Source organism: Mesorhizobium sp. CA8, assembly GCF_020164955.1.
Lineage (GTDB): Bacteria > Pseudomonadota > Alphaproteobacteria > Rhizobiales > Rhizobiaceae > Mesorhizobium.
Genome location: NZ_JAIUHG010000011.1, coordinates 57,672 through 113,384, shown reverse-complemented (window position 1 = coordinate 113,384; position 55,713 = coordinate 57,672). Strand labels below are relative to the sequence as shown.

The window sequence follows — 55,713 nt, the reverse complement described above, 5'->3', positions numbered from 1 at the left end:
ACGCCCGCGGCGACGATCACCCCAATCAGTCCTAGACATTTCAACATTGTGCTTCCCTCTGGTTCGGCCACGTCGAAAGTGACTCATTTCCTCTTCCGCTTCTTCGGGCGCCCAACTCCCAGGGCGTCGCAGGCGAGGCGGTGCCTGAAATCAGGATGCGCGGCGATGCCGCGAGCCGATATGCTCCTCAAGCCCCGCAATCAGCGCATCGACCGCCGCTTCCGTGGTCACCATGCCGGGCGACAGCCTGAGCGTCGTGCCGCGGGCGTCGCAGTAGAGCCGCTCGTTGCGCAACGCCGCGATGATTTTCGCCGGTTCCTCGCCTTGCGGAAGGCCGAGCATGACGCTGCCGCCGCGCTCACCGGCATCGAGCGGCGAACGCAGCATCCAGCCATTGTCGAGCGCCGCGCCGATGATGCGCTCGACGAGCGCAGTATTCTGCGCGCGGATGGCGTCGATGCCGGTCTTCTCCACCCATTCCAGCCCGGGCAGCGAGGCGACGCTGGCCAGGATCGCCGGCGTGCCATGGTCGAAGCGGCGCGCATCGTCGGCATAGGTAAAGGCGTCGAGATCCCAGGAGAACGGGTTGGGCTGGCTGAACCAGCCGCGCAGCTCCGGCCGGCACGCCGCAAGCAATTCCGGCGCGACCTGCAATATGCCGGCGCCGGAGGAACCGCACAGCCATTTCAGCGAAGTCGAGACGACGAAATCGACCGGCGTCGCGGCAACCGAAAACGGCGCCACGCCGATGCCTTGCGTGACGTCGACGCCGACAATGCTGCCCATGGCGCGGCCATGCGCGGCAAGCCGCCCGACATCGCAGCGATGCGAGGCCGTCGAGGTGACGAAGGTGATGAGCGCGAGCCCGACATCTTCCTGCCAGCGGGCGATGAAATCCTCGTCGCGCACCCAGCTCTCGCCGGACCGAAGCGGCACGGTATCGAGCGTGAAGCTGAAGCGCTCGGCCAATCCCGCAAGCAGGAAATGCAGGCTTGGGAAGCAATCGCCGGCAACCAGCAGCCGCTTTCCCGCCAGGCGCTCGGCCGGCAGGCCGCCGATCAGGCTGTAGAGCGCGGCCGTGACATTCTCAGCCGTGGTCAACGTGCCCTGCGGTGCTTCGATCAATCGCGTCCAGGCGTCGATGAAGCGCTGGCGTGCGGCAAGCGCGGCCGGCCACTGGCCGTCATCCTCTGCCGACCAGACGCCGGAAAATTCCGCCAGAGCGGCGGCCATGCGCTCGGCCTTGCCGGGGAAAGTGCCGATCGAATGACAGAGAAAATAGCCGGACATTTGCTGTCTCTCGCTCCCTTGTGATCATGTGATCACAAAACCGGGCGGGGATCAATTGGCAGCACAGAAGAAATGCCGACAGGCGGCCAGGAGGTAAGCGTTAATTTTGGTCCAGAAGCCGCCGCTGACTCGCGGTGGAGGTGGCCGAAGCGCCTGCCAATTCAGGGCGCCTTGCCGAAGGCGGCGAAATCCACAGCGCGAGGCTCGGGCACGTCAGGGCAGATCGCGCGCAAGGTTTCCTGCGTCGCTGTAATGTCGGCCACCACCTCGTCGCGCGCGCGAATGAAATCCTTGTCCTTGAGCGCGGCGATGATCGCGGCATGCCTGCCCGAGGGCTCCATGGTGCCGGCGCGCATCAGCGGCGCGACGTGGTTGGACAAGAGCCGCATATAAGGGCCGAAGCGCAGCCACAGCGTCTCGATCAACTGGAACAGCACGTCGGAGCCGGAGGCGCGGTAGATGGTGAAATGGAACTGCTGGTTCTTGGCGATCAGCTCATAGATGCTGCCGTCGCGGCCGATCGCCTGCTGGTCGTCGGTGACCTTTTGCAGGGAGGCGACGTCGGTCGCGGTCAGGCGCGGCCCGCCAAGCTCGGCGGCCAGCCCTTCGACCGCGAGCCGGGCCCGGCAGAGGTCGTCGAGCCGCGCCCGCGTCACCACCGGCACGCAGGCCGAGCCGTTCTGCGAGATCTCCACCGCATTCTCTGCCGCGAGCCGGCGCAAGGCCTCGCGCACCGGCATATTCGAGGTGCCGAAAGCTTCGGCCAGCGAAGCAATGGTCAGTACCTGCCCGGGATCGAAGCTGCCGACCATCAAGGCATGGCGAAGCTGCTGGTAGACGCCATCCTGGACAGTGATGCGTCCCGATACGGGTTCGAAGCCCAGAGCCACGCTTTTGCTTTCCTTGGGTGCCGGCAAAGTCTATCTGCGAATTCCTACCCGCCAAAGCGGGTGTGATCATCTGATCACAAATCGTGGCGATAGCCAAGCGACTGGGAAATGCCTCGCGCGATGCGGTCGCTGAGCCCAAATTAGCATCTGCTTGGGACGTTGGCGCTGCCCTTTCATCGTCCTGCCGGGCATTTCTCCCCACCGCAATCTCGGCGCCTTTTGCAGCGCTGGCGATTGGCGAAGACGAGTGATGACAGCACCCTTCTCCCCGTTTCACGGGAGAAGATGGCGGCAGCCAGATGAGGGGCAGCGCCGACGTTGAGAATTGGTGGCTTAAGGGTGAGCGCGCCAGCAACCTGCTATCGAGAATCAACCCTGGCCCAAGCCGGCCGCCCCTCATTCCGGAATAACCGCCATCGCCTGTATTTCCACTTTGGCGCGGTCTTCGACCAGCGCCACCACCTGCATGGCGGCCATCGCCGGAAAATGCCTGCCGATGACGGCCCGGTAGGCCTCGCCGATCCCTTTCAGATTGGCAAGATATTCGGCCTTGTCGGTGAAATACCAGGTCATCGAGGTGATGTGCTGCGGTTCGCCGCCGGCTTCGGCCAGCACCGCGACCACATTGGCGAGCGCCTGCCGCACCTGGCCGACGAAATCGTCGGTCTCGAACTTGCATTCGGCGTTCCAGCCGACCTGGCCGCCGACGAACACCAGTCGCCCATGCGCCGCGACGCCATTGGCGTAGCCGATCGGTTTGGCCCAGCCTTCCGGCTGCAAAATGGTGTGCATGTCTAGCCTCCCCCGGTTTCAAATACGGTCCGCAAGGTCTTACGCCGCTCCCATGACCTGCCTGGCGATCACCACCTTCTGCACGTCCGAGGCGCCCTCATAGATGCGCAGCGCCCGGATCTCGCGATAGAGGCTCTCGACGATATGGCCCTTGCGCACACCGTCGCCGCCATGCAGCTGCACGGCCTTATCGATCACCTTCTGCGCCTTGTCGGTGGCGAAGAGCTTCGCCATCGCCGCCTCGCGTGTGACCCGCGCCGCGCCCATGTCCTTGGTCCAGGCGGCGCGGTAGATGAGGAGCGCCGCGGCATCGACATCCAGCGCCATGTCGGCGATATGGCCCTGCACCATCTGCAGCTCGGCCATCGGCGCGCCGAACAGTTTTCGCTCGGCCGCGCGCTTGACGCTCTCGTCCAGCGCGCGCCGCGCAAAGCCGAGGGCGGCCGCGCCAACGGTCGAGCGGAACACGTCGAGCACCGACATGGCGATACGGAAACCATCGCCCGGCTTGCCGATCAGGCCGGAAGCCGGAACGCGCACACTGTCAAAAGAAAGCCGCGCCAGCGGATGCGGCGCGATCACCTCGAGCCGCTCGGCGACATCGAGACCCTTGGTCTCCGCCGGCACGACGAAAGCGGAAATCCCTTTCGCGCCCGGCGCCTCGCCGGTGCGGGCAAAGACGACATAAAGATCGGCGATGCCGCCATTGGAAATCCAGGTCTTTTCGCCGGAAAGCACATAGTCGCCGCCGTCGCGGACTGCCGTCATCTCCATGTTGGCGACGTCCGATCCCGAGCGCGGCTCCGACAGCGCGAAGGCCGAGATTGCCTGGCCAGCCCGCGTCTTCTCCAACCAGCGCTGCTGGTCCGCCGTGCCGAACAGCGAGATCGCGCCGGTGCCCAGCCCCTGCATGGCGAAGGCGAAGTCGGCCAACCCGTCATGGAGCGCCAGCGTCTCGCGCGTGATGCAGAGCGTGCGCACGTCCAGTGGTCCGGGATTGGCGGGGTCGAGCGCCGTCGGCTTCAGCCAGCCGTCCCGGCCAAGCATCGCCACGAGTCCGCGGCAGGCGGCGTCGACGTCGTGGTGGTCGACGGGGAGATTTTTCGCGCACCAGGCGTCGAGCTGCTCGGCGAGCGCGCGGTGGCGGTCTTCAAAGAAGGGCCACGAGAGGAAGGTGCGGTCAGGCATTTGCACCTCCGCAGTTCTGCGAGCGCAGCGCTCTACGGCGCCCCCCTCTGTCCTGCCGGACATCTCCCCCTCTAGGGGGGAGATTGGCAGTTTTGGCGCCCCACTCAATCCTGCGGCGTTGGTGGTTGGCGAAAGCGGGGGCGACATCCAATCTCCCCCCTAGAGGGGGAGATGGCCGGCAGGCCAGAGGGGGGCGCTGTCCCGCCAGCGTCTCCAACAACACACCCATCCCTAATCTCCCTCGAACACCGGCTTTTCCTTTGCCACGAACGCCTTGTATGCCCGTTCGAAATCGCCGGTCTGCATGCAGATCGCCTGCGCCTGCGCTTCCGCCTCGATCGCCTGGTCGAGGCCCATCGACCATTCCTGGTTGAGTTGTGTCTTGGTGATGCCATGCGCAAAGGTCGGGCCGGAAACGATGCGCGCCGCCATGTCGAGCGCGTCGCCCTCGAGCGCGGCCGGCTCGACAAGCCGGTTGTAGAACCCCCAGCGCTCGCCTTCGGCAGCGCTCATGGTGCGGCCGGTGTAGAGCAGCTCGGCCGCGCGGCCCTGGCCGATGATGCGCGGCAGGATCGCGCAAGCGCCCATGTCGCAGCCGGCAAGCCCGACGCGGGTGAACAGGAAGGCGGTCTTTGCCTCGGGCGTGGCGATGCGGATATCGGAGGCCATGGCGATGATCGCGCCGGCGCCGACCGCCACGCCGTCGACGGCGGAAATGATCGGCTTGCCGCAATTCAGCATCGCCTTGACGAAGTCGCCGGTCATGCGTGTGAAGGCAAGCAATTGCTTCATGTCCATTTTGACCAGCGGCCCGATAATGTCGTGGACATCGCCGCCCGAGCAGAAATTGCCGCCATTGGGCAGGAACACGACGGCATCGACATCCTCGGCATAGACGAGCTCGCGAAACGTGTCGCGCAGCTCCGCATAGCTGTCGAAGGTCAGCGGGTTCTTGCGCTCCGGCCGGTCGAGCCGGATTTTCGCGATCCGGCCTTCGGCCTCCCAGAGGAAGTGCTTCGGCTTGAGCTTGGCCATGGCGCTCATTCGCGTCCCTCCCAATTGCTGCGGAAGGATTTCAGCATGCCGGTCAGCCGACGCGCCTCGTCCTCGCTGACGGTGCCGAGAAGCTCGCCGACCCAATTCTCATGGGCGGCGGCGATCGCGGCGAAGGATTTCGAGCCTTCTTCGGTCAGACGCACCATCGAGGTGCGGCGGTCGCCATTGCGGCGCGCGCGTGTCACCAATCCTTCCGAAACCAGCCGGTCAACGATGCCCGTCACATTGCCGTTCGAGACAAGCAGGAAACGGGACAGGTCGCTCATCAGCATGCCTTCGGGCGAGCGGTAAAGCGCTGCCATCACGTCGAAGCGCGGCAGCGTGGTGTCGAACTCCTTCTTCAGCCGCTCGCGCAACTCGGCCTCGATGGTGCGCGAGGCGCGCAGCAGGCGGATCCACAGCCGCAGCCTCTCCTTGCCCGGCCCGGTGGAGGTCGGCCCCGCTACCATGTCTCGCCTCCAGAGACCGAGATCGCCTGCCCGGTGATCGACCGCGCGGCATCGCTGCACAGCCACAGCACCGTCGAGGCGACCTCTTCGGGTTGGATGAACCGCCCCTGCGGGTTCGTCGCCGCGAGGCCTGCACGCGCCTCATCGGCGGAACGTCCCGTCTTCTCGACGATGCGCTGGACGGACTCCTCCAGCATGTCGGTTTCGACGAAGCCGGGGCAGACGGCGTTGACCGTCACGCCCGACTTGGCGGTCTCGACGGCCAAGGCCCGCATCAGTCCGACGAGGCCGTGCTTGGCGGCGACGTAAGGCGCGACATAGGCGTAGCCTTTCAGCCCGGCGGTCGAGGCGACGAAGACGATGCGACCTGCCTTCCGCGCCAGCATACCGGCCAGCGCCGGCTTCACCGTCAGGAAGGCTCCCGTAAGGTTGACGTCGAGCGTACGCTGCCAGTCGGCCAGCGATGTCTTATGCGCCGGTGCACTGCCGGCCATGCCGGCATTGGCGACGACGATGTCGAACGGTCCGCGCGCCGCCTCCGCCGTATCGTGGAGGGCAGTTATCTCGACTTCATTCGTAACATCCGCAGCGACGGGGAAGATCCGGTCGCTTTCCTTTACGACCTCCGCGAGTGCTGCTTCCCGTCGCCCGCAGATGGTGACGTTCACGCCGGCTTCGGCCAGCGCCAGCGCGATCGCACGGCCTACGCCTGTACCGCCGCCGGTGACCAGCGCATGCTTGCCGGCAATTTCGCGCGCGGCGCTCATACTTTCAGCCCCGCCGCTGCTTCGCGCTCCGCCAGCCGGTAGGCCTGGTCGCGTCCGCGCAGATAGGGATCCGGCCATTTGACGCCACGGTCGCCGAGCGTCACCGCCGCATGCAGGGTCCAGTAGGGATCGGTGAGATGCGGCCTTGCCAGCGCCACCAGATCGGCGCGGCCCGCCATCAGGATCGAGTTGGCATGGTCGGGCTCATAGATGTTGCCGACCGCCATGGTCGCCATGCCGACCTCGTTGCGGATGCGGTCGGAAAACGGCGTCTGGAACATGCGGCCATAGACCGGTTTAGCGGCGATGGTGGTCTGCCCAGCCGACACGTCGCAGAGATCGACGCCGGCCTGATGCAGCAGCCTGGCGATCTCGACCGCGTCGGCCGGCGTCACCCCTTCGATGCCGACCCAGTCATTGGCCGAGATGCGCATCGAGATCGGCTTCTCGGCCGGCCAGACCGCGCGCACCGCATGGAAGATCTCCAGCGGATAGCGCATGCGGTTTTGCAGCGAGCCGCCATACTCGTCGGTGCGCCGGTTGGTCAGCGGCGTGATGAAGGCCGACAGCAGGTAGCCATGCGCGGCATGGATCTCCAGCATGTCGAAGCCGCAGCGCTCGGCCATCTCCGCCGAGGCGACGAACTGGTCGCGTACAGCGTCCATGTCGGCGCGGTCCATCGCCTTCGGCACCTGGTTTTGCGGCGACCATGGCACGGCCGACGGCGCCATCACAGGCCAGTTGCCGGAAGGCAGCGGCTCGTCCGTTCCTTCCCAGCCGAGGCGGGTCGAACCCTTGGCGCCGGAATGGCCGATCTGGGCGCAGATCTTTGCCTCGGTCTCGGCATGGACGAAATCGACCAGGCGCTTCCAGGCAACCTCGTGTTCAGGCCTGTAGAAACCGGGGCATCCGGGCGTGATGCGCCCTTCCGGGCTGACGCAGGTCATCTCGATATAGACCAGCCCCGCGCCGCCCTTGGCGCGCTCGGCATAGTGGGCGAAATGCCAATCGGTCGGGCAGCCGTCGATCGCCTTGTACTGCGCCATCGGCGAGACGACGATGCGGTTGCTGAGCGCCATATCGCGCAGCTTGAACGGCGCGAACATCGGCGCGCGGCGTAAGCTGTTGCCGCCGGCGCCGGCCTTTCGCTGGAACCACTCCTCGGCCGCCGCCAGCCATTCGGCGTCGCGCAGGCGAAGGTTCTCGTGGCTGATGCGCTGAGAGCGGGTGAGCAGCGAATAATTGAACTGAACTGGATCCAAACCGAGATATCGTTCGACTTCTTCGAACCATTCCAGCGAATTGCGCGCCGCCGACTGCAGCTTCAGCACCTCGGTGCGCCGCGCATCCTCATATTTGCGGAAGGCCGCCTCGAGGTCGGGCTCTGACTCGACATAGTCGGCAAGCGCCGCCGCGCTCTCCAGCGCCAGCTTCGTGCCGGAGCCGATCGAGAAATGGGCTGAAGCCGCAGCGTCGCCCATCAGCGCCAGGTTCTTGTACGACCAGCGCTCGCACAGCACCCGCGGAAAATTGATCCAGGCCGAACCGCGGATGTGGTTGGCGTTGGTCATCAGCGGATGACCGCCGAGATGCTTTGCAAAAATGCGCTCGCAGACCGCGATCGATTCCTGTTGCGTCATCTGGCCGAAGCCGAACGCAGCCCAGGTCTGCTCGCTGCATTCGACGATGAAGGTCGCGGTCTCGCTGTCGAACTGGTAGGCATGCGCCCACACCCAGCCATGCTCCGTCTTTTCGAAGATGAAGGTGAAGGCATCGTCGAATTTCTGCGTGGTGCCGAGCCACACGAACTTGCATTTGCGGGTGTCGATATCGGGCTTGAAGACATCGGCGAAGGCGGCTCTGGATTTCGAGTTCAGCCCATCCGCCGCGACCACCAGGTCATGCGTTTCCATGAACGGTTTGGGATCGGATATCTCGGTCTCGAACATCATCTTGATGCCAAGCTCGCGCGCTCGGCGCTGCAGCAGGACCAGGAGCCGCTTGCGGCCGATGCCGCAAAAGCCATGACCTGAAGACACCGTGCGCACGCCGTCATGGATGACAGCGATGTCATCCCAGTAGGCGAAATGCTTCTTGATCCAGACGGCGCTGACCGGATCGTTTCTGGTCAGGTTCTCCAGCGTCTCCGCCGACAGCACCACGCCCCAGCCGAACGTGTCGTCCGGGCGATTGCGCTCATAGACCGTCACCTCATGCGCGGCATCGCGCAGCTTGAGCGAAATGGCAAAATAGAGTCCGGCCGGACCGCCGCCGAGAACCGCAACCTTCATGTCTTGCGATCTCCTCTAGAGCAATTCCAGGAAAAGTGCGTAGCGGTTTTCCGTCCGGAATTGCATGAAACGCTCTAAGGCTTAGAGAACCGCCGGCAACGCCGGCGATCCCAAAAGCACTATCGCGCTGCCGGGCAATTATTTCAAGCTTAAAGTTTCACAATTGAACGATCGCCCGTTCGCGAGCAACAGCTCACTTGGTAGGATCCTTCGGGCTCCACAGAACGGTTTCGGCGCCCTTCTCGTAGGCCATCCCTTCGGGGTAGCTGATCGCCTCGAGCTGCAGCCCCCACGGCGCCTGGAAATAGAGGATGGTCTGGCCTGCAGCCGGCCCTTCCTTCACCGGCAGCGGTCCCATCCGGGTTTTAACACCCTTGGCCTCGAGATAGGTTTTCGCCGCGGCAACATCGTCGACATAAAAGGCGATGTGGAAGCCGCCGATATCGCTGTTCTTCGGCGTCAAATCCTTCTGGTCGGGCGCCGTGTATTTGAACAGCTCGATGTTCGATCCATAGCCGCAGCGCACCAAGGTGATCTCCTCGATCACCGCCTTCGGATCGACGCCGAGCAGATCCTGCATGAAGGTGCCCTTGTCGTCCGCGAACGGCCCGAAGGACATCGCCTTCTTGCAGCCGACGACATTGGTGAAGAAATCGACGGCCTGCTTCATGTCCGGCACGGTGATGCCGGTGTGGTCATGTCCGCGCATGCCGGGGATCGAATCCGCGGAAGCCATTCCCATTGCGCTGAACAAAGAGGCCGCGAGGATCGCCGCCTGGATTGCGTATTTCATGTCACCCTCCGTTGGCGGGCTGACTTGTCCTTGCGCACATCCGAGGCCCGCTGGTCGGCGTGCGGATCAAAACTCACGTCATGCCGATGCCTTGGGCCGCAGCCAGTCCGGATCGATTTCCGGCAGCGGAATGGCGGCGAGCAGATCGCGCGTGTAAGTCTCCTTCGGATTGTCGAATAAAGCGTCGGTGGCGCTGGCCTCGACGATCCTGCCCTCGCGCATGACGATGACCTGCTGGCAGAGCCGCCGGATCACCGATAGGTCATGGCTGATGAAGGCGACCGTCAGCCCCATCTCGGCGGCAAGCTTCTCCAGCAGCGTCAGGATCTGCGCCTGCGTCGAGACGTCGAGGCCGGAGACGATCTCGTCGGCCACCACGAATTTTGGCGAGAGCGCTAGGGCCCGCGCGATGCCGACGCGCTGCCGCTGGCCGCCTGACAATTCGTGGCGGTAGCGGCTGGCAAAATTCTGCGGCAGGCCGACGCGCTGCAGCGCTTCCGCGACTAGTTCCTTCAGCCGGTCGCCAAGCCCGTTCTGCCTCAAGGGTGCGGCGATGATGTTGAAGATCGTGTGCCGCGGATTGAGCGACGACATCGGGTCCTGGAAGATCATCTGCAGGTCGCGGCGCAGCGGCCTGAGCTCGGTTTCCGAAAGACGGCTGATCTCGCGCCCCTCGAAGCCGATGGAACCCGCGCTAGGTTCGAGCAGCCGGACCAGCGCGCGCCCGAGCGTCGATTTGCCCGAACCGGATTCGCCGACAATGCCGGTCACCGATCCCTTGGGCAGGTCGAAGTCGAGCCCTTTCAGGATCTCGGCCAGCGGCGCGCGGCCGACCAGCGGCTTGCGCGTCATGTCGGGCAGCGCCACCTTCAGCCCGCGCACGGAAAACAGCGGCTCAGCCATGGCCGGGCCTCCAGGCCTGGTCGGCGGCGGCGATCTCTGCGGCCAATCCGGCAAGCACGCTTTCGTCCACCGGCTTTAGCGAAGCAAACGGGTCGGTGTAGCGCGGTGTCGCCGCCATCAGCGCGCGCGTATAGGGGTGCTGCGGGTTAGCGAAAAGGGCGCTCGAATCAGCTTCCTCGACCACCTTGCCGGCATAGAGCACCGACACTTTCTGGCTGATCTTGGCAACCACGCCGAGGTCGTGGGTGACGAACAGGATCGCCGTGCCATGATCGCGCTGCAGTTGCGCGATGAGCCGCAGGATCTGTTTCTGCACCGTTACGTCCAGCGCCGTGGTCGGCTCGTCGGCGACAATCAATCGGGGCTCCGCCGCGAAAGCCGCCGCGATCAGCACACGCTGGCGCATGCCGCCGGACAATTCATGCGGATAGCTCTTCAGCACGCGCTCGGGATCGCGGATCTGCACCTCGTCGAGCAACTGCCGGATGCGCTGGTCCGCCGTCTCTGTGCTCCAGCCGAGGATGCGCACCAGCCGGTCGGTCATTTGTGGGCCGATGCGGCGCGACGGGTTGAGTGCGGTGAGCGGATCCTGCGGGATCAGCGCCGTGCGCGCGCCGATTAAGGTCCGCCGCGCCTTCGGATCGAGGCGGCCGAGGTCCTCGCCCTCGATCAGCATCTCGCCTTCGACGATGCGCACGCTTTTCGGCAGCACGCCAAGCACCGCCTTGCCGATCATCGTCTTGCCGGCGCCGCTCTCGCCGACCAGCGCGCGCACCTCGCCCGGCTGCACGCTGAGCGACACGGAGCGCAGCACGCGCTGGCCGTTGGGAAGCACGGCGCTCAAGCCGCGAATGTCGAGGCAGGCGCTCATCGCAGCACCGGATCGAAGCGCGCCTTCAGCGCTTCGCCGAATTGGGTGAAGGAAAGCACGGTGAGGATCAGCGTGATGAGCGGGAACACCAGGACCCACCAGGCCTGATGGATCGACAGCCGTCCCTCGGCGATGATGCTGCCCCAGGTCGGGTCGTCGGTCGAGATCGACAGATTGACGAAGGAGAGGATCGCCTCGACGATGACAGCGATGCCCATCTCCAGGGACAGCAGCGCCACCACCGATGGCAGCACATTGGGCAGCACTTCGCGCAGCATGATGCCGACGCGGCCATAGCCGGCGATGCGCGCGCTTTCGACATAATCCATGCGCGCCTGGCTCATCGCCTCGGCCCGGATCACCCGGCAGAAGCGCGTCCAGTCGATGATTGCAATGGCGAGGATGACGGAGCTCAGGCCGGTGCCCAGCACCGCGACCAGCAGGATCGCGAACAGCACCGGCGGAAACGCCATCCAGACATCGACGATGCGCGAGATGATGCGGTCGGGCCAGCCGCCGAAATAGCCGGCGATCAGGCCGAGCGCGGAGCCGAGCAGGCACGCGGACGTCGCCGCCGCGAAGGCGACGATGAAGGCGATGCGGCCGCCGAAGATCAGCCGCGACAACAGATCGCGTCCAAGGCTGTCGGTGCCGAGCCAGTAGCCGGGTTCGGCCCCGTCCAGCCAGAAGGGCGGCAGGCGTTCCAGCATCAAATCCTGCGCCAGCGGGTCCTGCGGCGCGATCAATGGCGCGAAGATGGCCGCGAGCAGTGCCAGCAGAAGCCAGCCGCCGGCTAGCCACAGCCTCGGGCTCAAACCTCGCCTGGCGACATTTGCCTCATCCATGGCGCAGCCTCGGATTGAGCAGCGCATACATCATGTCGACGGCGAGGTTGATCAGCACGAAGAGCAGCGCGAACACCAGCACGATGCCCTGGATCAGAGGCAGGTCGCGGTTGATGACGGCGTCGATCGCCATGTTGCCGAGGCCTTCGTAGGAGAACAGCCGCTCGACGATGACGGTGCCGCCGATGAGGAAGGTGAACTGCACGCCGACCAGCGTCAGCGTCGGCAGCGCCGCATTCTTCAGCGCCTCGCGCAGAATGACCTGTGTCTCGGAAAAACCTTTGACCCGCGCCAGCACCACATAATCGAGATCGAGCACTTCCTTCAGCGACTGTTTCAAGAGCTGCGCGATGATCGCCGCCAGCGGCAGCGCCAGCGCGACCGCCGGCATCAGCATGTGCTTGAGCAGGTCCCAGGTGAGGTCGAAACGCAGCCTGAGAATGCTCTCGGCCAGATAGAACTGGGTGGCGAAGGGCAAATCGAGCTGCGGCGACACGCGGCCGGAAATGTCGAAGACGGGCACCAGCACCCCGAACAGCAGGATGAGCACCAGGCCCCAGAGGAAATCGGGGATAGAGAGCGTCGCGCCGCTGGCGACGTCAATGCCGGCCTCTATCGCCGTGCCGCGCGAGCGCGCGCCGAGGATCGCGGCGGTGGTGCCGATCGCGGTCGCCATCAGCAGTGCGACCGTCGCCAGCTCCAGCGTCGCCGGCAGCCGGTTGAACACCAGGCCGAGCACGTCCTGGCGCAGCGAGATCGACGTGCCGAAATTCCCATGCAGCACGCCGCCGAGCCAGATGAAGAATTGCTGCACGATGCTCTTGTCGAGCCCGTAGAGCGCGCGCAGCCGCGCAATGTCGTCGTCGCTGGCGCCGGGCGGCAGCATCATCGCGATCGGATCGCCGGGGGCGACGCGGATGACGACGAAAACGACGACGGCGACGCCGAACAGCGTCACCAGCATCGTCAAAAGACGAACGAGGAATCTTTGCAGCAGCATGCGCCCATATGTCCGGATGAAAATGCGCGCCGTCTTGCGGACGGCGCACGGCAATCCAGAACCGACGATCAGGCGGCCGGGGTCATCAGCGCCGGCAGCAGCGCGCCGGACACATGCTGCACGACATTGACCTTTTTCGAATGCACGATCGGTTGCGCATATTGGATCAGCGGCAGCACATAGGCCTGCTCGGCGATGTATTTGTCGACGGCCTTCCAGCCCGCGATGCGCTTGGCCTCGTCCTTTTCGCCCCACAACGGGGTGATCATATCGATCAGATCCTGGCTGTCCCACACCGAATGCGGGCTTGGGCCATACATGGCAAAGCCGGTCGAGGTGGTCGGATCGCCGATCGAGTTGCCCCAGTTGTAGAAGGCGGCCGGCGCCAGCTTGTCGGCGGCGCGCAGCTCGTAATGCTTGGCGATCTCGTAGACCTCGATATTGGCCTCGATGCCGACCTTGCGCCACATGCCGACGATCGCCTGGATCATCTCATAATCCTTGGGCTTGAAGCCCTTGGTCGTCTGGATGGTGAACTTGACCGGCTTCTTGGGCGAATAGCCGGAGGCGGCGAGCAACTCCTTGGCCTTCTCCGGATTGTGCTCGACTTTGATCGATGGATCGAAGGCCGTGTATTCCGGCGTCTCCAGCGTCGCGATCGGCTGGCCGTAGCCGCGCAGCAGCCGCTTGACCAGAAGCTCCTTGTCGACTGCCATCACGGCGGCCTGGCGGACGTTCTTGTCCAGCATCGCCTCGATGTCGTTGAAGAAGATCATGCCGATGTCGGAAACATTCTTGATCGAGCCGGCCAGTCCGTCCTTGGCGATCAGCCGGTCATATTCCTCATAGGGGATTTCAAGCGTCACCTGCGCGGAGCCGGATTCGATCTCGGCGACGCGGCTTGCAGCGTCTGTGACGAATTTGATCGTCACATTCTCGAAGGCGGGCTTGGTGCCCCAATAGTGCGGGTTGGCCTTCAGCCGCAGGAAGGCATTGCGCTCGAACTTGTCGACCATATAGGGACCGGTGCCGATCGGCGCCTTCTCGAAGCCTTCCACGCCGACCTTCTCGTAATAGGCCTTCGGCATGATGTAGCCGGTGAGGAACGACATCCACTTGAAATAGACCGGGTCGAACTGCACGACGTCGCCGGTGATCTTGTTGCCGTCGATCTTGAAGTTGTTCACGTTCTTCCAGACGAACTGGATCGGATTGCCGGTCTTCTCGTCACCGGCCCGCTGCAGCGACCACACCACGTCTTCCGGTGTGAAGGGCGAGCCGTCATGCCATTTCACGCCGTCGCGCACCGTCATCGTCACCTTGGTGCGGTCGTCGTTCCAGCCCCATTCGGTGAGCAGGCCCGGCGTGAAGGAAAGATCGGGCTTCTGTCCGATGATCTGGTCGAACACCGACTGGTAAAGGCCCTGGATGGTCGGGTTGACGGCCGAGGGTCCGGTCGTCGGGTCCCATGAAGGCAGGTTGACGTTGTAGGCGATGGTGAGTTCGTCCGCCGCCTTTGCCGCCCTCGGCAGGCCGAGCGTCGCAGCACCGATCGCCGCTGCGCCATACCCAAGCAAGTCACGTCTGTTAATGGTCATGGTCGTTCCCCTTGTTGGTTGTCATTTGTCCGCGCGGCGTTTTCATTCGGTGGTGGGCAACCGCGCCTTGTCCATCCCGGAATTCTAGCTCTTTATTGGAGCATGATCTTTCTCCGAAAACCGGTTCCCACTTTCGGGATCATGCTCTAGTTCCCTCCCAGCTGTTGGGCGAGCATGTAGCCCGAGCCTGCGCCCGTGCCGGCGCCGGGCCATGTCGCGGCGCCGGTGAGGTAGAGGTTTGCGACCGGCGTGCTCCAGCGCGCGAAACCGCGCGCCGGACGGAACAGGAAATTCTGCGCCAGATGATGGCTGCCGCAGATCTGATCGCCGCCGACGAGGTTCGGATTCTCGCGTTCGAGGTCGAGCGGCGAGGAGATCGCGCGGCCGAGGATCTTTTTGCGCAATCCCGGCGCATAGCTCTCGATGATGTCGAGCACGCGCTCAGCATAGGCGTCCTTGACCGCATCCCAGTGCGCGGGCGCGATCTTGCCCGCGGCATCGCCAAGGATCTCCGCCGGCAGCATGCGCACCTGCACCCACAGCACATGCTTGCCTTGCGGCGCTCGCGATGGATCGACCGCCGTCGGCTGGCCGACGACGAGGACAGGTTGATCGGGAAGGACGCCGGCGATCGCCTGCAGGTAGACGCGCGACATCGCGTCGAGCGACGGCGCTAGATGCACATAGGCGAACTGGCGAAGCTCGGCGCCTGCGCTCCAGTCGGGCAGGTCGTCCAGCGCCAGGTGGATCATCATCGTACCCGGCGCGTGGCGGTATGTCTTCATCGCCGCATCGAAGCCGGCGTCACCCGAACCATTGGGCAGAAGCTTGCCCGGCAACGCTTTCGGCGCGACCCCGGCAATGACCGCCTTGCTTGCGGCATGGGTTTCGCCGGATGCCAGCCGCACCCCCGTCGCCCGGCCGCCGGCCACCGTGATCTCCGACACCTCCGCGCCTGTTGTGATCTTGCCGCCGGCCACCTTGAGCATGCCGGCAAGCGCGCGAATGATGGTATCGGCGCCGCCTTTGCCGAGCACCATGCCGAAACTCTGGTTGGCCATCGATTCCAGGTAAGGGAACACGGCGCCGCCGGCGATGTCGGGCGCGAAATCGAGATGCATGCCCCAGGCCGCGAGTGTCGTGCGCACATGCGGCGTCTCGAAATTTTCCTCGAGCCACGCGCGCGGCGATGACAGCAGCAATCGTCCCGTGTCGAGCGCGCCGGCCAGGCCCTTCTTGCGCCAGATGTTCCATGCGCTGCCGGCCAGCGCCCTTGCGCTCATCGGCGATCCCAGCAGCCGGAAGAGATGTTCGGCCTCGCCCGGAAAGGCGCCGACCAGGCGGCGCCATGTGGCTGCATCCGCCGCCGAGAAGGCAGCCAGCCGCGACGCCGTCTTTTCCAGGTCGTTGCTGACGCCGAACCATGTCCCGTCCGGGAAGGCGCTGGCGAAGCAGTCGGCCACGGGCGCGAACTCCAGCCCGTGGCTTTTCAATTCATTTGCATATTTCCGGTGGAAGGCGGAGCCGGCGAAGAGGCTCAAATTCATCGCGCCGAAATCGTGCCGGAAGCCGGGAAGCGTGTACTCGGCGGTCCGTACTGCGCCGCCGATCGTCTCGCCGCGTTCGAAAACCGCTATTTTCCAGCCTTTGAGCGCCAGATGCGCGGCGCATGCCAGACTGTTATGGCCCGCCCCGACAAAGATGGCGTCGAACTCGCTCACGCCCCGCCCCAAAATGCTTTATGCTTAAAGATAATTGCAGATGCATATGTTTTCGTCTAGTAGGTATATTAAGGGCCGCAACGAGCCTTGATGATCACGATACAAGAGGGAACGAAAGACCATGGACACGCAGAAACTCCTCGGCGAGGTCGCCAGCCAGCTGCTTTCGGGAGCAATCAAGGTGGTCGACCTGACGGCGCCGCTCGGGCCGAACACGCCCCTGATCAAGCTGCCGCCGGAACTCGCCGTCGACACGCCGAAGGTCGAGATCCACGCGATCTCCAAATATGACAAGAACGGTCCGTGGTGGGCCTGGAACTGGCTGAAACTCGGCGAGCATTCGGGCACGCATTTCGACGCGCCGCAGCACTGGATCACCGGCAAGGATTATCCGGACGGCGCCACCGACACCATTCCGGCACAGAATTTCATCGGCCCGGTCAACGTCATCGACTGTTCGAAAGAGGCGGCCGCGGACCACGACTTCCTGCTCACCGTCGATCACATCAAGGCCTGGGAAGCCAAGCACGGCGCCATCAATCCCGGCGAGTGGGTGGTGATGCGCACCGACTGGTACAAGCGCAACGGCTCGGAAGCCGAGTTCCTCAACGCCAATGAGACCGGCCCGCATACGCCCGGCCCGACGGCGGAGGCCATCCAGTTCCTGATAGCCAAGGACATCAAGGGCTGGGGCTCGGAGACGATCGGCACCGATGCCGGCAAGGCCGGCGGCATGGAGCCGCCATTCCCGGCGCACACGCTGATGCACAAGGCCAACCGTTATGGCCTGGCGAGCCTCTGCAACCTCGACCAGCTGCCGCCGAAGGGCGCGATCCTGATCGCCGCCCCGCTCAAGATCGAGCACGGTACCGGCAGCCCGATCCGCGCATTGGCGCTGGTGCCGGGCAAGTAAGGCGAGGTGGCGGTCTTCGGGAGAAGATCATGCTCGAGGGCAATGGAGTGATGCAGTCAAGGCGGCCGTTCTGTAGCGTCAGCACTCTACGGCGCCCCCCTCTGTCCTGCCGGACATCTCCCCCTCTAGGGGGGAGATTGGATGTCACCTCCGCTTTCGCCAATTTCGCACGTCGCAGGACGATGTGGGGCGTCAAAACTGCCAATCTCCCCCCTAGAGGGGGAGATGTCCGGCAGGACAGAGGGGGGCGCGAAGGAACTCGGCTTAGCCTGATTGGCCTCCCGTCATCCGGGGGCGCCCAATGACCGCCCCCGACCACATCATCGTCGGCAGCGGCATCAACGCCCTGGTCTGCGCGGCGATGCTTGGCGCCAAGGGCGCCAAGGTGCTCGTGCTCGAGCGCAACGACCGTATCGGCGGCTGCGTGCGCAGCGAGGAGATCACGGCGCCGGGCTTCGTCCATGACGTGATGGCCACGACCTTCGTGCTGTTCATCACCTCGCCGGCGTTCGCCGCGCTCGGCAAGGACCTTGCGCGGCATGGACTGGAGTTCTGCCACACCGCCACCCCGACAGGCGTGCTCACGCCCGACGGCAGCCATGCCGTGCTCACCACCGACCGTGCCGCCAACATCGGGACGCTGAACCGGATCGCCTCCGGCGACGGCGACCGCCATGGCGGCGATGTCAGCGGTATCGAGCGCAATGCCGGGCTGCTGTTCGGCCTGCTCGGCGGCGCACTGTGGTCCTATCCGACGACCAAGCTCATCGCCGGCGAGGCCTGGCGGCGAGGCCCGCGCAACCTTGCCGCGTTCATGGGCGAGGCGCTGGTGCCCGCGCGCGGCTGGCTGGAAACGACCTACACTTCCGACCTTATCCGTGCGCTCTGGGCGCCCTGGGTGCTGCATGCCGGGCTTGGACCGGAAGACGCCTTCTCCGGCCAGATCGCCAAGGTCATCGCCTTCGCGCTGGAGGCGGCCGGCGCGCCGATCGTCAAGGGCGGCGCGAAAAACCTGCTCGCCGCTTTCGAGGCGCTGATCAAGGAGCGCGGCGGCGAGATACGCGTCAACGCCGACGTCGCCTCGATCATCCAGAGCGGTGGCCGCGTCTCCGGCGTGCGGCTCGCTTCCGGCGAGACGTTGAACGCCGAAAAGAGCGTCATCTGCTCGGTCACGCCAACGCAGCTCTATGGCCGCCTGCTCGGCGACGCGGCTCCAAAGCGTGACGTCGAAGCGACGCGCATTTATCGCTATGGCAAGGGCAATTTCCAGATCCATTACGCGCTGGACAAGCCGCCGGCCTGGCGCGGCGAGGGCCTGGACAAGGTGGCGCTGCTGCATCTGACGCCGGGTTTGGATGGCGTGTCGAAGGCCTGCAACGAGGCGGTGCGCGGCCTGCTGCCCGAAGTGCCGACCATCTGCGTCGGCCAGCCGCATGCGCTCGACCCATCGCGCTGCCCCGAGGGCAGGGCGATCCTCTGGCTTCAGCTTCCGGAGGCGCCGCGCCACGTCAGGGGTGATGCCGCCGGCAAGCTCGAAGCGCCCGCCGACGGCGGCTGGACCGAAGCGCTGCGCGAAGCCTATGCCGACCGCGTCGAGGCGATCCTCGCCAACCACATCGACGGTTTCCGCGAGAGCGTGATCGCGCGCCGCGCCTATTCGCCGGCGGACCTCGAAGCGATGAACATCAACTTTGTCGGCGGCGATCCCTATGGCGGCTCGTCGACCATCGACCAGTCCTTCCTGTGGCGGCCGTTCAAGGCGAGCCGCAACCACGAGACCGGCATCAAAGGCCTCTATCATATCGGCGCTTCCACGCACCCAGGCGCCGGCCTCGGCGGCGGCTCCGGGTTCCTTCTGGCGGGGAGGCTGTGATGGAACAGAAGCTTCCGGAAAAGCGCCAGCGCATCTCCACCCTCGGCCAGATCGGCCTGCAGCAATTCGCGCCCTATCTGATGAACCGCATCATGGGCCGCTACAACGCTACTTTACGTGACGACTTCCGCAAGCAGGGCCTGACCATTCAGCAGGTGCGGACGCTCGCCGTGCTGTCGGTCACCGACGGCGTCACCGTCAACGACCTCTCGGTCTACACGGTGATCGAACAGTCGACCTTGAGCCGCACGCTCGACACGCTGGAAGGGCAGGGCCTGGTGCGGCGCGAGCAAGGCGTCACCGACAGCCGCATCCGCCATGTATTCCTGACCGATGAGGGCCGCGCGCTGTTCACCCGCGCCTGGCCGGCCATGCATGATGCGTTCGAGGCGATGTTCGACGGTGTCGACGATGCCGAATATGCCGCGCTGATCGCGATCCTGCAGAAGATGCTGAAGAACATCCGCAAGCACGACATCTGAGTTGATACGCGCCGCCTGATTTGCGGCAACGGAAGGAGGCAGAGATGGCCGAACGGTCTTTTGCCAAGGAAGTCGAAAAGCTGAGGCTTGGCGCCGGCGAAGAATTCGCCGGCGAGGGCATCCTCGCCATCACCAAGGCGCTCTTGCAATGCGGCGTCGGCTATGTCGGCGGCTATCAGGGCGCGCCGATCAGCCATCTGATGGACGTGCTGGCCGACGCGCAGGATATCCTGGGCGAGCTAGGCGTGCATTTCGAGGCAAGCGCCTCGGAAGCGACAGCCACCGCCATGCTCGCCGCCTCCGTGCATTATCCGATCCGCGGTGCCGCCACCTTCAAGTCGACGGTCGGCACCAACGTCGCTTCCGATGCGCTGGCCAACCTGGCGTCCGGCGGCGTCACCGGCGGCGCGCTGATCATCGTCGGCGAGGACTATGGCGAGGGCTCCTCCATCATGCAGGAGCGCAGCCACGCCTTCGCCATGAAGAGCCAGGTCTGGCTGCTCGACCCGCGCCCGAACCTGCCGTCGATCGTCAAGGCGGTCGAGGACGGCTTCGAGCTGTCGGAGGTATCCAACACGCCGGTGATGCTGCAGGTGCGTATCCGCTGCTGCCACGTCCACGGCCACTTCATCGCCAAGGACAACAAGCGCCCGCCAATGTCTGTCGCCGATGCGCTGTCCGCGCCGCGCCGCGACACCGGCCGCATCGTGCTGCCGCCCGCTTCCTTCCTGCATGAGAAGGAGAAGGTCGCCAAGCGCTGGCCAGCCGCGGTCGATTTCATCAAGAGCCGCAAGATCAACGAGATGTTCGGGCCGGATCACGGCTCGGTCGGCATCGTCATGCAGGGCGGCATGTATAATTCCGTCATCCGCGCGCTGCAGCGGCTCGGCCTTGCCGACACCTATGGCGACACCGACGTGCCGCTTTACGTGCTGAACGCCGTCTACCCGCTGGTCGACGACGAGTTCCTCGCCTTTTGCGAGGGCAAGCAGGCGGTGCTGGTCGTCGAGGAAGGCCAGCCCAATTATATCGAGCAGGCCTTCGCCGCGATGCTGCACAAGGCGGGCCGCGGCACCAGGCTGGTCGGCAAGGAGCATCTGCCGATGGCCGGCGAATATACCGGGCAGGTCATGCTCGACGGCATCGGCTCCTTCCTGCGCGCCAACGCTCCGCATCTGCTGCCGGGCGAAGTCCGCGCGCCGAACAAGCTGGGCGAAGGGGTCGACACCGCCGATCTCATCAATGTCGTTCCCGGCCGTCCGCCGGGCTTCTGCATCGGCTGTCCCGAGCGGCCGATCTTCGCCGCGACCAAGCTGGTCGAGCAGGAACTCGGCAAGCACCACATCGCCTCCGATATCGGCTGCCATCTGTTCTCGATCATGCCGCCCTTCGAGCTCGGCGCCACCACCATGGGCTATGGGCTGGGGCCGGCCTCGGCCTCCGCCTTCAATTCGCCCGACGCCAAACGCCGCTCGATCTCCTTCGTCGGCGATGGCGGCTTCTGGCACAACGGCCTGACCTCCTCGATCGGCAACGCCGTCTTCAACAAGAATGACAGCGTCATTGTCATCGTCGACAATTTCTACTCGGCCGCCACCGGCGGCCAGGACATCCTGTCCTCGCGCGCCTCGAACCGCACCAAGTCGACCAGGCATCCGATCGACGAAGCGGTGAAGGGCATGGGCGTCAAATGGCTGCGCCACATTGATCGCACCTACGATGTCGGCAAGGTGCGAGCCGCGCTGCGCGACGCGCTGACCACTGAGGAGAAGGGGCCGAAGGTCATCGTCGCCTCGTCCGAATGCATGCTCAACCGCCAGCGCCGCGAGAAGCCGCTGGTCGACAAGGCGATCAAGGGCGGCGAACGCGTGGTGAAACCGAAATTCGGCGTCGACGAGGACATCTGCACGGGCGACCACGCCTGCATGCGGCTCTCCGGCTGTCCGTCGCTGTCGGTGAAGTCGCTCGATGATCCGCTCCGCGACGATCCGGTCGCCGCGATCGACCAGAATTGCGTCGGCTGCGGCAATTGTGGCGAGGTGGCGGATGCGGCCGTGCTCTGCCCGTCCTTCTACCGCGCCGATGTCGTCCACAATCCCGGCCGCTGGGATCGTTTCCTGGAAAGCGCGCGGCGGGCCGTGATCGGCCTGTTGCAGCGCCGCCGTGAAAGCCGCCGCTTGATGTTCGCCGATGCTTGACCAGGCTTCTCCCCTGCGCCCGAAACCGGGCGCCTCTGACGACGAGCGGGTGATAAAACTCGCCGTGCTCGCAGTCGGCGGCCAGGGCGGCGGCGTGCTTGCCGACTGGATCACGGACGTTGCCGAGCGCAACGGCTATATCGCGCAATCGACCTCCGTGGCCGGCGTCGCGCAGCGCACCGGCGCCACGATCTATTATATCGAGATGGCCCGCGACACCGGCCGGCTGCCGGTTTTCGCGCTGTCGCCCTCGCAGGGTGACGTCGACATATTGATCGCCGCCGAACTGATGGAGGCTGGCCGCGCCATCATCCGCGGTTTCGTCACGCCTGAGCGCACGACGCTGATCACGTCCTCGCACCGCATCGCCGCCGTCTCGGAAAAGATCGAGCCAGGCGACGGCCGCGCCTCGTCGGAAAAGGTGCACGCGACGGCACAAGCGGCGGCCAGGCGCTTCATCGCCTTCGACATGGAAAAGATTGCCGCCGACAACGGCACTATGATCTCGGCCAGCCTGCTCGGCGCGCTGGCCGGCTCGGACGCGCTGCCCTTCACGCGCGAAAGCTACGAGCAGGCGATCGGCGCCGGCGGCCGTGGCGTCGGGCCAAGCCTCGCCGCCTTTGGCGCGGCTTACGACCGCGCGCGCGGGGTCGCGGCAGCGCCGGCCGGGGAAAAGGCGGCGGCGGAACCCGCCGTTGCCCAGCCCAGGCCAACGGGGAGGGTCAGCGGACCGGAAACCTTGCTGAAAGGCTGGCAGGAGCTTGCCGCCCGCGTCGCGTCGCTCCCGGAACCGTCGCGCGATATGGCCGAGCGCGGCCTGAAGAAGGTTGTCGACTACCAGGACATCGCCTATGGCGGCGAATATCTCGATCGCCTGGATACGGCCATCGCGCTGGACAATGCGGAGCGTGGCTACGCGCTGTCGATCGCCGCGGCAAAGCATCTCGCCAACGCCATGTGCTATGACGACATGATCCGCGTCGCGGATTTGAAGACACGCTCGACCCGAGACAAGCGGGTGCGCAAGGAGGTCGGCGTCAAGGAAGGTTCGGTCCTGCAGGTCACCGAATATTTCCATCCGCGCATCGAGGAGTTCTGCGGCACGCTGCCGGCGGGGCTCGGCAGCTACATCGAGAACCGCCCAAAGCTCGCCGCCTTCCTCGACCGCCGCATTAATCGCGGCCGCCACATCCGCACCGACAGTCTCACCGGCTTCGCTATGCTGTGGTTCATCGGCGGCCTGCGCCGCTGGCGCCGCCGCCTGCTGCGCCACAGGGTCGAGGTCGAGCATCTGGAGCGCTGGTACGATCTGGCGCTAGGCAAGGCACGTGAAGACTATGCGCTCGGAGTCGAAATCTTGAACTGCCGCCGCCTGATCAAGGGCTATAGCGACACCTATGCCCGCGCCCAGTCGAAATTCGACCGCGTGCTCTCGGCGCTCCCCATGCTCAAAGGCCGCGAAGACGCCGCCGACTGGATCCGCCGCCTGCGCGAGGCGGCGCTGAAGGACGAGAACGGCGACATGCTGGACGGCGCGCTGAAGACGGTGGCGACGCTCAACGAAGGCGCCGCCCGCTAACGAAGACGTGATCCATCGCGCTCCGACGGAATTCGGCCCTGTCCTTCGTTTCACGGAGGTAGGGACAAATTTACGGAGACAACGCATGTTCGCAAAATACTTTCTGCCTCTCGCCATGGCTGCCGGCACGTTGATGCTGTCCAGTGTCGGCTCGCAGGCCATGCCGATGGCCAAGCCCGATGCTGCGCCGCTGCCCATCGAAACCGGTCCCGGCCGGCACGTGAACCGCTGGGGCAATTGCGTGCCCAACGGCCGCCGGTTTATCCGGCCCGTGCGCCATTGGCATCCCGGCTTCTGGGCGCATCACCGCTGGCACCCCGGCTATTGGACCTGGTGATCGCTCTCGGATCGCCGTCGATGCCCGCGCTGGCAACCGCGCGGGCGGTTTGGCTAAGGTCCCACGCACAGGTTCGAAACCTCCGCGCCAGCGTTGGTGATTGGCCGAGGCCCCTCAGCCTCGTCATCCACGGGCGGAGCAAGGAGCGAAGCGACGCAGCGCAGACCCGAGGATCCATTCCGTGACGTTCAGGCGTTGCCACGGTTCAGAATTCTGCTCCGCAGCACCACGATCAAAGTCACGGAATGGATCCTCGGGTCTCCGCGTCCGCTTCGCTCCCGCTCCGCCCGTGGATGACGAACTGACTGGCGCGGAGCCTATCGCTGACCGGCAAACTCGGACTCACGCCACCAGATCCCGCATCGGCTCCACCGCCGCCGACTCCGGAAACACCTTGTCGCCAAGCACCGCCGGCGACAGCCCGAATTGGTCGGCAAGCAGCCCCTTCAGCACCGCGCGCACATCGCTGGTCGGTGCAAGGTCGCGGCCTTCGTAGAGCTGCGCCGGCTTAAGCCCCGGCCAGTCGGCGATGACGCGGCCGCCCATGATCGCGCCGCCAGCGAGCAGCACCACCGTACCGGTGCCGTGATCGGTGCCGACGGTGCCGTTGATGCGCGCCGTGCGGCCGAACTCGGTGACGGCGACGACCGCCGTGTCGCGCCAACGCTCGCCGAGCCCTTTCTCGAACTCCTCGAAGGCGCCGTCCAGGCCGCCGAGCAGATTGGCGAGCCGGCCGGTGGCGCCGCCTTCGTTGACATGCGTGTCCCAGCCGTCGAAGGCGAGCGCTGCGATGCGCGGCCCGTCATCGGCCGCCATCAGCCGCGCCGCTCCTTGCGCCGACTGCAGCATGCCGGCAGCATTGCCGAGGCCGCCCTTCATCGTCTTGCCGTCGAGTTGGTCGCCCAGCGCCATGCGGTCGGCGTCGAGCCCTTTCTGAAGTGCGGCCGCCAGCACAGGATCGCGATGGTTGTAGAGGTCGAGCACGCGCTCGGCCAAGGCGTCGCCGGGCGTCGGCAGCGCCTGCGGCGCCCAACCGAGCACCGGGGCGCCACCGCGGATCACCAGCGGCGTCGAAGGCCCGACCGCCAGTCCGCCGAGCTTCGCCACGCGCTCGCCCGCCGGCAGGCTGGCCAACGCCCGGTTGAGCCAGCCGGTCGTGGCGTTGCCGGGCCCGGCAGGCCGCTTTCCAGCACGTCCTGGCCGTCGAAATGCGAGCGGTCGCGATAGCCGGTCGCCGCCGCATGCACGACCGCTGCCTGGCCCGCCTTGAACAGGCGCGCAAACACTGGCATCGCCGGGTTGACGGCGAACAAGCCGTCGAGCGGCAATGCCGGGTTGGCGCCCGAGAGCGAAAGCGCGATATCGCCGTGCAGGCCGGCATAATCTGGATCGCCGACCGGGCCGACGGTCGACAACCCGTCCAGCGCGCCGCGCAGCACGATGACGATCAGGCGTGGGTCGCGGTTGTCGGCAGCGCGCGCGAAGCGCGGCAGATGGGCCCAGGCAAACAGCGCGCCGCCGCTCATCAGCACCGCGCGGCGGGACAGGCTAGGGGTTTCGCAAAGAAGGCTCATGGCCGCATCTCCATCACTGTTACCGGCGCTGGAATTACCGGCGTTGGAATTCCGGCGCCATCAACAGCAGCGCCAGGCCTTGCTGCTTGGACTCCGCGCGCGAAATCGCCTGCCGTGTCTCGGCCGAGACGGATGTGCCGATCAGCGAGGCCAGCATCTCGTCTGGATCGCCGATATCGTCCGCCTGCTTCGCCGCCTGCCAGGCGATGTCCAGCCGCGTCTTGAGGCCCTCGGCCGAGGTCCATGCATCCCTCTGGTCGGAAAAGCCGTTCGGCCCGGGCGGCCGCCACAGCGGTTCACCGAGCACGCTCAGCCAGCGAAGCGACCGTTGCGATTCGTTGCCGGCGGTGGCGCCCACCGCCCGGCGCAGCGCCACGACATAGTCCAAGGGCGAGCGCAGCTTCGTGAGCGGCGTCGACCAGGTTTCGGGCATGTCGATCAGCGTCAACGCGGTCGAGCGCAGGTCGCCATCGGTCTTGCTGAAGACCGTGGCCAGACGGGCGACCGCCGCCGGGGACGGATCGTCCGCGATGAAATGGCGGGCAAGCTTGGTGGCGATGTGCCGCGCGGTGGCCGGGTGGCGGGCAATGTCGTTGAGCGCGGCTTCCGCCTGGCCCATGCCGCCGTCGGGATAGGTCTTGCCGAGCAGCACCGCCTGGCCCGGCTGATGCGCATCGGCGTTGAAGACGAAGCTCCCCGGCTCGCCCAACCGCCCCTCCCGTCCGGCCATCGTCCAGCCGGTCAGCATGGCCGCGAAACTGGTGACGTCGGCCTGGGTATAGCCGCTGCCGACGCCCAGCGTGTGCAGCTCCAGGATCTCGCGGGCGAGATTCTCGTTGAGGCCGCGTCCGCGCCGCTTGCCGGCGCGGGAATCGGGGCCGATGGACTGCCGGTTGTCGAGATAAAACAGCATGGCCGGATGGTGCTCGACGGCCAAAAGCATGTCGGCGAAGCGGCCGAGCACGAAGGGGCGGATCGCCTCGCGTTCGAAGGCCCCAGCGCAGGCTCGCACGACCGGCGCCTTGGCGACGGAGACGCAGAAATGGTTTGACCAGAAGCCGACCAGGCGCTCCACGAAGCCGGGCGCCGCACTGAGCGCCTTGTCGAACCGGGCCTGCGCCTCGTCGCGATAGATATCGGCCTCGACACGCGGCACCGCGGGTTTGGCTTTTGTCACGGCCGGGTCGGCTGGATCATCCGCCGCCATCGGCTGCATGACGGCCGCCGCCCTCTCGGCCCGCGCCGCCTTGCGCTCCATGGCTGCCGCCATGCTGGCCTGAATCGCCGCGGTGCTGTCCAGCAGCCCGGCATTCCGTGGGTCATCGGGGGAAATGAGCGCGATGTCCTGCTGCGTGAGCTCGGCCTTGAGGTAGTCGCGCGGATCGGCGGCGATCTTTCCGAAATCGTCGCCGGGTTTTGCGCCGAGGCCGAAGCGGTGGAGCGCCACTAGCGCCGGATCAGGCGACACGGACTTTGAAACCGGTGTGGCCAAGGAAGCCTCCGTCCGAGCCCGACGCAGATCGCGCCGGGCGACATGTTCCTCGATCGCAAGAGCGCTCACGACGCCGGCCGCAGCACCGGCGTCGTGAGCAGGTCATCACCAGCGGCGCCAGTGGTGCCAGCGGTGGTAAGGATGCCAGGCCGGGCCGATATAGATGCGCGGCCCGCCCCAGTAATAATAACCGGGATAGATCACGCGGCGGTTGGGCACGCAGCGGCCCCAATAATTGGGATGCCAGCTCGGACCGCAGCCCCAGGCGACATGCTCGATAAGCGCCGGCGAGGGTGCAACCGCTGCGATCGGCATCGCCGAGGCGGCGCTTGCGGCGGCCGTTCCGCCGATGGCGAGCGCGGCTGCGAGCGAATATTTCGTCAGACTGTTCATCGGATACTCCCGACAGTTTCGAGGTTGAAGAGAACCTGCCCGCCGCCGAAGGCGGTCACAGGCCTGTCCCTCTTTCCCTTGAACGGAGCGCGGTCGCCCCTTCCGTCGCCGCCTATGGCAATTTTTTTGCAGGCGGCGGCTGCCGGCCGGCGCGTCGCAACAAGGCATCCGCCAGCAGCCGGCGGTCCTCCGGCGAGCCTGATGCGGCAAATTCGATGATGCGCTGTTCCAGCCTGGTGCGAACGGCAAGATCGGCATTGCGCGCGCGCTCCAGGGCGGTGGCAAGCGCATTGGTGTCGAGAGTCGGCTGTTGCAGAAGGTTCGCCGCCTCGCGCCGCGCGGCCTGTCCGTCGAGGATCACGTCACGCGAGTCCCGGCGCACCTCGCGCAACGCCTGGCGGAACACCTTGCGGTCGGCGGCCGGCAACCTGCCGCCGGCCGATTCCAGCGAATAACCCGGATTGGACTTGCCGATCAGCCAGCCCGCTCCGCCCGCGAGCGCGCCGATCAGAAAGACGTTGAGCACCAGGGATGCCGCGACAAGACGGGGGTTCATAGATCCTCCTCGGTTTGGTCGGCATCGGGGCCGGCGTCGCCGAAAGACGTCGCATTGGCGTCCATCACATAATGATCGGGCTGGATATCCGGGCTGACGACGGTCACCAGCGCCAGCCCCGCCACGGCACCGGCCAGCCCGGCGCCCGCAAGCCCGAAGCCCAGCCACCAGAACCGTCGGCGGCGCTCCTGCCTGACCTCGGTCGCGGCGCGGGCGACGATCGTGCGATGCAGCGCCGGGCTGGGTGCTTCGAACCGATGCCGGTCGAGCATGGCGTCGAGCTTGCCGGCGCGCGCCAGGATGGCGAAGCCTTGCTCGGTCTCGGCAAACAGCATCGCTGCGGCCTGATCGGCCGGCGGCCAGCGGTGCAAGGCGCTGCCATAGGCATCCGCCAGCGCGGCGAAACGCCGGGCATCCATCGGCCCTTCCGTTCTCTTCTCAGCCATCCCGTTCCCCCTTCCGCCGTTCCGACGTGGCCCCCCACGTCCTGGGTCGCGAAGCCGGCAATGCCTTTGCTGTCTCAGTCATTGCCATCGTCTCCAATGAGCATGGCCTGCAAAGCGCGCCGGCCGCGCGCGAGCAGGCTTTCCAGCGCATCGACGCTGACTTGCATGGCGCCGGCGGCTTCGATGTTGGACAGCTCCTGATAATACACCAAGACGATCGCCTCGCGCTGGCGCGGCGCGATGCGCTGCAGCGCTTGGTTGACCTTGCACTCTTCGTCGCCCGGCATGGCGTCGGGAAGCGGCGCCTCGTCCGCCACCTCCGGCAGGTCGTCCGTCGTCCATTCGCGCCGGCGCCGCAGCCGGTCGTAACAGAGGTTGAGCGCCACCCGGTGGATCCAGGTGTCGAAGCGTGCGTGCCCCCGGCGCCAGCCCGAGGCGTGGCGCCAGATGCGCACGAAAGTCTCCTGGGCGACGTCCTCGGCCTCCGCCGGGTCGCCGAGCATCCTTGTGGCCAGGGCCAGGATGCGCGGCAGCTTGCGCGCCACCATCGCCTGCACGGCGGCGGGGTCGCCGGCGCCGATGCGGCGTACCAGTTCCTCGTCCGGATCGGCGCCCATCAATCGGAGCGCTCGCGACTGTCATTGTGCGGCATAACCTCTTGGTCATTGCTCCTGCTTGGAAGCGGATTTGTGGCTCGGCCTCTCGTCGGCGCTGAGCATGCCGTCGCTATTCTTGTCGAGCCTGGCGAAGCGCTTGGCGAGGAAGGCGTCGAGCTCGCCCTTGTCAACGAAGCCGTCTTTGTTGGTGTCCATGCGCGCGAAGGATTTGGCCGGATCGGCCTTGGCTTTGCGCGCGGCCTGGAAAGCAGTCCATTCGGCGAGGCTGACCTTGCCGTCATTGTCGGTGTCGGCCCGCATGAACGCCTTCTCCCGGCGCGCCTCGAATTTTTCCAGCGTCAGGCCGGGCTTGGTTTGGTCAGACTTGGTGGCCGGAGCCGAGGTGCTCGGCGCCGTCTGGGCCGGGGCAGGGGCAGGCGTCGTTGCCTGGGCGACCGCGGCAGCGGTCTGCAGGCCAAGGGCAACGACGAATAGGGTGGGGCGGATCATGCTCTCGTCTCCGGTTGGACGTGGCCATTGGCGGCCGCGCTTCAGCCATTGAACGCGAGGCAGAGCAAAATCCGTCGGTGCTTTTTCGACCGGACGACAAGCTACCGGATCCGACGCAGCCGGATCGAAGATTCCTAAGGGCAGAAGGCGACGACTATCTCGGCTGGTCGACCGCCACCAGCTGGTCCTGCTTGAAGCCTGCATGCTGCGGCGTCCAGACGTCGCCCTCGCGGTTGAACCAGTGGCACAGATACGTGCCGGAAGCCGCCCCGTCGCTGACAGTCATTTCCGGGCCTCCGGATTTCAGCCTGACGACGTCTCCGGTCTTGAAACTATTGGGCATTTTGACCTCCCATGCTGACAAAGGGAGTTTCCCACCAACAGCTACTCCCGACAATGGCCGAGATGCGCCGATGACGTGGTGCAGGGCTGGGAAGGCGTGAAAATGATGCCGCTTGTGTGACACGCCGGGCGGGACGGAAGGCGTGGCCGGATCATGTCGGGGCTTTGGAGCTGAAGCGAGCGGCCCAATCGCTCCTTGGGTTCAATCGGTGTCGCGCTCTGGGGCCGGCGGCTGTACCGATTGGCTGTCTTCTCCGGCCGGGCGGACGGTCATCGACCTTTCATCGGGCCACAAAGCTTGGGCCTTCATCACCGCTGCCAAAAGGTTGTCGGCTTCAACGCTTCCGATTTCAGTTAGAAGCGGGCTGCTGCCCCCTGCTCCGAAATCGACGTGATAGACCGTCCAACTCCTCATGGCATTACCGACAAAGTACGTCTTGACACAGGCACGCGGATGGAAGCCCGGCTCGCTTTTGTGGTTAGGATTTTGAGGTCCGCAAGCCGGGCATGCACCGACCGATAGGGCGGGGGGGCTTGGGGGTTATCAGCCGGTGCGATCGCGAGACTGTCTGATTTGCCCGCTAGCCCACAATCGACCGAGGTCCATCCTGACGAGCGCAATGGTCCGAAAGGACCAAAGATATAGCCCCTTATTCCGTTAGGGCAGATTCCCCCGCCGGTGATCTTTTATCGCCTGCCCCATTGCCTATGGTTCACGGGCAGACGGCTCACCGCCCGGCCTCCGGTAACTATTTGGTTCTCGTGGAGAAATTTGGTGCCGCTTGCGTGACTCGAACACGCGACCCCATCATTACGAATGATGTGCTCTACCAACTGAGCTAAAGCGGCCCGGGAAGCGTCAGGCTTCCAGAATGGGCTGGGTGATAGACTCAACTGCTCGCTAATTCAAGATGGGCAGCGGTGAATTCCGGCCTCGGCGGCGGCAATTCCGATCTACGGTTACCGCGCGACGGGCGCTAGGCGCGGCCCGTGGTGGCGTGCGGGCCTGCCGTCCTTTGCACCAGGCCAGCAGGCGCGGCCGTGCCGGCGGTGACGAAAAAATGTTGATTCTTCAACAAAAAATGCCGAAATGGCTTTGGCCGGCAAGGCAGCCGCTCGCCGTTGATCGATTGGTCGTCCGCGGCTAACGATCAGACAACCGGGAGCGAACGCGCAGAGGGAGCTCGCTTGGACCCCATCGAGAAAGCGATCCGGAATGCCTTCGAGAAAGGCAATGCCGAGGACCGTGCGTTCCGAGAAAAGGTCTATCGATCGGCCTTTGCCGCGCTCGACCGCGTCCTGCAGGCCAATCCGAACGTCACGGTCGAGGCCGCCATCAGCCGCCGCAAGGCAGTCCAGGCCAAGATCACTGAGATCGAATCGGAGTTCCTGCCGGCCGTGCCAGAGGTGACGCTGCCGCCGGAAAACGTCGCGCCCGCCGGCAATGGCGCGCCGGATCCCCACGTCGAAGCGCCGGCCGAATCGGCCGCGCCGGCGGTCGACGCGCCGCTGCCGCCGTCGCAAACCGCGCCGTCGCCATCGATCACCGTCGACGGCCCGGTGCAGCCCGATGCTTCGGACCGGCCGCGTTCGCGCGTGCTGCCGCGCGTCCCCGACATCATGCCGGATGAGACAGCGCTTCCCGATGCGCCCTCGCTCGATGATTCGCCGGGCGCCCCGGTCGGCAACGGCGCCCAGGTCGCGCCTGACCGCGACGAGCGGCGGATCAGGGGCCGGCGCCTGCCGCTGACCGCGATCTTCGTCGTCGCGACATTGCTCGCGGCCGCCGGCATCGGCCTCTATTTCGCCAAGCAGACGGGTGTCTTCAAGACCGCGGCCGAGCTCAACACTGGCCCGCCGGAGCCGACGCCGACGCTGGACGACGAGGATTCCTCGCAGCCGGCTGAGCCAGGTTCGCCGCAGAAGCCGGGCGAGGCGGACCAGTCGAAGAACTGGATCAACGTCTTCTCGCCCGCCGACCCGACCCATGTCAGCGCGCCGTCCGACGCCGCCGCCGAGGTGATGAAGGACGACACCGGCCAGTTCCTGCGCATCCGCTCGGGCGCGTCCGGTTCGGCCATTGCCTTCGATGTCGGCCAGGGCGTGCTGGAGAAGCTTGCCGGCAAGCACGCCATGTTCGACATCGTCGCCCGTTCGGAAGAAGGCAAGGAGACGCAGATCTCGATTGACTGCAATTTCGGCGATCTCGGCGATTGCGGCCGCAAGCGCTACGCCGTCGGCCACGAGCGCAACGAATATCTGTTCGACGTGCAGTTCCCGAACAAGCATCCGGGCGCCGCCGGCACCATCGCCGTCAATTCCGACTTCGACCAGAAGGGCAAGTCGGTGGATATTTACGAGATCCGCGTCTCGATCGCGCAGTGATCGCGTCGTTGTACCTGTCCACGCAAGCGCAGCACCCCACCCGGCGTTTCGCGCCGACCTCCCCATCGAGGGGAGGTAGGACATGGCGCCAACCCGTACCTCCCCTTGATGGGGAGGTCGCGCCGCAGGCGCGGGTGGGGTGAAGCGCCGGCGCCGATTTCCTAACTATCCAGCAACGCCTGCAGCGTTTCGATGCGGTCGGCTTCAGCCGCCGGCTTATCCCAGCGCAGCCGTGAGATGCGGGGAAAGCGCATCGCCACGCCCGATTTGTGGCGGGTCGAGCGGTTGAGGCCCTCGAACGCCACCTCCAGCACCAGGCCGTTCCTGCGGTCGGCGCGCACCGAGCGTACCGGTCCGAAGCGCTCGATCGTGTTGTCGCGCACGTATTTGTCGATCTCTCTCAGCTCCTCGTCGGTAAAGCCGAAATAGGCCTTGCCGACCGGCACCAGCTCTTCCGATCCCTCGGGGCCGGACCAGACGCCGAACGTGTAGTCGGAATAAAAGCTCGAGCGCTTGCCGTGGCCGCGTTGCGCATACATCAGCACCGCGTCGATGGTGTGCGGATCGCGCTTCCACTTGAACCACGGGCCCTTCGGCCGGCCGGCCAGATAGGGCGAATCCCAGCGCTTCAGCATCACCCCTTCGATGATCGGATGCGGCGGCGCCTGGCGCAGCCGCTCCAGCGTCTCCCAGTCGGAAAACGCGACCAGCGGCGAGAGATCGAAGCGGCTGGGATCAAGCGTCCCGACGAAAGCCTCGAGCCGCTTGCGGCGCTCGGCGAAGGGCAGCGCGCGCAGGTCCTCGCCGTCGATCTGCAGCGCGTCGTAGCAGCGCATGAAGGCCGGATATTGCTGCTGGATCTTTGGCGACACGCTCTTGCGGTTCAGTCGCTGCTGCAGGTCGGAAAAGGTTCCGGTCGCCTCGCGCGGGTCCCCGACCAGCAGCTCGCCGTCCAGCGCCGCCTCGAAATTCATGGCGGCGGCAAGGTCCGGGAAGGCGCCCGACACGTCGTCGCCGGTGCGCGAATAGAGCCGGCGCACACCGCCTTCGCACACCGCCTGCACGCGGATGCCGTCCCACTTCCATTCCGCCGCATAATCGGTCGGATCGAGCTTTTCGAGGTCGTTGTCGTCGACGGCGTTGGAAAGCATCACCGGCCGGAACAGTGCGAGCGCTGCGCTCCTCGGCTTTTCCGCCCGGCCCTCCAGCCAGGCGAACAGGTCGGTGTAAGGCGGCGCCAGCCCGTGCCAGAGCTCCTCGATCTCGGCGACATCGACTTGGCCAAGGTCGGCCAGCGCCTGCTTGGCGAGCCGCGCCGACACGCCGATGCGCAAGCCCCCGGTGACCAGCTTGATGATGGCGAAGCGCGCCGAGATGCTGGCGTCGTCGAGCAGCCGCGCCAGCACCCTGGGCCCGTCGGAGCGGCTTGCCGCCTGCAGTCTGGCGACCACCTCCGCGAGCGTCGGCACATGATTGGGGATGTGCCCTTGTGGTTGCGGCCAGACCAGCGACACGGTCTCGGCGAGGTCGCCGACATAGTCGTAAGAATAGCCGAACAGCACCGGGTCCATGCGCTCGACCACCAGCGCGCGCAGCATCGCCGGCTTCACCGCCGCTATGTTGAGATCGCCGGTGATCGCCGCCAGCGCCAGCCCGCGATCGGGATCCTCGACGCTGCGGAAATAGTCGGTCAGCAGCGTCAGCTTGCCGTTGCGCGACGGCGTCAGCACGAGGCGGTCGAGGAGCTCGGCGAAGCGGTTCATGGCCGTTTGCGCTGCGCCAATTGCGAAAGCTGGCGCGAGGCCCCCCTCTCTGGCCTGCCGGCCATCTCCCCCTCAAGGGGGGAGATTGGACGTCGCGTCCGCTTCCGCGAATCTTCGGCGCCGGTAGAGATGCGCCGGCGTTCAAGCTGCCAATCTCCCCCCTTGAGGGGGAGATGTCCGGCAGGACAGAGGGGGGCGCCGTAGAGCGCGACGCCAGCGATTGTCGAAACCACTTCGGCCATTAATCGCCCTCGTCCTCATACCCTACGAGATGCAGCGGCCGCGCCGCGATGCCCTCCAGCTCGCACCAGCGCACCAGTGCCTCCTCGCGGCCATGGGTGACCCAGATTTCCTCCGCGCCGGTTTCCTTGATCGTGATGATCAGCTCGTCCCAATCGGCGTGGTCGGAAATGATCAGCGGCAGCTCTACGCCGCCCTGCTTGGCGCGCTGGCGGATGCGCATCCATCCCGAGGCGAAGCAGGAGATCGGGTCGGGAAAACGCCGCGCCCAGCGATCGGCGAAGGCAGATGGCGGGCCGACGACGATCGCGCCGGCGAAATCGGCCTTGCCGCGGCTTTCCACCGTCGCCGGCTCGAGCCGCCCAAGATCGATGCCCTGGCTTTGATAATATTCGCTGAGCTTGGCCAGCGCGCCATGGATATAGATCGGCCGGTCGTAGCCGGCGTCGCGCAAAAGCCGCATTACGCGCTGCGCCTTGCCTAGCGCGTAGGCGCCGATCAGATGCGAGCGCTCGGGAAACTGCGCCGCCGATTTGAGCACGCGCGCGATCTCCTCATGGTCCGGCGGGTGGCGGAACACCGGCAGGCCGAAGGTCGCTTCGGTGATGAAGACATCGCACGGGATAGGCTCGAACGGCAGGCAGGTGGCGTCCTTCTGCCGCTTGTAGTCGCCGGAGGCGACGATGCGCATGCCTCCATGCTCGACGCAGATCTGCGCCGAGCCAAGCACATGTCCGGCCGGACGGAAGGTGACGGCGACGCCGTCGATGTCAAGGGTTTCGCCGAGCGCAGCCGCCTGCGTCGTTCCGGCGAAATCCTCGCCATAACGCAGCCCCATGATGTCGAGCGTCTCTTGCGTGGCCAGCACCGAGCGGTGGCCGGAGCGCGCATGGTCGGAATGGCCATGCGTGATCAGCGCCCGCCCAACGGGCCGCACCGGATCGATGAAGAAATCGCCGGGCGGGCAGTAGAGGCCCTCCGGCCGGGGCTTGAGCAGGTCGCTGGCGCGCATGGCTTTGAACATAGTGGCTAAATTCCGCGCGGGAAGCCTGTTGCAAGAGACTGCTGACTCGTCCTACAGCCCCTTGCCGGCCCCGCCTCGCCGGTGGGATTCTTCAAAAGATGAAACCGCTCCAGGCCTCGTCGGGTGACTTGAACGCCGATCGCCGCGCCGATTTCGCCGAGATGCTGCTCGCCTCGGGCGAGCCCGCGCAGGCGGCCGAGCTTCTGCTCGACGCGATGGAACTGGCGCCGCAATGGGCTGCCGGCTGGTTTCGCCTCGGCGAGATGCAGGAGGCGGCTGGCCTGCTCGACCAGGCCGCGCAGGCCTGGGCCATGGCGCTGAAGCTGGACCTCGCGGATCGCCTTGGCGCCGCGCTCAAGCTTCAACTGATCGGCAAGGCGCCGGCCGCGGCGGCACCGCCCAGCGCCTTCGTCGAGACCTTGTTCGATCACTATGCCGACAGTTTCGAGGAGTCGCTTGTCCAGAAGCTCGCCTACGGGCTGCCGGATTTTCTCGAGCGCGCCATCCGCAAGGCAAGGCCCGGCCGGTTCAGGCTAGCCCTCGACCTCGGCTGCGGCACCGGCCTGATGGGCGAAAGGTTGCGGCCGCTCGCCGACCGGCTGGAGGGTTACGACATCTCGGCCGGCATGCTGAGGAAGGCGAAAGCCAAGGGCATCTATGACCGGCTGGCCAAGGCCGACCTCCAGCATTTCTCTTACACAGGCGACAGGGCCGACCTCGTTGTCGCGGCCGACGTGTTTATCTATCTGGGCGCGCTTGAACGCATCGTCGGCGCGGTCGCGAACATGCTTGCTGAGGATGGCCTGTTCGCATTTTCGCTCGAGACGCTTGCCGGCGGCGAGGACTTCGCCCTGCTGCCATCACGGCGTTACGCCCATTCCGAGGCCTATGCGCGGCGCGTGCTTTGCGCCAACGGGCTTGCGGTCCTGTCGCTGGAAAGCATGGTTATCAGGCATGACCGGCACGATCCGGTCGAAGGCCTGGCCATCCTGGCCGGCGTCCCCGCGGCAGCCGCCGAGGTGGGGAATCCGGCAACGGCATGAGGTCGGCCTTGCTGCGAAAAAGCCTGAATGGCATGGTCCGGGTTGCGCGGGGCGGACACCATGAGGAGATATCCATGCGCTGGACCATGGTTGCATTGGCATCTTGCCTGACGGTCGCTGGCTGTGTCGGCGGCACGTCGATGGCCGAGCGTCAGGACGAGGATGTCCAATCCTCATTGCAATATGACGATGTGCCTTGCGACCAATTGCTGGCGCAGCGCAATCAACTGGCGCGGCAGAACAATCTGCCCGTCACTGCCAAGCCGAGCTTTTCCAATCCGGCCATGGGCTTCGGCCCCTTCATACCCGACACGCGCTCCAAGGCGCAGCGCGCCAGCAACAAGGCGAGCGGCGAGATCGACGCCATGAACCGCTCGATCGAACGCCGCGACTGCGGCAAGCCGAAGAAGAAGGAGACACTCGGGCTGCCCGGCTCGAAACCTTCCTGATCGTCCGATGCTCCGCCAGCGATCTACCGATCGCCGGGCTTCTTCGCCGCGCTTTCCCTTGACGCGATTGCGGACGGGGTTCGTTGCGGAGTAGTCAAATCCGGCCGCCGAGCACTTTCTCCGGAACGGGTCCAAGGCCGTCACTCCATGAACCTCTCAGACTTTGGCGACCGCATCTGCATCCTGGGACCGTCCAACAGCGGCAAGTCCACCCTTGCCAACGCGATCGCGCGCAAGCGCGGTCTGGAAGCCGTTCACCTCGATCAGCTCTTTCACCTGCCCAATACGGATTGGCAGCAGCGTCCAAAGGACGAATTCATCACCCTGCACGATGCAGCCATCGCCAGCGAACACTGGGTGATGGACGGAAACTATTCGGTTTGCATGACGCAGCGCTTTCGACGGGCGACAGGTCTGATCCTGCTGGATATCTCCACGCCCGCAAGTCTGTTGCGTTATTTTCGGCGAACGCTGTTTGAGACCAAGCGGCATGGCGCGCTGGAAGGCGGGCGCGACAGCATCAAGTGGGACATGATCCGCCACATTGCCGTGGTGACGCCGCGAAACCGCAAGCGATACCAAGCGATGTTCGAAGAGCTCGAGCTGCCGAAGCTGCGGCTGTCTTCGCTGCGGTCGATCAAGCAATGCTTCCGCGACTGGAGTTTGTCGCTCGATTAATACCCCGCCTCTCTGTCGACCAGGTTCTCGAGCTTCTCGCCGCGCTCGTAAGCTGCCATCTGGCGCAGCATGATCGGCACCAGATGCGCCGGATCCGACGTCGCCGCCGCATGAGGCGTGACGAACACTTTCGGATGGCTCCACAGCGGGCTGGTCTTCGGCAGCGGCTCGACCTCGAACACGTCGAGGCTCGCTTCCTTCAGCGTGCCGTCGTCCAGCGCGCGCATAATGTCGGCATCCTTCTGCAGGCGGCCGCGCCCGGCATTGATCAGCACGGCGCCGCCGAGGCCGTTGCGCCGGCGCAGTTCCTTGAGCAGCCCGTAATTGACGATGCCTTGCGTTTGCGGGGTCAGCGGCAAGAGCACGACGAGGATATCGGTGGCGTTGAGGAACGGGATCAGCCCCGCCTCGCCGGAATAGGTCGAAACGCCCTGCATCGGCCGGTCGCTGCGCGACCAGCCATTGACGGCGAAGCCGAGCGACAGCAACGCCGAAGCCGCGGCGCGACCAAGACTGCCAAGTCCCATGATGCCGACGGAGATGTCGCCGGCCACCCGTTGCGGCGGATCGTGCCAGATCTTCTTTTGCTGCTGAGCCCGGTAAAGCGAGGCCTGGCGATGGTGGTCGAGCACGCGCCAGACGACATATTCGACCATGTGCTGGGTCAGATTGTCGGCGACGATCTTGACGATCGGCACGTCGGGCAGACCGGGATCGGCAAAGACATGGTCGACGCCGGCGCCGATCGAGAAGATGGCGCGCAGATTGGGCAGCGACTTGAGAAGGTTGGGCTTCTGCTTCCAGACCACCGCATAGGTGATCGACGGATCGTCGGCGCCGTTCGGCTCCAGCACGACCTCCCGCTCGGCCGAGAGCAACTCGTGCCAGCGCTGCGGGTGGATGCCCGTAAGGGCAAGCAGGATTTTCCCTTTTTCCATTCTCGGATTTTTCTTCCCTGTTTCGCCAGTGCGGGTCGGGTTACTCGCTGACCACACCGGTCGGTGCGGTCTCGATCTTGAAGGCCGCCGCCATCAGCGCCCGCGTATAGTCGGTTTGCGGGCTGCTGAAAATCTGCTCGGAAGGTCCCGCCTCGACGATCTGGCCATTGCGCATGACGATGACGTCGTTGGCAAGGGCGCGGACGACCTTGAGGTCGTGGCTGATGAAGAGATAGGCGAGATTGTGCTTGGCCTGCAGGCTGCGCAAAAGGTCGACCACCTGCGCCTGCACGCTCATGTCGAGCGCGGAGGTCGGCTCGTCGAGCATGACGAAACGCGGGTTGAGCACCATGGCGCGGGCGATGGCGACGCGCTGGCGCTGGCCGCCGGAGAACTCGTGCGGGTAGCGGTGGCGCGTTTCGGGATCGAGGCCGACCTCCTTCAGCACGGCGACCACCTTGTCGTCGCGCTGGTCGGCCGAGAGTTTCGGCTCGTGGATCTTCAGCCCTTCCTCGATGATCTCGGAGACCGAGAGGCGTGGGCTGAGCGAGCCGAACGGATCCTGGAAGACGATCTGTAATTCGCGCCGCAGCGGCCGCATGGCGCTGAAGGAGAGCTGGTTGATGTCACGTCCGTTGAAATTGATCCTGCCGCTCGAGGAGATCATCCTGGCGAGCGCCAGGCCCAGTGTCGTCTTGCCCGAACCGGACTCGCCGACCACGCCCAGTGTTTGGCCGGCCCGCACCGTGACGTCGATGCCGTCCACGGCCTTCACATGGTCGACGGTCTTGCGGAAGAAGCCCTTCTTGATGGGGAACCAGACCTTGATGTCCTTGCCCGTCATGACGGCTTTGGCGCCCGGGTTGGCTGCGGGCGGCTTGCCCTTCGGCTCGGCGGCGAGCAGATGCTTGGTGTAGTCGTGCTGCGGGTTGGTGAAGATATCCTTGGTCGGGCCGCTCTCGACGATCTTGCCCTTGGTCATGACGCAGACGCGGTCGGCGATCCTGCGCACGATGCCGAGATCATGCGTGATGAACAGGAGCGACATGCCCTTGCGGGCTTTCAACTTGGCCAGCAGCTCCAGGATCTGCGCCTGCACGGTGACGTCGAGCGCGGTCGTCGGCTCGTCGGCGATCAGAAGCTCCGGCTCGTTTGCCAAGGCCATGGCGATCATGACGCGCTGGCGCTGGCCCCCGGAGAGCTGGTGCGGATAGGCGTCGAGGCGTTTCTGCGGATCGCGGATGCCGACCTCGGTCAGCAGCTCCAGCGTGCGCGCGCGGGCCGGGGCGTCGCGCAGGCCCTGATGCAGTTGCAGCACCTCGACGATCTGCTGCTCGATCGTGTGCAGCGGGTTGAGCGAGGTCATCGGCTCCTGAAAAATCATGGTGATCTTGTTGCCGCGCACGCCGCGCAACGCCTTCTCGTTCATGGCGAGCAGGTCGGCGCCGCCGAACAGGATTTTGCCGGAGGGGTGGCTGGCGGCGGGATAGGGCAAGAGCTTCAGCACCGAAAGCGCCGAGACCGATTTGCCCGAGCCGGATTCGCCGACCAGGGCAAGCGTCTCCCCCTTGGCGATGTCGAATGAGATATGGTCGACAGCGATCTCCTGCTTGCCGCCCTGCGTGAAGGCGACGCTCAGATCTTGGACGGAAAGCAGGGGAGCGGTCATCCTTCGATTTCCGTAATGATTTTATCGAGAACGGAAATTTCCGGTCGGATAATCGAAATCTCGGCCGTCAATTGCGGAGGAACGAGTCTGTCCGGTGCGACAGAATAAGCGCCCTTCAATCTGGTATCGGCAGTCAGGAATTGTGCGCAGCCGAAGTGCATTGCCGTGGAGAGGTGAATCGCATCGGGTAGCCTGAGAGAAACGAATTTTGAACGAAGCTGTGCCGCGTGCCACAGGACTTCACGGGTTACCATCCCAATCGAAACAAAGGCATTACCAGTCGAGATATTGTCATAAAGCTCGATAAGCGACTCATTGCCCTTTTTCAGAGGGTCCACCATCAACTCAGCCAACACGATCTCGCTTGTCGCGATGAAAGGTTGCTTTCTGCCCTCGTTCAAAGAGACGAGCTGAAGCAGTTTTCTTGCAAGAGCGTCATTATTTTCGAAAGCGTAGATGAAAATGTTCGTATCGACGTAAAGCCGGAAGGCGGCCATCAGTCCTCCCACTCGTCACGGAGGGCACGAACACGCGCCACGGCCTCTTCGAGGCTTGTCCCTGGAGCGCTGGCCTGGGCGTTCCGCATAAGTTCAAGCAGTTGCTTGCGGTCAAGGGGCCGTTTGGCCTCCTCTTCCACAGTCACTGTGACCGAGGCATTCAAGGCTATGCCCTCTCGCAACTCGTCCGGAAGTTTCGATGCGGGATAATGCTCGAGGATGACCTTATTCATAATTCCGTCTTCTCGTGGATCGCGGCGCGGAGAACGTGCAGATATTCACCAATCATGGTCGCCAGTAGTTTTGCCAATTCACCTACGCGCACTTTAATTCGTATCGCCACACTGAGAATATAACATGCCGGGTGCCGGTCCGCATTGTAGTCATTTGAACGTCTTGCGCGGATCGAAGGCGTCGCGCGTCGCCTCGCCGATGAAGACCAGCAGCGACAGCATCAGCGAAATCACGATGAAGCCGGAGATGCCGAGCCAGGGGGCGTTGAGGTTGCGCTGCGCCTGTTTCAGCAACTCGCCGAGCGAGGCCGAGCCGGGCGGCAGGCCGAAGCCGAGATAGTCGAGCGAGGTCAGCGTCGAAATCGAGCCACTGAGAAGGAAGGGCAGGAAGGTCAGCGTCGCCACCATGGCGTTCGGCAACAGGTGGCGGAACATGATGGTGAGGTTTGGTACGCCGAGCGCGCGCGCCGCGTTGACATATTCGAAGTTGCGGGCGCGCAGGAATTCGGCCCGCACCACGCCGACCAGCGCCACCCATGAAAACAGCAGCATCAGGCCGAGCAGGATGAAGAAGCCGGGCGGCAGGATGGCGGAAATGATGAGCAGCAGATAGAGCACCGGGATCGCCGACCAGATCTCGATGAAGCGCTGGAAGAGAAGGTCGGTCCAACCGCCGAAATAGCCTTGCACCGCGCCGGCCGCGACGCCGATCAGCGACGAACCGAGCGTCAGGATCAGGCCGAACAGAACCGAGATGCGGAAGCCGTAGAGCACCCGCGCCAGCACGTCGCGGGCCTGGTCGTCCGTGCCCAGCCAGTTCCAGTTGCCGACGGTGCAGTTGGCATCGGCCTCGCCTTGCGGATACTGGCTGCAGCGGGTCTTCTTGTCGTAAAGCCAGGACGGCTTTGCCGGTGCCGGTTCCGGAATGGCGTTGTTGACCGTCTGATAGGAGTAACGGACCGGCGGCCAGATCATCCAGCCATTGGAATTGATCTCGTCCTGGATCACCGGATCGCGATAATCGGTGACCGCATAGAAACCGCCGAACTTCTCCTCCGGATAGGCAACCAGGACCGGAAACAGGATCTCGCCCTTGTAGGAGGCGATGATCGGCTTGTCGTTGGCGATCAGCTCTGAGAACAGCGACAGCACGAACAGGAACAGGAAGATCCAGAGCGACCAGTAGCCGCGCCGGTTGGCCTTGAAATTCTGCAATCGCCGCTGGTTGAGCGGCGACAGAAATGGCCTGCGAGGCCGCGCCGGCGCGCTTTCGATCGCCGCCTCGGCCATCAGATGTCTCTCCGCTCGAAGTCGATGCGCGGATCGACCCAGGTGTAGATCAGGTCGGACAAAAGGCCGACGAACAGGCCAAGCAGCGAGAAGATGTAAAGGGTGGCGAACACCACCGGATAGTCGCGGTCGATCACCGACTTGAAGCCGAGCAGGCCGAGGCCGTCGAGCGAGAAGATGTTCTCGATCAGCAGCGACCCGGTGAAGAAGGCCGAGATGAAGGCGCCCGGAAAGCCGGCGATGACGATCAGCATGGCGTTGCGGAAGACGTGGCCGTAGAGCACTTTGCGCTCCGACAGTCCCTTGGCACGCGCCGTCACGACATATTGCTTGCGGATTTCCTCGAGGAAGGAGTTCTTGGTGAGCAGGGTGGTTGTCGCGAAAGCCGAGAGCACGAGCGCCGTCAGCGGCAGCGTCATATGCCAGAAATAGTCGGCGATCTTGCCCGGCCAGGACAACTGATCCCAATTGTCCGAAACGATGCCACGCAGCGGAAACCAGTCCCAGAACGAACCGCCCGCGAACAGCACCATGAGCAGGATGCCAAACAGGAAGCCGGGAATGGCATAGCCGACGATGACGACGCCGCTCGTCCATACGTCGAAGGTCGAGCCGTCCTTCACCGCCTTGCGGATGCCGAGCGGGATCGAGATCAGGTAGGACAGAAGCGTGATCCACAGGCCGATGGAGATGGAGACGGGCATCTTCTCCAGGATCAGATTCAGCACCGAGATATCGCGGAAATAGCTGTCGCCGAAATCGAAGCGGATATAGTTCCACAGCATCATGCCAAACCGCTCGAGCGGCGGCTTGTCGAAGCCGAACTGCTTTTCCAGCTTCTTGATGAATTCGGGATCGAGTCCCTGCGCGCCGCGATATTTCGAGCCGACGTCGCCGGCAACGTCGAAATTGGTCGCGCCTGCATCGCCACCGCCGCTGCCGAGGCGATCGTTGCCGCCCTGATTGGTCAGCCGGGCGATCACCTGCTCGACCGGGCCGCCCGGCGCGAACTGGATGACCGCGAAGGAGATCGCCATGATGCCGAACAGCGTCGGGATCATCAGAAGAATGCGGCGCAGGATATAGGCGCCCATCAGGCGACGGGCCCCGCGCGAACGATCATGTCAGGCTTTGCCAATCTTTGCCGCCTTGCCCTTATCGAACCACCACAGCGCCTCGACCGGAAAGCCGAAATCGGGTTTCTGATCGGGGAAGCCGAACATGTCCCAATAGGCGCTTCGATGATTCGCCAGATACCAACTTGGAATCCAATCGCGCCGCGCGCGCAAGGCCCGGTCCAACGCGCGCATGGCGGTGGTCAGGCTTTCCCGATCCCTGGCAGCGCCCACGGCATCGATTAACGCATCGACTGCCGGGCTTGCAACGCCCGGCAGGTTGCGCGAACCCGATACTGAGGCGCTGCGCGAATGGAAGAAAATTTCCAGATCGTCGCGGGTCGGCGTGGCGCTGAAATTGAAGGCCGCCGAGAGCAGGTCGAAATCGAATGTCGATTGCCTGAGCTGGTACTGCGCTGAATCCACCAGGCGGATCGAGGCATCGATGCCGATGGCCTTCATGTTGGCGACCCAGGGCGAATAGACCTGCACGAAGGTCTCGTCGTCGACCAGGAATTCGGCCGTCAGCCGCCCGCCCTTGTCATTGACCACGAAGTCACCGGAGCGTTTCCAGCCGGCCTGAGCGAGCAGCTTCAATGCCGCGCTCAGTTGCTTGCGGTCCCGCCCGGACCCGTCCGAGGCCGGCTGCGTCACCGCTTCGCCGAAGGTCTCCGGCGGCAGCTGCTCGCGCAGAGGTTCCAGCAACTTCAACTCCTGCGGCGTCGGCATGCCCGCGGCACGGAAGTCGGATTTTTCGAAGCAGGATTGCGAACGCTCATAGGAACCATAGAAAAAGTTGCGCCGTGTCCATTCGAAGTCGAAGCAGAGCGCGATCGCCTGCCGCACGCGCGGATCCTTGAACTGCTCACGCCGCTGGTTGACCGCGGTGGCCTGCATGGACGGCGTTGTCTCGGCTGGGAACTCACGCTTGATCACCTTGCCGGCGGTAAAGGCAGGAAAGTCGTAGGCCGTCGCCCAAACACGCGAGGTGAACTCCTCCCGGTAGAGGATTTCGCCCTTCTTGAAAGCCTCGAAGGCGGCCGTGCGGTCCTGGTAGAACTCGATGCGGATACGGTCGAAATTGTTCTGGCCGCGATTCACCGGCAGGTCGTTGCCCCAATAGTCGGTTACCCGCTCATATTCAATCCAGGCGCCGGCCGACCAGCGCCCGACCTTGTAGGCGCTCGAGCCGAGCGGGGGGTTGAGCTGCGAGGAATCGAACGGGTTGGCCGTAAAGAAGGCCTTCGAAAGGATAGGAAATCCGACCACGTTGAGGATGGTGCGGGCCGACTGCTTGCCGGAGAATTTGAGCTCTACCGTGTGGGTGTCCTTCGCCACCGCGTCATCCAGATGCGTCAGCGACAGCGCGTAGTCCGGATGCCCTTTGTCTTTCAGCAGCTTGAAGGTGAAGGCGACGTCTTTGGCGGTGAGCGGCGTGCCGTCATGGAAGCGCGCCTGCGGGCGCAGCGAGAAGGTGAAGCCGTTGCGGTCGTCTGAGATTGTGACACCGTCGGCGATCAATCCATAGACCGCGTCGGGCTCGTCGAGCGCTCGCACCATCAGGGAATCGAAACACATCTCCATGCGTTGCGGGGAATCGCCTTTGGGGACGAATGAATTCAGTGTGTTGAAGGTCTGCGGGCTCTGGTTCGCGCCCCAATTGGGCGGCGAGAAGTTGAAGATGCCGCCTTGCGGCGCGTCGACATTGACATAGTCGAAGTGCGTGAAATCGGCCTTGTATTTGAGATCGCCGAAGGCCGACAGGCCATGCAATTTGACGCCGGTCGGGGTGTCGGCAAAGGCCTGGCCGGGCAGCAAAACGGCGGCAGTGGCTGCGGCGCCGAGCGCCAGGAAGTCGCGGCGAGGAAGCAAGGTCCGCCGCCCCATCAATTGACGCCTTTGTACTTGGCGGCCAGCGCCTTTTCCCTCGCAGGATCGATCCACCAGGAATCGATATCGGCGCCCCGGTAAGCGGGCTGTTTCTCCGGCATGCCGAACTTGTTCCAATAGGCCAGCCAAATCACCGCGCGATAGTATTGCGGAACGACATAGTAGTTCCACAGAAGGACACGGTCGAGCGCATGGGTCGCGGCGACGAGGTCGTCTCGATCGGTGGCGAAGATGATCCGGTCCACGAGAGCATCGACGACCGGATTCTTTATCCCGGAGTAGTTGCGCGATCCGGGCGTGTCGGCGGCCTTCGAACTCCAGAAATCGCGTTGCTCGTTGCCGGGTGATTCCGACTGCTGTAGCTGGCTAGTGATGACGTCATAATCGAAATTATTGACGCGGTTGATGTATTGCGTCTGGTCGATCATGCGCAGATTGGCGTCGACGCCGATCTTGCGCAGATTGGCGATCCAGGGACTGGAGATCACTTGATCGGTGTCGTTCCAGCCGAGGATCTCAAATTTGAACGGTTCGCCGGTGTTGGCGTTCACCATCTTGCCGCCCTTGATCACCCAGCCCGCCTGGGCAAAGAGGTCGACCGCCCGCTTCAGGTATTTCCGCTCCGCCTGCGGCGAGTCGTAGACAGGTAGCTTAAACTCCTGCGTGAACAACTCGGCCGGCAGTTTGTCGCGGTATTTCTCGAGGATTTCCAGCTCCTTGCCTTGCGGCAGTCCACTCGACGCCAGCTCCGTGGCCTGGAAATAGCTACGGGTGCGTGTGTTCGAATTGTAGAAGAGCGTGCGGTTCATCGTTTCGAAATCGAACGGAAGCGTCAGAGCCTCGCGCACGAGGCGGTCTTGAAACAACGGCCGTCTCTGGTTGAGTATGAAGGCCTGCATGGGTTCCGGCGAGGTGGTCTTGAACACCTGCTTGACCACGTCGCCGGCGCTCACCGCCGGAAAATTATACGCCGTATTCCATCGCCGAGAGCTGTTTTCCGGCTTGATGTCGTCCAGCCCACCCTTGGTGAAGGCCTGCCAGGCGGCGTTGTCGTCGAGAATGTAGGTGAAGCGCTGGGTATCGAAATTCTCGCGACCGATCTTCACCGGCAGCTTCGCACCCCAATAGTCGGGAACGCGCTGCCAGACGATCTCCGAGCCCGGCTTGAAGCTGGCAATCTTGTAGGCGGCGGAGCCCAGCGGCGGCTCCAGCGTCGGCCTGGTGATGTCGCGCTTCTTGCCGCTGGCATCCGTCCCTTCCCACCAGTGCTTGGGCAAAACGACCAGATCGCCGATGATCTTGGGCAGCTCGCGGTTGCCCTTCTGGTTGAAATGGAATTCGACCTCTCGGTCGGAGATCGCCACAGCGTCGGTGACGTTCTCGAAATAACGGTTATATTGCGGGGCGTTCGCTTTCAGCACATTGAACGACCAGACCACGTCGTCGACGGTGATCGGCTGGCCGTCATGCCATTTTGCTCGCGGATCGAGCCGGTAGGTCGCGGACGAATAGTCGGCCGGATATTTGTAGGCCTCGGCGACCAACGGGTGGCTGACACTGCCTTCGTCGGTAGCCTGGTCCATCAGCGTGTCGTAAAGCAGCCCGCCGCCGAACTGCGCAAAGCCGGCGGCTGCGGAACCCTGCACGATGTAGGGATTGAAGCTGTCAAAAGTACCGACAACCACGCGGTTCAACGTTCCGCCCTTCGGCGCATCCGGATTGACGTAGTCGTAGCGCTGAAAATTATCGCCGTATTTTGAAGGTCCGATCAGCGACGACGTCGTGCGCCACTCATCGGCGAAGCCGGCCTGCAGGCTGGCGGCGAAGGCGAACACCAATGCCGATGCGAAAAGCGTGCGGAAACGGCCAACCGTCATGCGTTCTCCTCGTCGCGAGCCCTGGAGCATTCATCGTTTCATGGGAACGACGGCCGCTCTATCGCTTGTTTCGACGCAATTCCGGACGGAAAACCCGGTTCCGCTTTCCTGGAATTGCTCTGCCACCCGCAATCTAGATCATTTGACGCCGGTGAAAACCGCAAGTGCCGCCTTTGTCGCCGTCCATGCAGCTTTCTAACAGAAAAGCCGGGACGAACCCGGCTTTTCCAAGGAAGTCTTTATGACAAATTGTTTATTGGGCGGGCGCGGCGGGTTTGGCCGGAGCGGTTCCCTCGGCCGGCTTGGCCGGCGCGGCGCCTTCCGCGGGCTTCGCGGGTGCGGCACCTTCCGCCGGCTTGGCGCCTTCGGCGGGCTTGGCTTCGGCCGAAGCGCCCGGCTGCGGCAGCGGCTTCGGATTGTCCGACAGCGTGCGCAGATAGGCGATCACGTTGGCGCGGTCTTCCTCCTTCGGCAGGCCGGCAAAGCCCATCGCCGTGCCCTTCACGAACTTCTTGGGCGCGGTGATGAAGTGGTTGAGGTTCTCATAGGTCCAGTGCTCCTGGCCGCCCTGGGAGAAATCCTTCATGCCGGCCGAATAGGCGAAGCCCTCATGCTCGGCGACGGGGCGGTCGACGATGTCCCAAAGGTCCGGACCGACCTTGTTCGGGCCGCCCTTTTCGCCCGAATGGCAGGCCTGGCACTTTTTGAAGATGGCGGCGCCCGCTTCGGCATTGGCGGTGGCAAGCAGGTCGGCGATCGGCTTTTCAGCCGCGGCAGGCGCGGCCGGACCGCCTTCGGTCGGCTCCTGAGCTTCGATGGCGAAGCCGGGCTTTTCGGGCGCCGGCGAGGCGAACAGCCCGTCCGAGACGAGGCCTATTGAAAAGACGATGAAGCAGGTTCCCAGAAATCCGCCGAGCAGCTTGTTGACTTCGTTGGAATCCATATGCCCCTTGCTCCCTTTTCCGGCGGACCGTCCCGTCCACTCCGTCCGTCGGTATCGCGAACTGCCCTGAAAGGCCAGTCAAACCGGGCGGAAACTAGGTCTTTTGCTCTGGCGTTGCAACACCTATAAGGGCGCTTCCAGTGAGACCTTTTGCCACTTTCCATCCGCTTTTTTCGGCCGCCCAAAAATCCGATGTCCACCTTGATCCTGATCCCCGCCCGCATGGCCTCGACGCGTCTGCCGGGCAAGCCGCTGGCCGACATTGCGGGCGCGCCGATGATCGTCCATGTCGCCCGCCGCGCCGCCGAGGCCGGGCTTGGCCGCGTGGTGGTGGCGACCGACACCGAAGCCGTCGCGCAGGCCGTGCGGGCGCATGGCTTCGAGGCTGCCATGACCCGCGCGGATCACGAATCGGGCTCCGACCGCATCTTCGAGGCGCTGACGGCCCTCGACCCCGAAAAGCGGGTGGAAACGATCGTCAACGTTCAGGGCGATCTGCCGACTATCGACCCCGAGATCATCGGCGCGTCGCTGCGGCCGTTTGAGGACAAGTCGGTCGATATCGCCACGCTCGGCGTCGAGATCGTGCGCGAGGAGGAGAAGACCAATCCCAATGTCGTCAAGATCGTCGGCTCGTCGCTGTCGTCGACACGGCTGAGAGCGCTTTATTTCACCCGCGCCACCGCGCCCTGGGGCGAGGGGCCGCTCTACCATCATATCGGCCTCTATGCCTATCGCCGTGCGGCGCTCGAACGCTTCGTGGCGCTCAAGCCGTCGCCGCTCGAGCGGCGCGAGCGGCTGGAGCAGCTGCGCGCGCTGGAAGCCGGTATGCGCATCGACGCCGAGATCGTCAAATCGCTGCCGCTCGGCGTCGACACGCCGCACGATCTCGAACGCGCCAGGCAAATCCTTTCAAAATGAGACATGAGCATGCCTGAAAAGACCAACAGAATTTCCTTCCAGGGCGAGCCCGGCGCCAATTCCGACACGGCCTGCCGCAACATGTTCCCCATGATGGAGCCGTTGCCGTGCCCGACCTTCGAGGATGCCTTCAACGCGGTCGAGACCGGCAAGGCCGATCTCGCCATGATTCCGATCGAGAACACCATCGCCGGCCGCGTCGCCGACATCCACCACCTGTTGCCGGAATCGAAGCTGCACATCGTTGGCGAATATTTCCTGCCGATCCACTTTCAGCTCATGGTGCTGCCGGGCGTGAAGCGCGAAGAGATCAGGACCGTCCACAGCCACATCCACGCGCTCGGCCAGTGCCGCAAATATATCCGCAAGAACGGCTGGAAGCCTGTGGTCGCCGGCGACACGGCGGGTTCGGCCAAGATGGTGTCGGAGGTCAGGGACCGCACCATGGCCGCGTTGGCGCCGGCTTTAGCCGCCGAGCTCTATGGGCTCGACATCATCGAGAAGAATGTCGAGGACACCGACTCCAACGTCACCCGTTTCGTCGTGCTGACCAAGAACAAGCAATGGGCGGAGCGCCCCGCGCCGGACGCCAAGATGATGACCACCTTCATCTTCCGTGTCCGCAACGTGCCGGCTGCGCTCTATAAGGCGATGGGCGGCTTCGCCACCAACGGCATCAACATGACCAAGTTGGAGAGCTACCAGCTTGGCGCCTTCACTGCGACGCTGTTCTACGCCGACATCGAAGGTCACCCGGACGACCCCCTGGTCAAGCTGGCGCTGGACGAGCTGCGCTTCTTCTCGCGCGAAATGCGCATTCTCGGCGTCTATCCGGCGAGCGCCTCGCGCGAGCAGTGGAAGGTAGCGGATTAAAGGCGTGTCCCCCTGTCGGGGCAAAGACATGCACGAAACGATGAGTTGAGGCCTACGCTTGGTCGTCCCATGGATTTACCAGCGCTACTCCCATTCCCTCGAAATCGCCAATGTTGCGCGTCACCAGCGTCATCCGCCGGGTGAAGGCCGTGGCCGCGATATAGGCGTCATTAATCGGTTTGGGATTGGGCACATGCCATTGCGCCGTCTGAACGGCGGCTGCCTCGTCCAGCGGCAGGATTCGACCGGAGAATGTTGTGAGAACCGCATTTTCCAACCAATTGCGCAATGCTTTGCCAGCAACGGCATCATGGCGTTCTACCAGTCTTACGCCAATCTCCAGCTCGTGCAGAACCACGGCCGAAATGAAGGTTTCGGCAGGATCGACGGTTTCGTTCCAGAGCACGACATTGGGATGCGCCCTACCGCTCGATACCTTTCGCAATTCGGATACGACATTGGTATCGAGCAACAGCATTAGGAAAGGTCTACCGGCTGGGCGCGTTCCGTGCGAGGCGGCAGCGGCAGGTCAAAGTCACCTGCCTCCGGCGCAGCCAGCATGTCACCGAGCGACCGCGTTTTACCGGTGAGCCGTTTATATTCATCGAACGACATGAGGACATGCGCTGGCCGCCCTCTGTCGGTGATGATCACGGGACCGTTCTTGGCAGCGCGTTTTGCGCGGCCAAGATCCTGATTGAGTTCGCGACCCGAAAGCGTGGTGATCATATCAATTTCACCAAATGTGGTTACGTAGCCACATGTAATGCGTTTGAGCAGAAATTGCAAGGTTCGACGAGCGGATGGCAACCCATCGCAAGCGCGTGATTGGTTGTGCCCCGTGCTAGGAGTGTGCCAGGCGGCTCACCTTATTTACCACGGCTGCGCTTAGATTGCCGCGCTCAGCGGCACGTAGTCGATCTCCAAAAACTTCTCGACCTCGGGCACCCAGCGGTCGCGCACGAAGGCGACATGGTCGGGATGTTCGTTGTAGCGCGTGTAGGCCGCCTGGTCGGCGAACTCCATCGAGAAGCCGAACTGGTAGTCGTTTTTCGGGCTCACCTGCCGCAGCTGCTCGAAATGCGTGACGCCCTTGATCCCGGTCAGGATCTTCTTCGCGTCATGCAGGAAGCGCTTTGTCTCCAGCGACTGCAGCGGATGTTTCAAGGTGAACACGACGGTGTGGCGGATCATTCTTCTGCTCCTATTCGCTGTCGACCCAGGCGCGGATGAGATGATGGGCGATTGCCCCTTTCGGCGGTGTAATCAGGCCGTCGGCATGCTGCCTGTCCAGCATGGTGCGCACCTCGTCCCGGAAGAACCAGCGGCAATCCTCGAGCTCGTTGGGGTCGGCCTGGATATTCTCGTTGAGCGGCTCGCCGAAGCAGCCGATCATCAGCGAATAAGGGAAGGGCCAGGGCTGGCTGGCATGGTAGACGACGCGGCCGAGCCGGATGCCGGCCTCTTCCAGCGTCTCGCGCCGCACCGCCGCCTCGATCGTCTCGCCCGGTTCGATAAACCCGGCAAGCGCCGAATACATGCCCGGCGCGAAATGCCTGCCGCGCCCCAGCAGGCATTTTTCGCGCGTCACCGTCAGCATGATCGCCACCGGATCGGTGCGCGGAAAGTGGTCGGTGCTGCAGGAAGGGCAATGGCGCCGGTAGCCGCCGGCGCGCATCTCCGAGCGGTTGCCGCATTTCGAGCAGAAGGCGTGGCTGGCGTGCCAGGCAAGAAGCGCCGCCCCTTGCGCCAGCGCGCCGGCGGCGGCCTCGTCGATCAGCCCCTGCATATAGACCGACCGGTAGTCGATCGCCTTGATCGTTTCGGGCAGCTTTTCCGGCTCGACGCTGGCGGGCACCGCAAGCACAGGGCCTTCCTCTGAAAGGCCGAGCAGCACTGCTTGGCCGAGCGAAGCCTCGAAGGCCTGGCTTTCATCCGGCTTGAACCACGGGTCGAACTTGCCGCCGTCGAGTTTGAGGTAGAGCCGGCCGGCATGCATCAGCATCAGCCGCGCGGTCCGGTCGGCCAGCGCCTTCTCGACCGCATCGTCGGCCCGGTTCTCGGACTGACGGTCGATCCGGTTGCCGGCGAAACCGACGAATTGGCTCGGCTCGCGCAAGGGCGCGTCAAACAGGCGAAAGCTCATGGGGACTCGGGCAGGTGAGGGACACAAGGGGCGCTGAATGGACAATGCTCAGCTTATAGCGCCGCCTTGATCGTTTCGGCAAACCGCCTGATGTCGGAGCGCTGGTAGGGCTCGCGTATGCCGTGGCCCCAGACCGGTCCCGGCCAGCCGGGGTCGCCCTCTGAGCGGGCGACAACGTGGACATGCAGCTGGCGCACGACGTTGCCGAGCGCGCCGGTGTTGATCTTGGTGCAGCCGGTCACCCGCTTCAGCGCCTGCGCCACCATATTGGTCTCGAAGGTCAGCATCGTCTGGTCGAGCGGCGTCATTTCGTGGATTTCTTCCACGCCGGGCCGCTGCGGCACCAGCACCAGCCATGGCCAGCGGCGGTCGTTCATCAGCCTGAGCTCGCAAAGGCCAAGCCACATAAGCTGCTCGCTGTCCGCCTCCAGCCGGGCGTCCAGCGTGAATCCGGCCTCAAGGCCAGGCAGCATGGGCATTTCCTTCACTTTTGTTGTAAGCATTTTCCAAACCCGGAACGCTAGAGCGGCGGCAAGGTGGCTGCAAGCGATTCATTGACCGCTATTATCGATTTGAAGGACTTTCCGCCTCGATGCGGTTGCGGGTTCCGGCTCGGCCCTTGCATTTCGCTGCCGAATTGCCGATATGGAGCCCGGGAGGTTGGTGGTGGACGATCCACTCGCCAACCGGGTCAGGTCCGGAAGGAAGCAGCCCTAACGAGCCCGGAACGGGTCATTGTTCCAGCCTCCCACCTCTTCGCCTTTCTCCCGCGACATTGACGGCGCCAAGCCGTGCGGGCGAGACTATGCGCAGGAATCGGCCGCCTTCCGTCGCGGTCTGGGAGCTTTTGACGGCGAATGAGCGAAGTCGGAAACTTGGGGACGGAAAGCCTGGAGACCGGCAAGGCCGGCGCCTATCGCGTCCTGGCGCGCAAATACCGCCCTTCGAATTTCTCCGAGCTGATCGGCCAGGAGCCGATGGTCCGCACGTTGACCAACGCGTTCGCCACCGGCCGCATCGCCCAGGCCTGGATGCTGACCGGCGTGCGCGGTGTCGGCAAGACGACGACAGCACGCATCCTCGCGCGGGCCCTGAACTACAAGACCGCGACCGTCGACCAACCCTCCGTCGACCTTTCGATCCCCGGCGAGCATTGCCAGGCGATCATGGAAGGCCGCCATGTCGACGTCATCGAGATGGACGCCGCCTCGCACACCGGCATCGACGACATCAGGGACATCATCGACCGCGTGCGCTACGCGCCGGTCTCCGCCCGTTACAAGGTCTACATCATCGACGAAGTGCACATGCTCTCCACCCAGGCTTTCAACGGCCTGCTGAAGACGCTGGAAGAGCCGCCGCCGCACGTCAAATTCATCTTCGCCACCACCGAAATCCGTAAAGTGCCGATTACGGTCCTGTCGCGCTGCCAGCGTTTCGACCTGAGGCGCATCGATGCCGGTGCGCTGGTCGGGCATCTGGCCTCGATCGCCGCCAAGGAAGGCATTTCCGTCGATGACGAGGCCCTGGCGATGATCGCGCGGGCCGCCGAAGGCTCGGCCCGTGATTCGCTCTCCATCCTCGACCAGGCGATCGCCCATGGCAGCGGCACTGTCAGCGCCGACGCGGTGCGCGCCATGCTAGGCCTCGCCGACCGCGCCCGCATCATCGACCTGTTCGAGCATGTCATGAAGGGCGACGTGGCGGCGGCTTTGGCAGAGTTCCGCGCGCAATACGACACCGGCGCCGATCCGGCTGCGGTGCTCACCGACCTTGCCGAGTTCAATCACCTCGTCACCCGGCTGCGCTTCGTGCCGGCGGCAGCCGACGATGCTTCGCTTTCCGAAGACGAGCGCCGGCGCGGCGCCGAATTCGCCAGCACGCTTTCGGTGCGCGTGCTGTCGCGGACCTGGCAGATGCTGCTCAAGGGCATTCCCGAGGTGCAGTCGTCCAACCGCCCCGTCAGCGCCGGCGAAATGGTGCTGATCAGGCTGGCGCATGCCGCCGACCTGCCGACGCTGGACGAGGCGCTGAAATCGCTGGAAGGCGCGGGACCGCTGCCGAATGGCGCGCCGCGCGCCAATGGCGCACCGGTCGGCAATGGCGGCGGCGCAAGTGCTGTCGCGCAGACCCGGATGCCCGGTTCAAATGGCGGTGCGCAGACCATGCGCCTGGTCGAAGCGCAGCCCGCGCCGGCTGCGTTTGTCCCAGCACCGGAGCCGGTTGTCGAAACCCCTGTCGTTCCGGTCAAATCGCTGGCCGATATCGTCGCGCTTGCGGACGCCAATCGCGACATGGCCTTCAAGGTGCTCCTGAAACGTTGCGTCCGGCCGGTGCGCGTCGAGCCCGGCCGTCTCGACGTGGCGCTGACCGACGACGCGCCCAAGATGCTGCTCAACGAGCTGACCTCCAAGCTGCGCGCCTGGACCGGCCGCAACTGGCTGGTGTCGCTGTCGAAGGAGGAGGGCGGCCAGACACTGGCCGAGATGGAGACGACGAAGCGCGAGAACGCTTTCTCCGATGCCAAGAGCGACCCGACAGTCGCGGCCATCCTCGCCCGCTTCCCCGGCGCCAAGATTATCGACGTGCGCATTCCGGACGTGCCGGACGTGGAAGAGGCCGAGGCCGAAGTGCCGGTCGAGCCTGCGGCCGACGACGACGAAATCTGAAACAATTTAGAGGACCACCCGATGAAAGATCTTCTCGGCCTGATGGGCAAGGCGAAGGAAATGCAGGCCAAGTTCCAGGCCATGCAGGACGAGATCGCCACGCTTGAAGCCACCGGCCAGGCCGGCGGCGGTCTGGTCAGCATCACGCTGACCGGCAAGTTCGAAATGAAGGCGCTGAAGATCGATCCGTCTTTGATCAAGGCGGACGAAGCCGAGATCCTCGAGGACCTGATCCTTGCCGCCCACAATGACGCCAAAAATAAGGTCGAGCAGGTGATGCAGGAGAAGACCAAGGCACTCACGGCAGGCTTGCCGATCCCGCCCGGAATGAAATTGCCGTTCTGAGGCAGTGTCCGCCAGTTAATTGATTATGAACGGAAATTGAGTCCGGGCTGCAATATTAACCATTTGCCGGCAATGTTCACGGGCTCATTTCGCGGCATTCATAAAGTTTTACCCAAGTCCAGAAGTTGCTAACCTTCTAGCCATCTTTTTGCCTGAAAGAGTCTCATTCTTGCCACATCTCGGGGCGGGCTGGCATCTGGACATGAGGCTTTTTTGGTGATCGCGACGCGATGGAAGACGCCGCTGCTGCTTATCAGCATCGTCACTTCCCCCTTGCTCCTGGCCGGTTGCAGCCAGACCACTTCCTCCCATGGCATGTCGGTGTCGGGTCTGACCGACGCCCTCACGCCGAGCTTCCTCAGCTCGCGCTCCTATACGATGAAGGACAAGGAATGCCTGCAAAGGGCGATGTTCTTCGAGTCCAACCGGTCGAGCCGTGACGGCATGATCGCCGTCGGCACGGTCGTGATGAACCGGCTGCGCTCGGGCCAGCATGGCAACACCATCTGCGAGGTCGTCGGCGAGAGGGGCCAGTTCGCGCCCGGCGTGCTGACGCGGCCGATGAACTCCAGGGCGCTGCCCGACGTCGAGGAAGCCGCGAACGCGGTGCTGAAAGGCGAGCGCAAGGCCAAGCTCAAGAACACGATGTATTTCCACACCGCCGGCCTGCGCTTCCCTTACAAGAACATGCATTACACCATGGTGGCCGGCGGCAACGCCTTTTATGAGAAGCGCGGCCGCAACTGGCAGCCGCTGCCGGACGAGCCGATAGTCGCTATGGCCTCCGACAAACAGCAGAAAATCAACCTTGCCGCCCCCGTGCTGGTGGCTTCCGCCGAGCCGGTGGTCAAGACGATCGTACGCCCGGATCCGGCCAAGCAGGCCGCGATGAATGCGGCCGAACCGACGCTTCCGGCCAAGGCGATCGTTCCGGTCGAAGCGACCTATGTGACGGCCGCTGCTGCCCCCCCGCAGAAATC

The 55,713-nt window shown here is 64.5% G+C and carries 54 protein-coding genes, 1 tRNA gene, 1 other RNA gene and 1 pseudogene (2 of these 57 running past the window's edge); 16 read left to right on the top strand and 41 right to left on the bottom strand.

The annotated features are described in order from the left end of the window. From LB553_RS14595 to LB553_RS14520, 16 genes are all read right to left on the bottom strand, one after another. Positions 1-47, bottom strand: the start of a protein-coding gene (locus LB553_RS14595) for a substrate-binding periplasmic protein (protein WP_224514232.1). It extends 739 nt beyond the left edge of the window; the window shows 47 of its 786 coding nt (coding positions 1-47); it begins with the start codon at positions 45-47; its stop codon lies beyond the left edge, outside the window. A gap of 103 nt (positions 48-150) precedes the next feature. Next, positions 151-1,290: an aminotransferase class V-fold PLP-dependent enzyme gene (locus tag LB553_RS14590; RefSeq protein WP_224514229.1), complete on the bottom strand. Its 1,140-nt coding sequence runs from the start codon at positions 1,288-1,290 to the stop codon at positions 151-153. Positions 1,291-1,451: 161 nt separating this feature from the next. After that, entirely contained in the window at positions 1,452-2,180 is a 729-nt protein-coding gene (locus tag LB553_RS14585; protein WP_224514227.1) for a GntR family transcriptional regulator, read from the bottom strand. A 396-nt stretch (positions 2,181-2,576) separates the two neighbouring features. Continuing rightward, a complete protein-coding gene (locus LB553_RS14580) occupies positions 2,577-2,972 on the bottom strand; it encodes a RidA family protein (protein ID WP_224514225.1) in 396 nt (131 codons plus the stop codon). 39 nt (positions 2,973-3,011) lie between these two features. Continuing rightward, complete coding sequence (locus LB553_RS14575; protein ID WP_224514222.1) at positions 3,012-4,160, bottom strand: acyl-CoA dehydrogenase family protein; 1,149 nt, start codon at positions 4,158-4,160, stop codon at positions 3,012-3,014. A gap of 231 nt (positions 4,161-4,391) precedes the next feature. Beyond that, positions 4,392-5,204 (bottom strand): enoyl-CoA hydratase family protein, encoded by an 813-nt coding sequence (locus LB553_RS14570; RefSeq protein WP_224514220.1) that lies wholly within the window; start codon positions 5,202-5,204, stop codon positions 4,392-4,394. Then, positions 5,201-5,665, bottom strand: coding sequence for a MarR family winged helix-turn-helix transcriptional regulator (locus LB553_RS14565; protein ID WP_040986048.1), 465 nt, complete (start codon positions 5,663-5,665; stop codon positions 5,201-5,203). The genes LB553_RS14570 and LB553_RS14565 overlap by 4 nt, the downstream gene beginning before the upstream one ends. Beyond that, positions 5,659-6,432, bottom strand: coding sequence for an SDR family NAD(P)-dependent oxidoreductase (locus tag LB553_RS14560; RefSeq protein ID WP_224514219.1), 774 nt, complete (start codon positions 6,430-6,432; stop codon positions 5,659-5,661). The genes LB553_RS14565 and LB553_RS14560 overlap by 7 nt, the downstream gene beginning before the upstream one ends. Beyond that, positions 6,429-8,723, bottom strand: coding sequence for a bifunctional salicylyl-CoA 5-hydroxylase/oxidoreductase (locus tag LB553_RS14555; protein WP_224514216.1), 2,295 nt, complete (start codon positions 8,721-8,723; stop codon positions 6,429-6,431). The genes LB553_RS14560 and LB553_RS14555 overlap by 4 nt, the downstream gene beginning before the upstream one ends. A 193-nt stretch (positions 8,724-8,916) precedes the next feature. Then, on the bottom strand, positions 8,917-9,516 hold the full coding sequence (locus LB553_RS14550) for a VOC family protein (protein ID WP_224514214.1): 600 nt from the start codon (positions 9,514-9,516) through the stop codon (positions 8,917-8,919). Positions 9,517-9,594: 78 nt separating this feature from the next. Beyond that, entirely contained in the window at positions 9,595-10,419 is an 825-nt protein-coding gene (locus LB553_RS14545; protein ID WP_224514212.1) for an ATP-binding cassette domain-containing protein, read from the bottom strand. After that, complete coding sequence (locus tag LB553_RS14540) at positions 10,412-11,290, bottom strand: ABC transporter ATP-binding protein (RefSeq protein WP_224514209.1); 879 nt, start codon at positions 11,288-11,290, stop codon at positions 10,412-10,414. The genes LB553_RS14545 and LB553_RS14540 overlap by 8 nt, the downstream gene beginning before the upstream one ends. Next, entirely contained in the window at positions 11,287-12,135 is an 849-nt protein-coding gene (locus LB553_RS14535; RefSeq protein ID WP_224514208.1) for an ABC transporter permease, read from the bottom strand. The genes LB553_RS14540 and LB553_RS14535 overlap by 4 nt, the downstream gene beginning before the upstream one ends. Continuing rightward, on the bottom strand, positions 12,128-13,135 hold the full coding sequence (locus LB553_RS14530) for an ABC transporter permease (RefSeq protein ID WP_224514206.1): 1,008 nt from the start codon (positions 13,133-13,135) through the stop codon (positions 12,128-12,130). The genes LB553_RS14535 and LB553_RS14530 overlap by 8 nt, the downstream gene beginning before the upstream one ends. A gap of 68 nt (positions 13,136-13,203) precedes the next feature. Then, the gene (locus LB553_RS14525) at positions 13,204-14,733 is read right to left on the bottom strand and encodes an ABC transporter substrate-binding protein (RefSeq protein WP_224514204.1); all 1,530 of its coding nucleotides are present in this window, start codon (positions 14,731-14,733) and stop codon (positions 13,204-13,206) included. Between the two features lie 146 nt (positions 14,734-14,879). Beyond that, positions 14,880-16,454, bottom strand: coding sequence for a phytoene desaturase family protein (locus tag LB553_RS14520; RefSeq protein ID WP_224514202.1), 1,575 nt, complete (start codon positions 16,452-16,454; stop codon positions 14,880-14,882). 121 nt (positions 16,455-16,575) lie between these two features. On the opposite strand from LB553_RS14520, the gene LB553_RS14515 reads away from it, so the two are divergent. From LB553_RS14515 to LB553_RS14490, 6 genes are all read left to right on the top strand, one after another. After that, positions 16,576-17,367, top strand: coding sequence for a cyclase family protein (locus LB553_RS14515; protein ID WP_224514200.1), 792 nt, complete (start codon positions 16,576-16,578; stop codon positions 17,365-17,367). A gap of 301 nt (positions 17,368-17,668) precedes the next feature. Next, positions 17,669-19,240, top strand: coding sequence for a phytoene desaturase family protein (locus LB553_RS14510; RefSeq protein WP_224514198.1), 1,572 nt, complete (start codon positions 17,669-17,671; stop codon positions 19,238-19,240). Further along, entirely contained in the window at positions 19,240-19,722 is a 483-nt protein-coding gene (locus LB553_RS14505) for a MarR family winged helix-turn-helix transcriptional regulator (protein ID WP_224514196.1), read from the top strand. Before LB553_RS14510 ends, LB553_RS14505 begins: the two co-directional genes overlap by 1 nt. Positions 19,723-19,766: 44 nt before the next feature. Next, positions 19,767-21,920 carry an indolepyruvate ferredoxin oxidoreductase subunit alpha gene (locus tag LB553_RS14500; protein WP_224514194.1) on the top strand — a complete coding sequence of 718 codons (2,154 nt, stop codon included), beginning with the start codon at positions 19,767-19,769 and terminating at the stop codon, positions 21,918-21,920. Then, positions 21,913-23,499: an indolepyruvate oxidoreductase subunit beta family protein gene (locus LB553_RS14495; RefSeq protein ID WP_224514192.1), complete on the top strand. Its 1,587-nt coding sequence runs from the start codon at positions 21,913-21,915 to the stop codon at positions 23,497-23,499. The genes LB553_RS14500 and LB553_RS14495 overlap by 8 nt, the downstream gene beginning before the upstream one ends. 85 nt (positions 23,500-23,584) lie before the next feature. After that, complete coding sequence (locus LB553_RS14490; RefSeq protein ID WP_224514190.1) at positions 23,585-23,836, top strand: hypothetical protein; 252 nt, start codon at positions 23,585-23,587, stop codon at positions 23,834-23,836. A 342-nt stretch (positions 23,837-24,178) separates the two neighbouring features. On the opposite strand, the pseudogene LB553_RS14485 reads toward LB553_RS14490, so the two are convergent. From LB553_RS14485 to LB553_RS14445, 9 genes and pseudogenes are all read right to left on the bottom strand, one after another. Next, a pseudogene (locus LB553_RS14485) lies at positions 24,179-25,410 on the bottom strand (DUF1501 domain-containing protein). Positions 25,411-25,444: 34 nt separating this feature from the next. Next, complete coding sequence (locus LB553_RS14480; RefSeq protein ID WP_224514188.1) at positions 25,445-26,902, bottom strand: DUF1800 domain-containing protein; 1,458 nt, start codon at positions 26,900-26,902, stop codon at positions 25,445-25,447. Positions 26,903-27,007: 105 nt separating this feature from the next. Next, complete coding sequence (locus LB553_RS14475; RefSeq protein ID WP_224514186.1) at positions 27,008-27,295, bottom strand: GCG_CRPN prefix-to-repeats domain-containing protein; 288 nt, start codon at positions 27,293-27,295, stop codon at positions 27,008-27,010. Between the two features lie 112 nt (positions 27,296-27,407). Beyond that, entirely contained in the window at positions 27,408-27,851 is a 444-nt protein-coding gene (locus tag LB553_RS14470; RefSeq protein WP_224514184.1) for a periplasmic heavy metal sensor, read from the bottom strand. After that, positions 27,848-28,297, bottom strand: coding sequence for a hypothetical protein (locus tag LB553_RS14465; protein WP_224514183.1), 450 nt, complete (start codon positions 28,295-28,297; stop codon positions 27,848-27,850). Before LB553_RS14465 ends, LB553_RS14470 begins: the two co-directional genes overlap by 4 nt. A 74-nt stretch (positions 28,298-28,371) precedes the next feature. Further along, positions 28,372-28,914 carry an RNA polymerase sigma factor gene (locus LB553_RS14460; RefSeq protein WP_224514181.1) on the bottom strand — a complete coding sequence of 181 codons (543 nt, stop codon included), beginning with the start codon at positions 28,912-28,914 and terminating at the stop codon, positions 28,372-28,374. A 45-nt stretch (positions 28,915-28,959) separates the two neighbouring features. Further along, a complete protein-coding gene (locus tag LB553_RS14455; RefSeq protein ID WP_224514178.1) occupies positions 28,960-29,403 on the bottom strand; it encodes an EF-hand domain-containing protein in 444 nt (147 codons plus the stop codon). Between the two features lie 154 nt (positions 29,404-29,557). Further along, the gene (locus LB553_RS14450) at positions 29,558-29,746 is read right to left on the bottom strand and encodes a YodC family protein (RefSeq protein ID WP_095766010.1); all 189 of its coding nucleotides are present in this window, start codon (positions 29,744-29,746) and stop codon (positions 29,558-29,560) included. Positions 29,747-30,518: 772 nt separating this feature from the next. Beyond that, positions 30,519-30,594 (bottom strand) — tRNA-Thr (locus LB553_RS14445). A gap of 339 nt (positions 30,595-30,933) precedes the next feature. Between LB553_RS14445 and LB553_RS14440 the strand changes: the two genes are divergently transcribed. After that, entirely contained in the window at positions 30,934-32,130 is a 1,197-nt protein-coding gene (locus LB553_RS14440; RefSeq protein WP_224514176.1) for a hypothetical protein, read from the top strand. Positions 32,131-32,291: 161 nt separating this feature from the next. Here the strand turns inward: LB553_RS14440 and LB553_RS14435 are convergent, their stop codons facing one another. Beyond that, positions 32,292-33,893, bottom strand: coding sequence for a cisplatin damage response ATP-dependent DNA ligase (locus LB553_RS14435; protein ID WP_224514174.1), 1,602 nt, complete (start codon positions 33,891-33,893; stop codon positions 32,292-32,294). 241 nt (positions 33,894-34,134) lie between these two features. After that, positions 34,135-35,145: a ligase-associated DNA damage response exonuclease gene (locus tag LB553_RS14430; protein WP_224514310.1), complete on the bottom strand. Its 1,011-nt coding sequence runs from the start codon at positions 35,143-35,145 to the stop codon at positions 34,135-34,137. Positions 35,146-35,255: 110 nt separating this feature from the next. Between LB553_RS14430 and LB553_RS14425 the strand changes: the two genes are divergently transcribed. The 3 genes from LB553_RS14425 (at position 35,256) to LB553_RS14415 (ending at position 37,327) form a co-directional block, all read left to right on the top strand. Further along, a complete protein-coding gene (locus LB553_RS14425) occupies positions 35,256-36,200 on the top strand; it encodes a class I SAM-dependent DNA methyltransferase (protein ID WP_224514172.1) in 945 nt (314 codons plus the stop codon). Between the two features lie 74 nt (positions 36,201-36,274). Continuing rightward, on the top strand, positions 36,275-36,649 hold the full coding sequence (locus LB553_RS14420) for a hypothetical protein (protein ID WP_224514169.1): 375 nt from the start codon (positions 36,275-36,277) through the stop codon (positions 36,647-36,649). A 147-nt stretch (positions 36,650-36,796) separates the two neighbouring features. Further along, complete coding sequence (locus tag LB553_RS14415; RefSeq protein WP_224514167.1) at positions 36,797-37,327, top strand: AAA family ATPase; 531 nt, start codon at positions 36,797-36,799, stop codon at positions 37,325-37,327. Here the strand turns inward: LB553_RS14415 and LB553_RS14410 are convergent. The 9 genes from LB553_RS14410 to LB553_RS14370 all read right to left on the bottom strand — a co-directional run bounded on the left by LB553_RS14410 (position 37,324) and on the right by LB553_RS14370 (position 47,779). Then, a complete protein-coding gene (locus LB553_RS14410; protein ID WP_224514166.1) occupies positions 37,324-38,265 on the bottom strand; it encodes a 2-hydroxyacid dehydrogenase in 942 nt (313 codons plus the stop codon). The genes LB553_RS14415 and LB553_RS14410 overlap by 4 nt on opposite strands. Before the next feature lie 40 nt (positions 38,266-38,305). Next, complete coding sequence (locus tag LB553_RS14405) at positions 38,306-39,934, bottom strand: ABC transporter ATP-binding protein (protein WP_224514164.1); 1,629 nt, start codon at positions 39,932-39,934, stop codon at positions 38,306-38,308. Then, a complete protein-coding gene (locus tag LB553_RS14400; RefSeq protein WP_224514161.1) occupies positions 39,931-40,431 on the bottom strand; it encodes a type II toxin-antitoxin system VapC family toxin in 501 nt (166 codons plus the stop codon). Before LB553_RS14400 ends, LB553_RS14405 begins: the two co-directional genes overlap by 4 nt. Then, positions 40,431-40,664: a hypothetical protein gene (locus LB553_RS14395; RefSeq protein ID WP_224514159.1), complete on the bottom strand. Its 234-nt coding sequence runs from the start codon at positions 40,662-40,664 to the stop codon at positions 40,431-40,433. Before LB553_RS14395 ends, LB553_RS14400 begins: the two co-directional genes overlap by 1 nt. A gap of 150 nt (positions 40,665-40,814) precedes the next feature. After that, the gene (locus LB553_RS14390) at positions 40,815-41,954 is read right to left on the bottom strand and encodes an ABC transporter permease (RefSeq protein WP_224514157.1); all 1,140 of its coding nucleotides are present in this window, start codon (positions 41,952-41,954) and stop codon (positions 40,815-40,817) included. After that, positions 41,954-43,048 (bottom strand): microcin C ABC transporter permease YejB, encoded by a 1,095-nt coding sequence (locus tag LB553_RS14385; RefSeq protein WP_224514154.1) that lies wholly within the window; start codon positions 43,046-43,048, stop codon positions 41,954-41,956. Before LB553_RS14385 ends, LB553_RS14390 begins: the two co-directional genes overlap by 1 nt. Positions 43,049-43,078: 30 nt before the next feature. Then, positions 43,079-44,956: an extracellular solute-binding protein gene (locus LB553_RS14380; RefSeq protein ID WP_224514152.1), complete on the bottom strand. Its 1,878-nt coding sequence runs from the start codon at positions 44,954-44,956 to the stop codon at positions 43,079-43,081. After that, positions 44,956-46,836 carry an extracellular solute-binding protein gene (locus LB553_RS14375; RefSeq protein WP_224514150.1) on the bottom strand — a complete coding sequence of 627 codons (1,881 nt, stop codon included), beginning with the start codon at positions 46,834-46,836 and terminating at the stop codon, positions 44,956-44,958. The genes LB553_RS14380 and LB553_RS14375 overlap by 1 nt, the downstream gene beginning before the upstream one ends. 253 nt (positions 46,837-47,089) lie before the next feature. Further along, the gene (locus tag LB553_RS14370; RefSeq protein ID WP_224514148.1) at positions 47,090-47,779 is read right to left on the bottom strand and encodes a c-type cytochrome; all 690 of its coding nucleotides are present in this window, start codon (positions 47,777-47,779) and stop codon (positions 47,090-47,092) included. Between the two features lie 192 nt (positions 47,780-47,971). On the opposite strand from LB553_RS14370, the gene LB553_RS14365 reads away from it, so the two are divergent. Beyond that, positions 47,972-48,700 (top strand): 3-deoxy-manno-octulosonate cytidylyltransferase, encoded by a 729-nt coding sequence (locus tag LB553_RS14365; protein ID WP_224514146.1) that lies wholly within the window; start codon positions 47,972-47,974, stop codon positions 48,698-48,700. Positions 48,701-48,709: 9 nt separating this feature from the next. Beyond that, the gene (locus LB553_RS14360) at positions 48,710-49,573 is read left to right on the top strand and encodes a prephenate dehydratase (RefSeq protein ID WP_224514143.1); all 864 of its coding nucleotides are present in this window, start codon (positions 48,710-48,712) and stop codon (positions 49,571-49,573) included. Between the two features lie 52 nt (positions 49,574-49,625). On the opposite strand, the gene LB553_RS14355 is transcribed toward LB553_RS14360, so the two are convergent. From LB553_RS14355 to LB553_RS14335, 5 genes are all read right to left on the bottom strand, one after another. Further along, positions 49,626-50,051: a type II toxin-antitoxin system VapC family toxin gene (locus tag LB553_RS14355; RefSeq protein WP_224514141.1), complete on the bottom strand. Its 426-nt coding sequence runs from the start codon at positions 50,049-50,051 to the stop codon at positions 49,626-49,628. Continuing rightward, entirely contained in the window at positions 50,051-50,302 is a 252-nt protein-coding gene (locus tag LB553_RS14350; protein ID WP_224514139.1) for a type II toxin-antitoxin system Phd/YefM family antitoxin, read from the bottom strand. Before LB553_RS14350 ends, LB553_RS14355 begins: the two co-directional genes overlap by 1 nt. Positions 50,303-50,461: 159 nt before the next feature. Further along, a complete protein-coding gene (locus tag LB553_RS14345; protein WP_224514136.1) occupies positions 50,462-50,767 on the bottom strand; it encodes a Dabb family protein in 306 nt (101 codons plus the stop codon). 10 nt (positions 50,768-50,777) lie between these two features. Next, positions 50,778-51,719: an NAD(+) diphosphatase gene (nudC, locus tag LB553_RS14340; protein WP_224514135.1), complete on the bottom strand. Its 942-nt coding sequence runs from the start codon at positions 51,717-51,719 to the stop codon at positions 50,778-50,780. 53 nt (positions 51,720-51,772) lie between these two features. Then, positions 51,773-52,192, bottom strand: a complete 420-nt coding sequence (locus LB553_RS14335; protein WP_224514132.1) for an HIT domain-containing protein — start codon at positions 52,190-52,192, stop codon at positions 51,773-51,775. Between the two features lie 182 nt (positions 52,193-52,374). Here LB553_RS14335 and ffs point away from each other — a divergent pair. From ffs to LB553_RS14315, 4 genes are all read left to right on the top strand, one after another. Further along, an RNA gene (gene ffs, locus LB553_RS14330) (signal recognition particle sRNA small type) lies at positions 52,375-52,471 on the top strand. 105 nt (positions 52,472-52,576) lie between these two features. Continuing rightward, positions 52,577-54,388: a DNA polymerase III subunit gamma/tau gene (locus tag LB553_RS14325; RefSeq protein ID WP_224514130.1), complete on the top strand. Its 1,812-nt coding sequence runs from the start codon at positions 52,577-52,579 to the stop codon at positions 54,386-54,388. 21 nt (positions 54,389-54,409) lie between these two features. Next, positions 54,410-54,733 (top strand): YbaB/EbfC family nucleoid-associated protein, encoded by a 324-nt coding sequence (locus tag LB553_RS14320; RefSeq protein ID WP_040993963.1) that lies wholly within the window; start codon positions 54,410-54,412, stop codon positions 54,731-54,733. Between the two features lie 216 nt (positions 54,734-54,949). Next, a protein-coding gene (locus LB553_RS14315) for a cell wall hydrolase (RefSeq protein WP_224514129.1) crosses the window boundary here: on the top strand, positions 54,950-55,713 show its 5' portion. It continues 217 nt past the right edge of the window; only the first 764 of its 981 coding nucleotides appear in the window; its start codon is at positions 54,950-54,952; the stop codon falls past the right edge of the window.

What these genes read in the sequence shown, in the direction of transcription:
- LB553_RS14590 (WP_224514229.1), bottom strand. Translation starts at nt 1,290, where the DNA reads ATGTCCGGCTATTTTCTCTGTCATTCGATCGGCACTTTCCCCGGCAAG.
- LB553_RS14580 (WP_224514225.1), bottom strand. Translation starts at nt 2,972, where the DNA reads ATGCACACCATTTTGCAGCCGGAAGGCTGGGCCAAACCGATCGGCTAC.
- LB553_RS14575 (WP_224514222.1), bottom strand. Translation starts at nt 4,160, where the DNA reads ATGCCTGACCGCACCTTCCTCTCGTGGCCCTTCTTTGAAGACCGCCAC.
- LB553_RS14570 (WP_224514220.1), bottom strand. Translation starts at nt 5,204, where the DNA reads ATGAGCGCCATGGCCAAGCTCAAGCCGAAGCACTTCCTCTGGGAGGCC.
- LB553_RS14565 (WP_040986048.1), bottom strand. Translation starts at nt 5,665, where the DNA reads ATGGTAGCGGGGCCGACCTCCACCGGGCCGGGCAAGGAGAGGCTGCGG.
- LB553_RS14560 (WP_224514219.1), bottom strand. Translation starts at nt 6,432, where the DNA reads ATGAGCGCCGCGCGCGAAATTGCCGGCAAGCATGCGCTGGTCACCGGC.
- LB553_RS14555 (WP_224514216.1), bottom strand. Translation starts at nt 8,723, where the DNA reads ATGAAGGTTGCGGTTCTCGGCGGCGGTCCGGCCGGACTCTATTTTGCC.
- LB553_RS14550 (WP_224514214.1), bottom strand. Translation starts at nt 9,516, where the DNA reads ATGAAATACGCAATCCAGGCGGCGATCCTCGCGGCCTCTTTGTTCAGC.
- LB553_RS14545 (WP_224514212.1), bottom strand. Translation starts at nt 10,419, where the DNA reads ATGGCTGAGCCGCTGTTTTCCGTGCGCGGGCTGAAGGTGGCGCTGCCC.
- LB553_RS14540 (WP_224514209.1), bottom strand. Translation starts at nt 11,290, where the DNA reads ATGAGCGCCTGCCTCGACATTCGCGGCTTGAGCGCCGTGCTTCCCAAC.
- LB553_RS14535 (WP_224514208.1), bottom strand. Translation starts at nt 12,135, where the DNA reads ATGGATGAGGCAAATGTCGCCAGGCGAGGTTTGAGCCCGAGGCTGTGG.
- LB553_RS14530 (WP_224514206.1), bottom strand. Translation starts at nt 13,135, where the DNA reads ATGCTGCTGCAAAGATTCCTCGTTCGTCTTTTGACGATGCTGGTGACG.
- LB553_RS14525 (WP_224514204.1), bottom strand. Translation starts at nt 14,733, where the DNA reads ATGACCATTAACAGACGTGACTTGCTTGGGTATGGCGCAGCGGCGATC.
- LB553_RS14515 (WP_224514200.1), top strand. Translation starts at nt 16,576, where the DNA reads ATGGACACGCAGAAACTCCTCGGCGAGGTCGCCAGCCAGCTGCTTTCG.
- LB553_RS14510 (WP_224514198.1), top strand. Translation starts at nt 17,669, where the DNA reads ATGACCGCCCCCGACCACATCATCGTCGGCAGCGGCATCAACGCCCTG.
- LB553_RS14505 (WP_224514196.1), top strand. Translation starts at nt 19,240, where the DNA reads ATGGAACAGAAGCTTCCGGAAAAGCGCCAGCGCATCTCCACCCTCGGC.
- LB553_RS14500 (WP_224514194.1), top strand. Translation starts at nt 19,767, where the DNA reads ATGGCCGAACGGTCTTTTGCCAAGGAAGTCGAAAAGCTGAGGCTTGGC.
- LB553_RS14495 (WP_224514192.1), top strand. Translation starts at nt 21,913, where the DNA reads ATGCTTGACCAGGCTTCTCCCCTGCGCCCGAAACCGGGCGCCTCTGAC.
- LB553_RS14490 (WP_224514190.1), top strand. Translation starts at nt 23,585, where the DNA reads ATGTTCGCAAAATACTTTCTGCCTCTCGCCATGGCTGCCGGCACGTTG.
- LB553_RS14475 (WP_224514186.1), bottom strand. Translation starts at nt 27,295, where the DNA reads ATGAACAGTCTGACGAAATATTCGCTCGCAGCCGCGCTCGCCATCGGC.
- LB553_RS14470 (WP_224514184.1), bottom strand. Translation starts at nt 27,851, where the DNA reads ATGAACCCCCGTCTTGTCGCGGCATCCCTGGTGCTCAACGTCTTTCTG.
- LB553_RS14465 (WP_224514183.1), bottom strand. Translation starts at nt 28,297, where the DNA reads ATGGCTGAGAAGAGAACGGAAGGGCCGATGGATGCCCGGCGTTTCGCC.
- LB553_RS14460 (WP_224514181.1), bottom strand. Translation starts at nt 28,914, where the DNA reads ATGGGCGCCGATCCGGACGAGGAACTGGTACGCCGCATCGGCGCCGGC.
- LB553_RS14455 (WP_224514178.1), bottom strand. Translation starts at nt 29,403, where the DNA reads ATGATCCGCCCCACCCTATTCGTCGTTGCCCTTGGCCTGCAGACCGCT.
- LB553_RS14450 (WP_095766010.1), bottom strand. Translation starts at nt 29,746, where the DNA reads ATGCCCAATAGTTTCAAGACCGGAGACGTCGTCAGGCTGAAATCCGGA.
- LB553_RS14435 (WP_224514174.1), bottom strand. Translation starts at nt 33,893, where the DNA reads ATGAACCGCTTCGCCGAGCTCCTCGACCGCCTCGTGCTGACGCCGTCG.
- LB553_RS14430 (WP_224514310.1), bottom strand. Translation starts at nt 35,145, where the DNA reads ATGCGCGCCAGCGACCTGCTCAAGCCCCGGCCGGAGGGCCTCTACTGC.
- LB553_RS14425 (WP_224514172.1), top strand. Translation starts at nt 35,256, where the DNA reads ATGAAACCGCTCCAGGCCTCGTCGGGTGACTTGAACGCCGATCGCCGC.
- LB553_RS14420 (WP_224514169.1), top strand. Translation starts at nt 36,275, where the DNA reads ATGCGCTGGACCATGGTTGCATTGGCATCTTGCCTGACGGTCGCTGGC.
- LB553_RS14415 (WP_224514167.1), top strand. Translation starts at nt 36,797, where the DNA reads ATGAACCTCTCAGACTTTGGCGACCGCATCTGCATCCTGGGACCGTCC.
- LB553_RS14410 (WP_224514166.1), bottom strand. Translation starts at nt 38,265, where the DNA reads ATGGAAAAAGGGAAAATCCTGCTTGCCCTTACGGGCATCCACCCGCAG.
- LB553_RS14405 (WP_224514164.1), bottom strand. Translation starts at nt 39,934, where the DNA reads ATGACCGCTCCCCTGCTTTCCGTCCAAGATCTGAGCGTCGCCTTCACG.
- LB553_RS14400 (WP_224514161.1), bottom strand. Translation starts at nt 40,431, where the DNA reads ATGGCCGCCTTCCGGCTTTACGTCGATACGAACATTTTCATCTACGCT.
- LB553_RS14395 (WP_224514159.1), bottom strand. Translation starts at nt 40,664, where the DNA reads ATGAATAAGGTCATCCTCGAGCATTATCCCGCATCGAAACTTCCGGAC.
- LB553_RS14390 (WP_224514157.1), bottom strand. Translation starts at nt 41,954, where the DNA reads ATGGCCGAGGCGGCGATCGAAAGCGCGCCGGCGCGGCCTCGCAGGCCA.
- LB553_RS14385 (WP_224514154.1), bottom strand. Translation starts at nt 43,048, where the DNA reads ATGGGCGCCTATATCCTGCGCCGCATTCTTCTGATGATCCCGACGCTG.
- LB553_RS14380 (WP_224514152.1), bottom strand. Translation starts at nt 44,956, where the DNA reads ATGGGGCGGCGGACCTTGCTTCCTCGCCGCGACTTCCTGGCGCTCGGC.
- LB553_RS14375 (WP_224514150.1), bottom strand. Translation starts at nt 46,836, where the DNA reads ATGACGGTTGGCCGTTTCCGCACGCTTTTCGCATCGGCATTGGTGTTC.
- LB553_RS14370 (WP_224514148.1), bottom strand. Translation starts at nt 47,779, where the DNA reads ATGGATTCCAACGAAGTCAACAAGCTGCTCGGCGGATTTCTGGGAACC.
- LB553_RS14365 (WP_224514146.1), top strand. Translation starts at nt 47,972, where the DNA reads ATGTCCACCTTGATCCTGATCCCCGCCCGCATGGCCTCGACGCGTCTG.
- LB553_RS14360 (WP_224514143.1), top strand. Translation starts at nt 48,710, where the DNA reads ATGCCTGAAAAGACCAACAGAATTTCCTTCCAGGGCGAGCCCGGCGCC.
- LB553_RS14355 (WP_224514141.1), bottom strand. Translation starts at nt 50,051, where the DNA reads ATGCTGTTGCTCGATACCAATGTCGTATCCGAATTGCGAAAGGTATCG.
- LB553_RS14350 (WP_224514139.1), bottom strand. Translation starts at nt 50,302, where the DNA reads ATGATCACCACGCTTTCGGGTCGCGAACTCAATCAGGATCTTGGCCGC.
- LB553_RS14345 (WP_224514136.1), bottom strand. Translation starts at nt 50,767, where the DNA reads ATGATCCGCCACACCGTCGTGTTCACCTTGAAACATCCGCTGCAGTCG.
- nudC (WP_224514135.1), bottom strand. Translation starts at nt 51,719, where the DNA reads ATGAGCTTTCGCCTGTTTGACGCGCCCTTGCGCGAGCCGAGCCAATTC.
- LB553_RS14335 (WP_224514132.1), bottom strand. Translation starts at nt 52,192, where the DNA reads ATGCTGCCTGGCCTTGAGGCCGGATTCACGCTGGACGCCCGGCTGGAG.
- LB553_RS14325 (WP_224514130.1), top strand. Translation starts at nt 52,577, where the DNA reads ATGAGCGAAGTCGGAAACTTGGGGACGGAAAGCCTGGAGACCGGCAAG.
- LB553_RS14320 (WP_040993963.1), top strand. Translation starts at nt 54,410, where the DNA reads ATGAAAGATCTTCTCGGCCTGATGGGCAAGGCGAAGGAAATGCAGGCC.